Origin of the sequence: Bartonella sp. TS82HLJMH, from assembly GCF_042193495.1 — a bacterium.
Classification (GTDB): Bacteria; Pseudomonadota; Alphaproteobacteria; order Rhizobiales; family Rhizobiaceae; genus Bartonella; species Bartonella grahamii.
The window spans coordinates 57,672-115,342 of record NZ_JBHILU010000002.1 but is presented as its reverse complement, the minus strand read 5'-3'; the positions used below and the strand labels follow the sequence as shown (position 1 = coordinate 115,342).

Genomic DNA, 57,671 nt, shown 5'->3' with positions numbered 1-57,671 from the left:
TAAACAGCTGATATTCCTTTTAAAAGGATAAAGACTCCAGACAAGCATTTTGTCAAGAAAGACCTCCCTTTGTTTGAAGCCAATCTATTGGAATGCTTTTAAGAGCAGCTTTGATAACGAGCATGAATAGGTTATACATTTTTATAAATTTTCTAAGAATTTTCTTAAATAAGTTCTTTAATCAAAAAATATAAAATTTTGTGTTGTTTTTCTTGTGTTTTATTTTGATTATTGTATATACTTTCCTATCCGCTATTAATTTTTTTATTTGAGAAAGAGGCATAAATGGCCCGCGTAACGGTAGAAGATTGTATTGATAAAGTTGACAACCGCTTTGAATTGGTACTTTTAGCAGGTCATCGGGCGCGTCAGATTTCACAAGGAGCGCAGATTACAGTTGATCGTGATAATGATAAAAATCCAGTTGTTGCTTTGCGTGAAATAGCAGAAGAGACATTGTCGCCTGCTGATTTAAAGGAAGACCTTATTCATTCTCTGCAAAAGCATGTAGAAGTAGATGAGCCAGAAATGGCAAGTGAATTTATTACCCATTCGGATGAAGCTGAAAGTGTTTTTAATACGTCGTCGCAAGAAGAAGGTATTTCATTTGATCATATGTCAGAAGAAGAGCTTTTGGCGGGTATTGAAGGTTTGGTTGTTCCAGAAAAAAGTGACGATTATTAATTGCGGTAATTTATATTACAGGGGTAAAGATGCTTTGTCTGTAAGGAGCGGTTGTTTTTCTTGTCTTTATTGATAAGACGTGTTCAATAGAGATTAGGGGTGTGAAAAGATAAAGGATATGCTCGTATGATGCGTCAGTGTGAGCTTGTTGGACGTGTTCAACGTTACAAGTCTGACGTAGATGAGGCTCTTTTAAACAAGGCCTATGATTATGCAATGAGAAAGCATGCACATCAAAAGCGTGCCTCAGGCGATCTTTATTTTTCTCATCCTTTAGAAGTTGCTGCTATTTTGACAGATATGCGGTTGGATGAGGCAACGATTGCTGTTGCTCTTTTGCATGATACAATTGAAGATACAAGCGCTACACGAGCAGAAATTGATCAGCTTTTTGGTTCTGAAATTGGGAAGTTGGTTGAAGGACTTACAAAGCTTAATAAGCTTGATCTTGTATCCAAGAAAGCCGTACAGGCAGAAAATCTTCGTAAACTTCTTATTGCCATTTCTGATGATGTTCGTGTTCTTTTAGTCAAACTTGCTGATCGTCTTCATAACATGCGCACCCTTGGTGTTATGCGTGATGAGAAGCGCCGGCGAATTGCTGAGGAGACGATGGATATTTATGCGCCGCTTGCTGGTCGTATGGGTATGCAGGATATGCGAGAGGAATTAGAAGATCTCTCTTTCTTTTATTTAAATCCAGAAGGTTATCGTACGATTACCAATCGTCTTTCTGAGTTATCAAAACGCAACCGTGATTTGCTTTCCACAATTGAAAACGAGTTGACGAAACTTTTTTTCGAGCATGGCATTAAAGCGAATGTTAAAAGCCGTCAGAAAAAATCGTATTCCGTCTTTCGCAAAATGGAAAGCAAGGCGCTCTCTTTTGAACAATTATCCGATATTTTTGGATTTCGTGTGATTGTTGAAACAGTGCATGATTGTTATCGCGCTCTTGGTGTTATTCATACGACGTGGCCAATGGTTCCTGGTCGTTTTAAAGATTATATTTCTATACCAAAGCAGAATGATTATCGTTCCATTCATACAACGATTGTGGGACCATCGCGACAACGTGTTGAATTGCAGATTAGAACTGCTGCTATGGATGAAATTGCTGAATATGGCGTTGCGGCACATTCCATTTATAAAGAGCAAGGTTCTAATTATTCGGCTTCGAGGTTATCAAATGAAACAAATGCGTATGCATGGTTGCGTCAAACGATTCAATCTTTGTCAGATGGAGATAATCCGGAAGAATTTTTAGAACACACAAAGCTTGAGCTTTTTCAAGATCAAGTTTTTTGTTTCACGCCGAAAGGTCGATTAATTGCTTTTCCTAAAGGAGCTACGCCTATTGATTTTGCTTATGCCGTCCATACCGACATCGGTGATTCTTGTGTGGGTGTGAAAATCAATGGTCGTATTATGCCTTTAATGACCAAATTAAAAAATGGTGATGAGGTTGATATTATTCGTTCACACGCTCAAATTCCACCAGCTGCATGGGAATTTCTTGTTGTCACAGGTAAAGCACGTTCAGCTATTCGACGAGCAAGTCGTGCCGCGGTACGTAAACAATATTCGGGTTTAGGATATCGTATTCTAGAGCGTTCATTTGAATATATGGGAAAACAATTTTCAAAAGACGTTTTGAAGAAAGTTTTGCCACGTTTAGCACGTAAAGATGTAGAGGATGTATTGGCTGCTGTTGGGCGTGGAGAGCTGTTTTCCGCTGATGTGATTAAAGCGGTTTATCCTGATTATCAAGATCACCGTGTGATACAAAAGTCATCTTTTAAGCCTGGGGAAGAAGGTTGGTTTAATATTGAGAATGCTCAAGGTATGATTTTTAAAGTTCCAGAAAATGAAAAGAATGCAATGGTCGAGAATCATCAATCTAAAGCATTGCCTATTAGAGGAACCCGTGGAGATATACCCGTACGTTTTTCACCGGAAGGAGCAGTACCTGGAGATCGGATTGTTGGTATTATGCAGCCTGGGGCTGGGATCGTTATTTATCCAATACAGTCTTCAGCTTTGATGGCGTACGATGATCAGCCAGAACGATGGATTGATGTCCGCTGGGATATTGATGCCCAAATGAATGAACGTTTTCCTGCACGGATGAATATTTTGGTTGTAAATAGTCCTGGTTCTTTGGCTGAAATCACACAAATAATTTCTGCTAACGATGCCAATATCCAAAATTTATCTTTTATCCGTACAGCACCGGATTTTACAGAAATTATGATTGATTTGGAAGTGTGGGATTTAAAACATTTGAATCGTATTTTTTCTCAGTTAAAAGAGGCAGGTTCAGTAAGTACAGTACGGCGGGTTCATGGATAAAAAGAAAGATTTTGCAATGAATACACAAGACGTCATTGATATTTTTAAACAAGCAGATGCTATTCTAGAAGGGCATTTTATTTTAACATCGGGGCGCCATAGTGCGACTTATATGCAAAAAGCGAAAGTATTCATGCATGCTGACTTGACGGAAAAGTTATGTCGTGGATTGGCAGAAAAAATCAAAAAATCTATCGAGGGAAAAATTGATTATGTTGTTGGTCCCGCAATTGGCGGTCTTATTCCTTCCTATGAAACTTCACGTCACCTTGGTATTCCTTCTCTTTGGGTAGAGCGTGTAAATGGCATCTTTGAATTGCGTCGTTTTGAAATCAAGAAGGGTGCACGGGTTGTTATTGTCGAAGATATTGTGACAACGGGTCTTTCCATTCGTGAGACTATTGAGGCGCTCGTTGCAGCAGGAGCAGAGGTATTGGCCAGTGCATGTATCCTTGATCGTTCTGGTGGTAAGGTCAATGTTGGAGTTCCATTGATTGCGCTTGCTGAATATGAAATAACCTCTTATACTAGTGATGCACTTCCTGCAGAGCTTTCTGTTCTTCCAGCGATTAAACCAGGCAGTCGAAATATTTAATTGTCTTTCTATTTTTTTTTGTGCAAAAGCTTAAAAAGATTAATTTGGGTGATATAGATTATTTCATCATCAAAAGATGTATATTGAGAGTCATATGCTTTTTCGTAGTCGAGAACCAATAGATTTTGTAACGCGTATTCGACTTTGGTTATGGCCACGTCGTTCATTTTCTCGCTCATTTTGCTACATACATAAACGTATTTTGCGTATATCAGCAACACCGCATGAAGTAGCATTAGGGGTTGCTGTTGGCATTTTTTTAGCTTGTTCTCCTTTCTTTGGGTTGCATATTATTTTGGCAATATTTTTATCTTGGCTTTTGCGTGCAAACTTTGCTGCCGCAATCATTGGGACGGTTTTTTCTAATCCACTCACATTTTTATTGATTGTCATGGCTGATTATAAAGTAGGGTATTTTTGTTTATCACTTTTTAGCGATGTCAAAGAGATTTCTCTTTCGCAAATTCGTGCTCTATTTAATGGTTTGACATTGTCAAATCTCTCTCTCCTCTTTAAAGGTGCATGGGACACAATTATGAGTCCTATGATTTTAGGTGGAACTCTTTTAGGTATTGTTTTTGGTGGTTTATCTTATATAGGTGTTTACAGAGCAACGGTTCGTTTTAAACAAAAGCGATATCAAAAGATTATAAAAAAAAAGCGTTTTAAGAAGCGTTCATCGTAAGAAAGATCGGGTAATATCGTATGATTGTTGGTCTTGGAAATGATCTGGTTGATATACGACGTATTGAGAAAATGTTGGTTCGCTATGGTGAGCGTTTTACCCAACGTATTTTTACGGATATTGAAAGGAATAGATCTGAAAATCTCAAAAAAAGCTCCTCTTCCTATGCAAAAAGATTTGCTGCTAAAGAAGCATGTTCTAAAGCCTTAGGAACGGGAATCGCTTGTGGTATTAATTGGAAAGACATGGGGGTAGTTAATTTGCCATCTGGTAAACCAATAATGCAATTAACAAATCGTGCGCAAGTGCAACTTCAAAAGTTATTACCTCCTCATCATGATGCAGTTATCCATCTTAGCATAACAGATGATTTTCCTTGGGCACAGGCATTTATTATTATCGAAGCACTTCCACGTGGATAGATGGTGTGAGAGATTGTGCTTTTGTTATTTGAATATTATGATGAAAAAAAATTATATCTGTGATGAGAAGGCAGTTGGTGATGATCCAAAAAGATAAAGTGCATAAAAAAGAAAAAAAAGGTGGGCTTCGTGAATTTATTTCTGTTTTAATACAGGCTCTGCTTTTAGCAGCGTTTATTCGGACACTTTTTTTCCAGCCTTTTAGTATTCCTTCCGGTTCAATGCGTCCTACTTTGTTGGTGGGAGATTATCTGTTTGTTTCTAAGTATGCATATGGGTATTCTCGTTTTTCCATCCCCTTTTCTCCTCCTCTTTTTTCTGGACGGATTTGGGCATCTCAACCTCAACGTGGAGATGTGGTCGTTTTTCGCTTACCAAGTAATCCGAAGATTGATTATATAAAACGCGTTGTTGGGTTACCAGGTGATCGTATACAAGTCCGTCAAAGTGTTCTTTATATTAATGATGAGGCTGTTTCACGTCACTTTATGGGGGAGATTGATAATTCTGATATAACAGAGGTTAACTATCCTGTTGAGGTTTATCGCGAGACAATGCCTAACGGTGTCAGTTATGATACACTTGATTTAGCTTTCATCCCGAAAGTTGATGATACAAAAGTCTTTGAAGTTCCTCAAGGACATTACTTTATGATGGGAGATAACCGCGACAATTCAGATGATAGTCGTTTAGATGTAGGCTATGTTCCAGAAGAAAATCTTATTGGTCGCGCGAGCGTGATTTTCTTTTCTATCAGTAACGGTTCAAGTGCTTGGCAGATTTGGCGCTGGCCATTTGATGTGCGTTGGAAGCGTTTGTTTTCTTTCATAAATACGGTTCATGATTTGCCGCTTATCAAGCAAGGAAACAACGATGAAACGTCTAATGATTGATCAACTTTTCAAGTTGACGGGGCATCGTTTTAAAGATGAAGAGAGGTTAAAGAAGGCATTAACACACTCGAGTGTACAAGATTCGGAACAGGGGAATTATGAACGACTAGAGTTTCTAGGGGATCGGGTTTTAGGGCTTTTGATTGCAGAAATGCTGTATCAACTTTTTCCTCAGGCAAGTGAAGGTGAATTATCAGTCCGTTTGAATCATCTGGTCAATGCGCAGACGTGTGCTGATATTGCGCGTGAAATGAGGCTGCCTGATATGATCCGTGTTGGTTTTGAGATGAAAAATTTCGAGGGGCGTCGACTCATCAATATGCATGCAGATGTCGTGGAAGCTTTAATTGCCGTGATATATCTCGATGGAGGATTGGAAAGTGTTCGCCCTTTTATTCAAAAATATTGGCATAGTCGGGCAAAGAAAATGGATGCTGGTCGACGTGATGCCAAGACCGAATTACAGGAATGGGCGCATATCCAAGGCAATGCACAACCACATTATCAGGTTATAAAACGTTCAGGTCCAGATCACGATCCTGTTTTTATGGTAGAGGTAAGTATTTCTGGGTTTGCTTCAGAGATTGGGCAGGGAAGTTCCAAAAGATATGCCGAAAGAATGGCAGCTGAAAAAATTTTGCGACGAGAGGGTGTATGGAAAATAGTGGGAAAAAATGATCATGAGTGACGTTATGAAAACGCGTTCTGGGTTTGTTGTGCTTATTGGGATGCCTAATGCCGGTAAATCGACATTGGTTAATCAATTGGTTGGAACAAAGATTTCAATTGTAACGCATAAGGTACAAACAACACGAACTTTAATCCGCGGTATTGTCATTCATGATGATGTGCAAATTGTATTGGTCGATACACCGGGTGTTTTTCGTCCCCATAAGCGCTTAGAACGTGCCATGGTCTCTGCTGCTTGGGGAGGGGCTAAGACCGCTGATGTTCTGCTCGTTTTAATTGACGCTCAAATTGGTCTTTCGGATGAAGTTGATATGATGTTAGATATTGTAAACAACATGAAACAAGAAAAAGTTCTTGTTCTTAATAAGGTTGATACAGTTGTTAAATCATCTCTTCTAGCGTTAACCACTAAAATAAATGAACGTGTAAAGTTTGCGCAAACATTTATGATTTCTGCTCTAAACGGTTCTGGTTGCAAGGATTTACTTCATGCGTTGAGTAATATGATGCAGGAGGGGCCATGGTATTATCCGGAAGATCAAATTTCCGATATGCCCATGCGTCATCTTGCTGCTGAAATTACGCGTGAAAAACTTTTTCTTCGTCTTCATGATGAACTTCCTTATTCCTCAACAGTTGAAACAGAAAACTGGGAAGAGCGTTCAGATGGTTCCGTTAAAATTAATCAGGTTATTTATGTCGAGCGTGAGAGTCAGAAAAAAATTGTCTTAGGAGCAAAAGGCGATACAATTAAAGCGATTGGTCAAGCAGCACGTAAAGAACTCATGGAAATTATGGATCAAAAGGTTCATCTTTTTCTCTTTGTGAAAGTGCGCGATAATTGGGATACCGATCCAGAACGTTATCGCGAAATGGGATTGGATTTTTTAAAATAAGATTTTTAAAAATAATTAAAGTAAAATGAAGTGGAAAGAACAAGCCGTTATTCTTGGTACACGCCAATATGGTGAAACAAGTGTTATTCTTGAGGTTATGACACGTGAACATGGTCGTTATATGGGAGTGGTAAAAGGGGGGCGATCGCGTCGTATGGCTGCTCTTCTTCAACCTGGAAATTTTGTGGAGGCTGAATGGTGGGCTCGTTTAGAAGAACATTTGGGACTTTTTCGGCTTGAAGCTCTTGATTTACATGCGGCACGATTAATCTGTCTACCAGAAGCACTTTATGCTTTGCAATTGATAGCTTTTCATTTGCGGCTTCTTCCCGAACGTGATCCGCACCCCGTTTTATATGATATTTTACACCTTTTTATGCAGAATTTTGATGAACCATTTGTAAATGCAGAATTGCTTGTACGTTTTGAAATGCGGCTTCTTGAAGAACTTGGTTTTGGGCTTGATTTATCTTGTTGTGCTGCAACAGGTCGTCAGGAAAGGCTTCATTACGTATCACCAAAATCTGGACGGGCTGTCTGTGAAGAAGCAGGGGAACTTTGGAAAAAAAAGCTTCTCATTCTACCACAGTTTCTTGTGCAAAGAACGATTCGTCCTACTGATTCTAGTGACATAATAAATGGTTTTATACTGACGGGTTTTTTTCTTATGCGTCATGTCTGGGAGCCACGAGATATAAAGCAGCCGTCAGTGCGCATGAATTTGATACAATTGTTTGAGCGCCAATTTGGTATACAAGCATTAATTTGTTGATCTGATGATAATTGAATGGGAAAATGAAAGTTTTAAAGACAATTGCTGAAGTCCGCCAATATACTTCAGAGGAACGACGTTTAGGTTTTTTGATTGGTTTTGTTCCAACAATGGGGGCATTGCATGATGGTCATCTTGCATTAGTACAGTATGCAAGAGCAATGTGTGATCGCGTAGTGGTTTCTATTTTTGTCAATCCAAAGCAATTTGGACCTCATGAAGATTTTTCTCAATATCCAAGAGATTTGAAGGGCGATTGTGCTTTGTTAAAAGAAGCAGGTGTTGAATGTGTTTTTGCCCCTTCTGTAGATGAAATGTGGCCACTAGGAAATGATACAATTGTGCAAGTGAAAAAATTATCACGTATTTTGATGGGAAAATTACGTCCAGGGCACTTTTGTGGTGTAACAAGCGTTGTTGCTAAACTTTTTAACATTGTCCAACCAGATAAGGCTTTTTTTGGGGAAAAGGATTTTCAACAAATTTTAATTATTCGGCGTATGGTTGAAGATTTGGCTTTTCCTATTGAAATTGTTGGAGTTCCTATTCTACGGGAGTCAGATGGTGTAGCTTGTTCTTCACGCAATCAGTTTTTAACATTAGAAGATCGTAAAGCTGCCAAAATTATTCCTGAAAGTGGGAAAGCAGCTGAAAAGCTTTACCATGAAGGTGAACGGTCGGTTGATAAATTATGCAAAACTGTTCGTGATATTTTACAACAAGAAACGCGTGCAATCATTGAAGCAATAGATTTACGGGATATGGAAACTTTATGCGTGATTAAAGGAACATTGAATAAACCAGCAGTTTTACTTCTTACTGTTCGCTTTGGAGAGGTAAGGCTGATTGATCAATATATATTGCAAGAGAAGGGCGGAAAATGAGTGTACATAAAACCGTAAAGCGTATAACATCTTCCGAAATACGTGCAAGAAAGGGACAACAGCCAATTGTTTCCTTAACAGCTTATCAGGCTTATACTGCGCGGATTGCTGATCCATATTGCGATATCCTTTTGGTTGGTGATAGCGTTGGTATGGTTGTGTATGGGTTTGAGACAACGCTTCCTGTTAATTTAGATATGATGATTTTACACGGACAAGCCGTGGTGCGTGGATCTCAAAAAGCTCTTGTGGTTATTGATATGCCTTTTGGCTCTTATGAGGAAAGTCCAGAGCAAGCTTTTTTTAATGCATCGCGTATTCTTGCTCAAACGGGGTGTGGTGCAGTTAAGCTTGAAGGTGGTGTTTATATAGCGGAAACAATTGATTTTTTGTGTAAACGTGGCATTCCAGTGATGGGGCACATCGGTCTTACACCCCAGGCGGTGAATCGTTTTGGTGGTTTCAAAACACAAGGACGAAAACAGAGTGATTGGCAAAGAATTGAAGCCGATGGGGCTGCAATTGAGGAGGCCGGTGCTTTTGCTATTGTTTTAGAAGGGATTGTCGAACCTTTAGCAGTAAAACTGACAGAAAAGCTTTCTATCCCTACGATCGGTATTGGTGCATCCAATCAGTGCGATGGACAAGTATTGGTTATGGAAGATATGTTGGGCTATGGTGCTCATGTGCCAAAATTTGTACGCCGTTATGGAGACCTTGAACAAGCCATGGACACTGCAATAAAGAATTATGCAGAGGATGTCACATCTCGTGCTTTCCCAGCGGATAATGAAGTTTATAAACTAAAATAAACTTCAGTTTAAGATGAAAAGTTTTACAAGGGAACATTTGTTATTTTGATAATGAAAGTGTATTATTTCATATATTTTGTATGCAATTTGAGCTGTGATTTTTTTAAGAAAGCTTTCTTAAGGAACTCAACTCCTATTTCGCGACGGCTTTTGTGAATGGTATAACGGTAAAGCTCCTATGAAGTGTACAATTTACAGAGCACTAGCATCTTTACGCTTCATAAGAGACATTTCAAATTCTTTCTTTAAAAGTTTTTACCCATATGCCGGTCCCACTTATGACGTGCAAGAGAATGATTTTGATTGATTCAATATAAACAGATTTGAAATGAGTGAATCTCACGATATTAGGGCTCTCATTCAACATGAAAAAACAATGAATTATTATTATAAATCAGTGTGATGAGTCTTTAATGATAAGGAAGAAACAATGCGAAGAGTCTATAATCTTTGGGCATCCAAGTCATTGAAGCGAGTTAAAAATGCGTTTTCAATTTGTTGGGTAGAATAGGGGTATAAATTAAGATCATCGGGTAAAATATTATTGGGAGAGCCAAAATAGCGAAGGGCTTCTTCTGTACTAAATCCAGCAAGCGTAATCGCTTCATAATATGCAGCGATACGGTCGGCTTGTTTGATTTTTTTTAAAAGTTTTTGAGAAAGATCAACGGGAAGAGAAAAGCGCATGTGGATAGCATCTTGGATGCCCTTTTCAATGCGTTCATATTGTTTTCCTATGACAGCTTTAAAGGGGGAAATCATATCGCCGATGACATATTCTGGAGCATCATGAAGAAGAGCATAAAGACATTCGTTGCGTCCCGATTGTGGAAAAAGTTTTTGAAATATTTGTTCAACCAAAAGTGAATGTTGTGCAACAGAATAGGCATGCTCCCCTCGTGTTTGACCGTTCCAACGTGCCACGCGAGAAAGTCCATGGGCAATATCTTCAATTTCAACATCAAAAGGAGAAGGGTTGAGAAGATCAAGTCTGCGTCCAGAAAGCATTCTTTGCCAAGCGCGTGCTTCTCCATTTTTTAATAATTCAGCTTTAGCCATGCGTATTTTCTATAGTATTTTCAGGAAAGGTAAAATTCATATTTTCAGCAATGTTTATAGTGACAGGAATGTTTTTTACAGTAAAGGGGATGTTATGGTCCATAGAATCTTTGACGTGGTCAATACGCATTAAAGCGAGAGCCTCATTTTCTACACACGTTCCCAAGTAGCCAAGCACTTTTGTTCCTGCTTCAATGCTAGATTGAGGGGTTAATTCACACTGGCCTTTTACAATAAAAATACGGCGACGTGCTGCACGGCGGTGGTGCATTCGTGAAACAATTTCTTGTCCAATATAACATCCTTTATTGAATGAGAGTCCATTGATTTGATCGTAATTAATATCATGAGGAAAGACTTTACCAACTTCATAGTCTTGACCACTTTCCGCAATTGCATAACGGATACGCAATTGATTCCATGTATCATGATATTCTGAAGTCAAAAAAGGTTTTTTGCCATAGATTCGTATTATTTTTTCTTGTTGTGGGAAGCGTTTATCAACAAAACTTGAATCAAAATTTAAAGCATCTGATTCTTTATTCAAAGAAACCGTAACAAGCTCTTGTAATGGTTGTGTAATTTCTACTTTTTTATGCAGCTTATAGAGCAACAGACGTTGGTGAAGCGTATCAGCTAAAGGCATCCTGATATCAATCAGGTAACCATTTTCTTTTTTTCCGATAAGAAAATCAGCAAGAACCTTTCCTTGTGGGGATAAAAGGGCTCCAGGGAAAAGTTCCTGTGGACTGATTTTTTTTACATCTGTCGTGATCAAGGATTGTAGAAAATCTGTTGCTTCTTCGCCTGTAATTTGAATAAGTCCGCGGTTTTTTAAGCAAATGGCATTTTGTTTTTCAATCATGGTTCTTGCCTTTCTGCTCAAAGTTACATAATCGATAAGTGAGCAATATGTAAGGAGCGTGGCTATGTTTAAAACATTTGATACAATTTTTAAAGGTGCAACACTTGTGAATCATGATGGAAGAAGCAAGCGTGATATTGGTATTACAAATGGTCGTATTGCTGAAATAGGCAACCTTACATGTGCATCGGCTAGTGAGGTCATTGATTGTACGGGGCTTCATATTTTACCAGGAATTATTGATAGCCAAGTGCATTTTCGTGAGCCAGGAAATGAATATAAGGAGGATTTGGAAAGTGGCTCGTATTCTGCTGTGTTAGGGGGTGTTACGGCAGTTTTTGAAATGCCTAATACCAATCCGTTGACAACATCAGAAGAAACATTAAACGATAAGGTTAAACGCGGATTTCATCGAATGCATTGTGATTTTGCATTTTGGGTTGGAGGAACGCGTGAAAATGCCCATGAACTCTCTGAGTTAGAAAGACTTCCTGGTGCGGCTGGAATTAAAGTCTTTATGGGGTCCTCTACCGGTGATCTTTTGGTTGATGATGATGAAAGTGTACGCCTTATTTTGAAGAATACACGCCGTCGTGCAGCTTTTCATTCTGAAGATGAGGCGAGGCTCAAAGAGCGTAAAATATTGCGTATTGAAGGGGATGCATCGTCACATCCGATTTGGCGTGATGAAGTTGCGGCATTAAAATGTACGCAGCGTTTGGTAAAAATTGCCCATGAGACGAAAGCACGGATTCATGTGTTACATCTTTCGACAGAAGAAGAAATTGATTTTCTAAAAAAACATAAGGATGTTGCAACAATTGAAGTGACACAACATCATTTGACTCTCACGGCTGATGATTATAAGAAGTTTGGTACATTAATTCAGATGAATCCGCCTATTCGTGAGTCGCGCCACCGTGAAGCTCTTTGGTACGGTGTTCAACAAGGAATTATTGATGTCTTAGGCTCAGATCATGCGCCTCATACTCTTGAAGAAAAACTTCAACCTTATCCCTCTTCACCTTCAGGAATGACAGGGGTGCAAACAACAGCAGCAATTATGTTGACACATGTGAATGAAGGAAAAATATCTCTTGAACGTTTTGTTGATCTCACTTCACATGGCCCTAGTCGTATTTTTGGTATAAGCTGTAAAGGGCGCATTGCTGTTGGGTACGATGCTGATTTAACCATTGTTGATCTTAAGAGAGAAGAAATTATTACGAATGGCTTAATTGGTTCGCGTGCCGGTTGGACACCTTATGATGGTCAAAAAGTTAAAGGTTGGCCTGTTGGGACTATTATCCGTGGTATGCGCGTTATGTGGGAAGGTGAAATTGTCACACCTTCACAAGGAGAGCCTGTTAAATTTATGGAAACTTTGGTGTAAACAGATTAAAAAGTATGCCGTAAAATATCATCTTTTAGAGTGATGATATAGGGTATGTCAGCCTCTTTGGCACATAAGTATTTTTTATGCGGGGTGAATATTCTTAGGCTTATTTGTAGAAACTATGAAGCAAATTACATGAGTGGGAAGCCAAGAAGAATCTTATTCACAAGAACCTAGATTATTTACAGAGCAAATTTAGTTAACAATCTTCATCCTTTGAGGTGTGGGGAGGAAGCCAAAGAACGATTTTGTATGGGAAAAAGGCGCTTATACGAATAAAAGCGTATCGAGACATTATTCTTTAAAAGTTTCTCTATTTTCAGAGCTGGTTTATTGCTCCCCGCATTTGTGAGAGGAATATCATTGATATCGCTAAAATGGAGAAAGATACTTTTTGTATAGATTAATTATTTATAATGCATGAGGAGGTTTTCAGATAAAATTCTTCCTTCCTTTATGTATCTTTGATTGGCTTCAATGGCTGTTTGTGTACAATGGTGATAATTTTCTGAGAAAGCACGATACGCTTCATTAAACGCTTCATAAAAATAAGCACGTCTTTGTGGAATGGGGTGTTCTGCTTCAATTAGTGCATTCATATAATCATACCATTGGTTTGTTGGAGGCTCGCAAAGATTTTGCAGAGAATGCAATGATCCCAAAATTTCTGCTAGTCGGAGTAATTTTTTTTCATAAGGTGGAGATTGTTGCGCAAAGGTTGGCATTGAAATGACAAGAAATATTAAAATAATGATGTTCATCAATCTATTATGCATTATTTTTATTGCTTTCTTTGAATAAAACTCTGTACAGATAAAATAATTTTGTCATGAGAACTGTGTAAAAAAATAGAGTTAATTGCTACATTATTCTCAATTATTGATTATAAAATATAGGGCGTAAGAGGCAGTAAGGAACCCATCGTGGAATATTGAAAATACTGACGAAGCTTTGTGTGGTTAAAAATTTAAGATTTGCTTCCTGAAAGCTATCTATTTTTCACATAGGTTTATTTTATATTGTGTTGCCTATAGAATTTTTTCTAAGCTCGTTTTCTTTAAGAAGAGAAAGCATCTCTAATGATAGAATGCTTTTGTTCAATCAAATAAAATAGATTGTTTTTATGATAAATGATGGATACAGCCGTGAATACAATGGGAAAATGGTAAGAAGAATTTACTATAAGAAAAAAGTTTTTAGCCTAAACCGCGTAATACGATAATTTGAGATAAGATGCATCTAAAAGGAGCGGTGCATAGTATCGTCTATGGAGTCAATAATGAGAGAGTTGCGATTTTATAATACGCTGACACGTAAAAAAGAAAATTTTACACCAATAGATCCGACAAGAGTACGTCTTTATGTTTGTGGTCCGACAGTTTATGATTATGCGCATATAGGAAATGCACGCCCTGTCATTGTTTTTGATATTTTATTTCGTTTATTGCGTCATGTTTATGGCAATGAGCATGTTCTATATGCGCGTAATATTACAGATGTTGATGATAAAATTAATGCACGAGCAGCTTTTGAATATCCAAACTTGTCATTGAATGACGCCATTCGTCAATTAACAGAACGTACATATTTCCAGTTTCAACAAGATACAATAGCACTTGGTTGTCTATTACCAACCAGTCAGCCGCGCGCAACCGAGCATTTAGAGGAAATGCGCTCTTTAATTGAAAGATTGCTTGAAAAGGGGCACGCTTATAAAGCGGAAAATCATATATTATTTTCTGTAAGTAGCATAAAAAATCCTCCCCACTATGGGGCATTTGCAAATCGTTCTTTAGATGAAATGAGGGCGGGGGCGCGTATTGATGTTGCTGCTTATAAAAGGGAAGAGATGGATTTTGTTTTATGGAAACCTTCTGTGGAAGGGGAGCCAGGTTGGGAATCGCCGGCCGGAATTCCTGTTTTAGGTCGTCCAGGTTGGCATATTGAATGTTCTGCGATGTCAATGGCAAAGTTATTAGCGCCCTATGGCGGTGGTTTAACTTGTGATGATCCAACCGCGAATGTTTTTGATATCCATGGTGGTGGACTTGATTTAATTTTTCCTCATCATGAAAACGAGATTGCACAAAGTTGTTCAGCTTTTGGGACGGAGCGAATGGCAAATTTTTGGATGCATAATGGTTTTTTACAAGTTGAAGGCAAAAAGATGTCGAAAAGCTTTGGCGATTTCATCACTATTCGTTCTGTTTTAGAAAATAATTTTTTGGAGTTTAATGGTATTTTAATCGATGAAATGAAGAAAAATTGGGCTGGTTTGTCTGCGCGTTTTTCGATGTTGCAAACGCATTATCGTGAACCATTAAATTGGACAGCGCAGCGTTTAATACAATCGAGTGGCGAACTGTATCGTTGGTATGAATTGCTTCGCAGCAAAAAAAGTGAGATGGAAAACAATGAAGCAATTAATGATACTTTGATAGATGCACTCAGTGATGATCTTAATACTCCAAAAGCACTGACTCTTTTGCGAAAGTTCTATAAAGAAGGGAATGCGCTGGCTCTTGCTAATGGGATGAATTTATTAGGACTGTTACGACAAGAATGGATTAAAGAAATAGACTGCCCATTATTTATAAAAAAAACTTTTCTTGATTCAAAATTTATTGATCAACGTATTGCTGAAAGACTACGACTTATCCATAATAAAGAGTGGGAAGCAGCGGATACAATTCGTGATGAGCTTGCAGCCGAGGGGGTTCTTTTAAAAGACAGTAAGGATCCGCAGAGTGGTGAGCGCATAACTGTGTGGGAAATAAAACGATTTTAATTTTCCTATTCCAGCAGCTTACATAAATAAAGGGAGGAAAGTTTGATGGAATTTTTATATCATTATGGATATATCGCGCTTAAGCTGGCTGTAGGTCTTGTTGCCTTCTTATTTATTTTAAGAACGACGGGGCGGGGCAGTCTTAGTCAGATGACACCAGTTGATTTGGTCAGTAATTTTGTTATGGGAGGTATTATTGGAGGCGTTATTTATAATCAGAATATTAGTAGCATTCAATTATTGCTTGTTTTACTCATCTGGCAAACCTTGATTACATCTTTTAATTTTTTTGCACGCTATTCAGTTTTTTTTCGTCGTCTTATTGCAGGGCGGAATGTTACATTAGTTTTAGATGGGGTTTTCCAAATAGATAAGATTAAGAACTTAGGGATCAATGTTAATAATCTCATTACGATGTTACGTCTTAAAGGGTGTCACTTACATGAAGCCGCTTTTGTTCGTTTGGAAACCAATGGTGATTTCACTGTCATTAAAAAGGAAGAGGGGAAGAAATCGACGATTTTAATAGAAAATGGTGAAGTTATTGATGATGGACTTAAAGAGATTGGTAAAACAAAAAAGTGGCTTCAGGCAGAATTGAAAAAAAAACATGTAAAAGTTGAAAATTTATTTGCAGCAGAGTGGTATGAAAATACAGATCAAAATAATAAATTGTATAGTGGATTATTTCTTGTTCCTTTTTCAAAAACAGTCTAACTTTAAATAATGAGTGGGTATAGCTTATTGGAAGCGTAATGAAGAGATAAATCTATAAACAACCACAGGGGGGTATTTTGCCTTTTTCGTGTGGATGATAGAGAAGTAAGGACTTTATGAAACGCAATGAAATGACAAAAACTGTATCATCAGATACAGGGAGAACTCTGCACACACTTTACAATTTATGGCCCTATATGTGGCCAGTAGGGCGACGTGATCTAAAAATACGTGTGCTATGGGCAATATTTTATCTTGTTTTGGCTAAGCTCGTTCTCATATCTGTACCGTATTTCTTTAAATATTCTACGAATGTGCTTGATTCAAGCTTTCAGCTACCTGAATGGTTCCCATCCAGTTTAATTATTCCCATCATGCTCGTTTTGGCTTATAATGTCGCACGTATTATGCAGGCTGGATTAAATCAATTACGCGATTCCCTTTTTGCCACTGTTGGTCAATATGCTGTTCGTCAATTGGCTTATAAAACCTTTGTACATATGCATGAGTTATCCTTGCGATTTCATTTGGAACGCCGAACTGGTGGGCTTTCTCGTGTGATTGAGCGTGGTACAAAAGGAATTGAAGCGATCGTAAGATTTTCAATTCTGAACACAGTACCGACAGTTCTAGAATTTATATTAACGGCACTTGTATTTTATATAAGTTATGGGTGGCATTATCTTCTCATCGTTGTTGCAACGGTTGGATTATATATCTTGTTTACCATTAAGGCGAGTGATTGGCGCATTCGTATTCGGCAACAAATGAATACAGCAGATACTGAGGCCAATACGCGTGCTGTTGATTCTCTTTTGAATTTTGAAACGGTCAAATATTTTGGCAATGAAACTCTAGAAGCCGATCGATTTGATGCTTCTATGGTAGGTTATGAAAAAGCCGCAACAAAGATTTGGACATCGTTAAGCTGGCTTAATTTTGGTCAGGCTCTTATCTTTGGTATTGGAATGACGATCATGATGCTGATGTCAGCTTATGAAGTTTTTTATAAGACACAAACTTTGGGAGATTTTGTTTTTATTAATGCACTTTTAATGCAACTTTCCATTCCACTGAATTTTATTGGTTCAATTTATCGTGATATTCGACAAGGTTTAACGGATATTGAAGCAATGTTTGATCTTTTAGATGTTCAGAAGGAGATCGTTGATAAATCGGATGCTAAATCTTTAGAGATAAGCGATGGGACCATTCGTTTTCATCAGGTAAAGTTTTCCTATGATTCGACACGTCAGATTCTCAGAGATATTGATTTTGAAGTTCCTGGAGGGAAAACAGTCGCCATTGTCGGTCCATCTGGTGCAGGTAAATCGACTATTTCTCGGTTGCTTTTTCGGTTTTATGATGTTGATGCGGGTTCTATCACAATTGACGGGCAGGATATTCGTGACGTAACACAAAAGAGTTTGCGTGAAGCGATTGGCATGGTCCCACAGGATACAGTGTTATTTAATGATACAATTGCCTATAATATTTGCTATGGGCGTCCAAGTGCTACAGATGAAGAGATGCGCAAAGCTGCTGAAATGGCACAAATATCAAAATTTATTGAAATTTTACCGGAAGGTTTTCAGTCTATGGTAGGAGAGCGAGGTCTCAAATTATCAGGTGGTGAGAAACAACGTGTGGCTATTGCACGGACACTTTTAAAAGCCCCCCCACTTCTTATTCTAGATGAAGCAACATCGGCTCTTGATACGGCGACGGAACAGGAAATTCAACAAGCATTGGATATTGTAAGCCGTGGGCGTACAACATTGATTATTGCTCACCGTCTTTCTACTGTTATCAATGCTGATGAAATTTTGGTTCTTAAAAGTGGTCGTATTATTGAAAATGGGACGCATACAGAGCTTTTACGCAAGAAAGGTTTATATGCTTCAATGTGGAATAAGCAGCTTGAAGCATCGAAAGCTGAAGAAAAATTACGTAAAATACGTGAAGAAGATGAGACGAGTGTTGTTAATCGTAAAAAATAAATAGGGCAAAATGTAATCTATATCTTTATATGGAGTGATTGATTAAATACATAAAAAGATACAAGAGGAACAAAAAGATTTGTTGCTTGTTTAAGTTTACGATGAATAGGAAATTATATGAGTATTCTGCAATCTTTCCATAATAGCTTTGTACCGGTTCATAAAGAAGGTTATCCTTTTATTGTAGCGTTTTTTGTTATTTCGCTCATCCTTGGTTGGATATGGAGTCCGTTGTTTTGGTTTGGTCTCGTTCTCACGGTGTGGTGTATATACTTTTTCCGTGATCCAGATCGTGTGGTCCCTTTGAATTCAAATTGGGTTATGTCGCCTGCAGATGGGCGTATTTCATTTGTGGAATCATGTGTTCCACCTGAAGAATTAGGATTAGGGAAAGATGAAATGATCCGTATTTCCATTTTTATGGATATTTTTTCATGCCATATTAATCGTATTCCTATCAGTGGTACAGTAGAGTCTATCGTTTATCATCCAGGTCGATTTACCAATGCTGAGTTTGATAAAGCTAGCCAGTTTAATGAGCGTAATGGGGTGGTAATTGATAGCAAACATGGTAAAATCGGTATCGTACAAATAGCGGGAATGGTTGCACGCCGGATTGTTTGTTGGTCAAAAGAAAACGATGCCGTTATGACTGGTGAGCGATTTGGATTGATTCGTTTTGGTTCTCGCCTTGATATTTATATACCAACTGAAATGAAATTGCGTGTTGCAGTTGGACAGACAGCAATTGCTGGAGAAACAGTTTTGGGTTCTTTTGATGATAAGAGTGCCACAACGGACTTCAGATACGATTAGGACTCACAATGAAAAATTTTTCGCCATTTTCTTCATTCAATCCTGAGGGGCAGCATGATGATGTTGCAAGTCGGCGGCGTTCACCTACATCAATGCGGTATGTCATTCCCAATATCATTACTATTTTAGCAATTTGTGCAGGGATGAGCAGCATTCGTTTGGCTTTTGAACATCGCTATGAAGCTGCTATTTTAATGGTGCTTTTGGCCGCAGTTTTAGATGGTGCTGATGGTCGCATTGCCCGTTTAATAGATGGTAGTTCATCTTTTGGGGCACAGATGGATTCTCTTGCTGATGTTATAAATTTTGGTGTTACCCCTGCACTTATTGTTTATTCCTTTATCTTGAATCAAGCAAATCACATTGGTTGGGTTGCAGCCCTTGTTTATTGTGTTGCTTGTTGTTTGCGATTAGCACGTTTTAATGTGATGTTGGATAACACCAATATACCTAAGTGGCAGAAAAGTTATTTTGTTGGTGTTCCAGCACCAGCAGGAGCATTACTCCTTTTATTGCCTACCTATTTAGGCGCTCTTGGTTTGGTCCCCAATTGGGGGTGGGCATTATTTTTTAGTCTTTATACTGTAATTATTGCTTTTCTTTTGATTAGTCGTTTACCAGTATGGAATGCAAAAACAATTGATCAAAATTTAAGGCGCGATATCGTTATACCGTGCATGTTGATTATTGTTATTTATGTCGGTTTTCTTGCGACTTACACATGGAAAACTTTATTGATTACAGCTGTTAGCTATATGATTTTTCTCCCCTGTAGTTTTATCGCTTATAATAAACGTGCTACTTTAGAAGAGAAAAAGGCTGATGCTAAAGCTATCCAAGAATCATAAAGTATTTCATTCTTCTGTTGAGAAGTACAGGAAAAAGAGAGAGTTAAACGATGTACTTCTCCGATGATGATCAATCAGGTACATGATAATCTACAAACCGATTTTTATGGACATTAAAGAGTTTTCCAGTTTCCTTTAAATCAGGTGATAGCAAATGTACTATCTTTTTTGCAACCTCTTGTGGTGAAGGGAGAGTTTGTGGATCTTCACCGGGCATAGCTTCAGCGCGCATGGCAGTGCGTGTTGCACCAGGGTTGACACAATTAATCTTAATAGGGGTTTGTTTGAGTTCTTCTGCCCAACAGCGGGCAATCACCTCTAAAGCAGCTTTAGAGGCTGCATAAGCTCCCCAGAAAGGGCGCGTAGTATGCGCAACGCTTGAGGATAACAGAATGGCTCGTCCAGCATCAGATTCACGTAATAAAGGCTCAACAGCTTTCATTAAGCGCCATTGGCTGAAAAGATTTATTTGAAAAACATCTTCAAATACCGTGTTTTCTATATGCGCTATTGGTGAGAGTGTTCCAAGGATTCCTGCGTTTGCAACGATAATATCAAGTTTTTTCCAGCGTTTGGCAATTGAGATAGCAAGAGTATCGATGTTTTCCATATGATGCAAGTCAAGGGGAACAAGGGTTGCATGAGCCCCTTTTTCTTGGATTTGATTATCTAATTCAGTAAGTCCACTGACTGTTCGTGCAAGAGCAATAATATGAGCGCCGCGTGCAGCAAGCTCGAGTGCCAAATAATAGCCAATTCCTCTTGATGCGCCAGTAACAAGTGCAACACGCCCATGGAGATTAAAGTCACATTTTGTCATCATTAATCTCTTGTTTTAAGAACAGATGATTGATGAGTTTTGGAGAGATTTTCTTGATCAACCAGTTGCGTAGGATAATATCCAGTAAAATAATGGTCAGTAAATTGTGGATCGGCGTTATTCCGTTTTTCCCCTGCTACAGCAAGATATAATCCATCCGTTGAAAGAAATTCTAATGAATCCGCTCCAATAAAATCACACATAGATTTTAAATCTGGATATTGATTTGCTAAAAGGCTTTCAACTTTAGGTGTATCAATACCATAAAAGTCGGGATAGAAAATCATAGGGCTAGAAATGCGCATATGAACTTCTTTTGCTCCTGCATCACGGAGCATTCGCACAATTTTAAGGGATGTTGTTCCACGTACAATAGAGTCATCAACAAGAATAACACGTTTTTTTTCAATCACAGGACGGTTTGCAGAATGTTTTAACTTGACACCAAAAGCACGAATTTGTTGTGTTGGTTCGATAAAAGTACGACCAACATAGTGATTACGAATAATACCAAGCTCGAAGGGAATTCCAATTTCTTGTGCATAGCCAATTGCAGCAGGAGTTCCTCCATCAGGAACAGGAACCACAACATCACCCTCACAAGGAGCTTCCTGTGCTAAACGGATTCCCATATTTTTGCGTGTTGCATAGACACTACGACCTCCAACGATTGAGTCCGGACGGGCAAAATAAACATATTCAAACAAGCAAAGTTTTTCTGGTTTTTCATTTTTTTGTTTTATAATTTTTTTAGTAATTTCCCCATTTTTTTGTATTTCACATATGATGATCTCCCCATTTTTAACATCACGGACATACTTTGCTCCAATAATATCAAGAGCACAAGTTTCAGAACAAAAAATAGGCTTACCATCAAGTTCCCCCATGACGAGGGGTCTAATCCCTGTTGGATCGCGTGCAGCAATAAGCTTTGTACGCGTGAGCGCTAACATAGCATACCCACCTTCTACTTGCCGAATTGCATCAACAAAACGATCAGAGGACGATTCATAACGTGAGCGGGCAATAAGATGAAGAAAAACTTCTGAATCTGATGTTGATTGACAGATAGCTCCAGAAGCGATGAGTTCACGGCGTAATGTAAGACCATTGGTAAGATTACCATTATGAGCAATAGCAATGCCTCCAGCTTTCAATTCAGCAAAAAGGGGTTGAACATTGCGTAATGCTACTTCTCCAGTTGTTGAATAACGGGTATGTCCAATAGCGCGATTTCCTGGTAAGCGTGCAAGTGTTGTAGGATTTGTATAGTGATCACCAACAAGACCTAAATGCTTTTCTTGATGAAACATTTTATTATGGTAGGAAACAATACCAGCCGCTTCTTGCCCACGATGCTGAAGTGCGTGGAGTCCAAGAGCTGTTAATGTTGCTGCATCTTCATGCCCAAGAATACCAAAAACGCCACATTCTTCATGAAGGGTATCATCATCTAATGAAAATTCTTGACAGAAAACATCACTCTTTATCATCATATTCTTTCAGTTGTGATACGAAGGAATCATTAATATCACATTCTACATCATTTAGTTCTCTTTCCTCATGAAAAGCTATTCTCTATTTTTTAAAATTATCTTTTCATGAGAGTGTTGCTCATACGTATGTTTATTGCTGTCTTTAAACAAATTTTCCGCCTTTTCGAGAACCGATCCAATATCTTTTGGGAGTATTTCCCAAACTTTTTGTCCTAGTGAATCTAAAATAGGCCTTGTTTTTGCATTTTTTAACCAATTCGCTTGAAGCTCGGGTTTAATCAGTGCATTAATCAGCAATATACCGATGACCATGATAAGTAAACCGCGAAGTGCTCCAAAAATAAAACCAATAGCACGGTCAAGGATACCAATTCGACTATCAATAATAAAATCAGAGATCTTCATTGTAATAATTGAAGTAATAATGAGAACAATAATAAAAATCGTGACCAATGTTGTGATCAATGCAATCATTTTATTAGAGAGATAGTGTTCAAAGAAAGGTAAGACAGGCTTGAATAAAAACAGTGTCGTAATAGCTGCAACTGCCCAAGAAATCAACGATAACACTTCACGTGAAAACCCTCGAAGCATAGCAAGAAAAGCGGACAACAGGATGATTACTACGACAATTCCATCAAGGATTGTTATGATCATTTGTTTGTTCCTTATACATAAAGTTGTGTTCTTCTAAGTCTATGTGCAAATATATTTTTTGTTCTTATAGCAAGGATCTTTTGTATTTTATAGAGTTTTTTCTATATTATCATATCTATGGTGCAGATCATTTTTTACTTACGGTAAGAGTAGCAACGAGTTCGGGAAGGTCGGAGAAAGTTTTTTGTTGAAAATTGAGCGACTTCATCATTTCGGTTGTTGTTATGGGATGAAATGCTCCTTGAAAGCCGAGTTTTTTTGCTTCATTGATGCGCTGTGCTGAATGTGAAACAGCGCGGGTAGCTCCTGAAAGACTGACTTCACCAAAATATACATAATCCGTTGGCAATGCGATATTGGCAAGAGAGGATACCAAAGCAGCGGCTACAGCTAAATCGGCAGCGGGTTCTGATATGCGGTATCCACCCGCTACGTTCAGATAGACATCATGCTGTCCAAAACGAATGCCGCAATGGGCTTCTAAAACGGCAAGAATCATAGAAAGGCGATTTCCATCCCATCCGACAACCGCACGTCTTGGTGTCCCAAGGGAAGAAGGAGCAACAAGCGCTTGAATTTCTACGAGTATCGGGCGTGTCCCTTCCATTCCCGCAAAAACAGCAGCACCTGGTGCTTTTTCATTACGTTCTCCTAAAAACAATTCGGATGGATTTATCACTTCGCGTAATCCTTTATCAGACATTTCAAAGACACCAATTTCATCTGTTGGTCCGAAGCGATTTTTTACAGTTCTAAGAATGCGATAATGATGTCCTCCTTCACCCTCAAAATAGAGAACGCCATCAACCATATGTTCAACAACTCGAGGACCAGCAATTTGCCCATCTTTTGTAACATGACCAACAAGAACAACGGCGGCTCCTGTTTTCTTGGCAAAACGGATCATTGCTTGAGCACCGATACGTACTTGTGTGACAGTGCCGGGTGATGAATCTGCTGTATCTGACCATAGGGTTTGAATTGAATCGATAATCACCATATCAAGGTTTTTATGTTCGCTTAAGGTTGCCAGAATATCTTCAACATTGGTTTCAGCAGCAAGTTTTACCTCTGTATTGTTAGCTTCCAGCCTTTGTGCGCGCAGACAAATTTGCGCAATAGCCTCTTCACCTGAAACATAGATGACATTATATCCTTTGCGTGATAAAGCAGCAGCTGTTTGTGTCAGCAATGTTGATTTACCAATACCTGGGTCACCACCAACAAGGAGTGCCGATCCACGGACAAAGCCCCCACCGGTAACACGATCAAGTTCAGCAATACCAGAATGAATACGTGGAGCATCTTCGATATTTCCAGAAAGAGATGTGAGTGTGACGATGCGTCCTTTACGAGCACTCTGCTTAGGACCACTTCCTATGCCGCCATTTATAGTTTCTTCGATAAGGGAATTCCATTCTCCACAAGCACTACATTTTCCTGCCCAACGAGAATGGATAGTTCCACAATTTTGACAGATAAATTGAATACGATTACGCGCCATGTTGATTTAACCAATTTGCTCTGGAAGATAATTGCTATCGGCCAGATCACTGAATCGTGTGAAATCAGATTGAAAGGCAAGTGGCACGATTCCTGTCGGCCCATGGCGCTGTTTTGCAATAATAACATCAGCTTTTCCAAAAGCTTTGTCCATTATTTCTTGCCATTTTGTATGTTCCAAGCTGCCTAACTTTGGTTCTTCATTTTTGAGATAATATTCTTCGCGATAGACAAACAGAACAATGTCGGCATCTTGCTCAATTGAACCAGATTCACGTAAATCTGAGAGTTGTGGACGTTTATCTGTTCTATTTTCTACTTGACGGGAAAGTTGAGAGAGAGCGATAATAGGAATATTCAATTCTTTCGCTAATGCTTTTAATCCTGTGGTAATTTCTGTGATCTCTTGAACACGATTTTCTGATGAACGCTTTGAACTGCTTGTCATGAGTTGGATATAGTCAATAAACAAGATATCTAAACCATGTTGTCGCTTGAGACGCCGTGCACGAGCAGCCAATTGCGTAATTGATATTCCCCCAGTTTGATCAATATAAAGTGGTGCCTTTTGTAGTTGGTTCACCGCACGAATAATCTTTGAAAATTGTTCATCTGAAATATTACCACGCCGAATATCAGAAGAAGAGACTTCTGTTTGTTCAGAAATAATACGTGTTGCAAGTTGTTCTGAGGACATTTCAAGTGAGAAAAACCCTACAATACCACCTTCATTTTCTTGAATATTGGCATTACGATTATAAGCGTTAGCAATATTAAAGGCAATATTGGTAGCTAGTGAGGTTTTACCCATACCAGGGCGTCCCGCAAGGATAATTAAGTCAGATGCTTGTAATCCTCCCATTTTTTCATCAAGTGTTTTAATATGGGTGGCTATCCCTGATAATTGTGAAGAGCGCTTTTTCGCAGCGCTTGCCATATCGATAGCTTTTTTGATAGCCTCATTAAAATTTTCAAATCCACCTCCATATTTCCCTTTTTCTGCTAGCTCAAATAACTGATTTTCAACAGTTTCAATTTGTTGGGTAGGCGTGAGCTCTACAGGAGCATCAAAGGCTGTATTGACAACTTGAGTTCCAAGGTTAATCAAAGATCGGCGGATAAAAAGATCGTAAATGACGCGTCCATAATCTTCAGCGTTAATAATAGTGACTGCCTCTGTAGCTAAGCGAACAACATATTGGTATACAGTAATATCTCCAATTTTTTCTTCCATTTGGATATAGGGCTTGATTGTAACTGGATCTACACGTTTTCCTGTTTTAATAAGGTGAGATAAAACATGATAAATTTTTTGATGCAATGGTTCAAAAAAATGTTCTGGTTTTAGAAAATCTGAAACGCGGTCAAGAGAATCATTGTTGATAAAGATGGCACCAAGCAATGCCTGTTCAGCTTCAATATTATACGGAAGTTGTCGAAAAGAAGGAGAATCTTCTTTTTTTGAAGAGCTGACATTAACAACGTTAGTTTCTTCCATAATATTTTTCCACTAAAATTCCAAGTCTAGCTACTTTAGGCGATAAATTGAAAATCGTATAATTAAAAGAATAGAGCTACAAACCTTCATTTTAAGTTAAAATTATATAATTTTTCAAAACTCTCTTTTCGTTGCTCATTTATCATTTGTGTATTATTTATGTAACGTCTATCTATTTTATTTTATAATATGTGATTTTAAAGTGGAAGTTTTGGTACTCTAAATTTAAGTATTTTGAAGTTACATGATCTTAAAATTCCAATATCTGTGTAAGTAGAATTACTCTTTTATAACTGAAATTATTTCAGATCATGTGAGGATACAATCAACTTACCGCTCATACAAGCCTTACTCTTAAGGGTAGAACTTTAAATTATTTTTGCTTTATATGCTGGAAACAAAAGATATTTCCTCTTAGAGATATTATCATTCTCGGCATGTAATGCCTTTAAATAATATATTGCTAACTCTTTCATAAAAATTAGCTTCTTTATGTATGATAGCCATATGTATGATAGCCATAAAATACTCAATTTTAAAGTGTGAGTATTTTATGAGCAATATTTAAAATAGAATAAAAATATAAAACAGAAAGAAAAAATAGCAATTAAGCTTCTTGATGAGAACTGTTTATATCGTTGTCATTGATTTCTTCTTCCAATAATTCTTCCTGACTTTCTTCTAATAATTCTTCTTGAATATTATATATTTCTTTAGCAGAAGTGAGGGTTTCACCTTCTGCTTGGCGTTGTGCTTCACTGGTAGAACGCGCAACATTAATAATCACAGAAATTTGAACCTCAGGATGTAAGCTAAGAGTGATAGTGTGAAGACCGATCATTTTTATTGGATGGTTAAGTTCGACTTGATTTCTCCCAATAGAAAAGCCTTCCTCTGTTATAATTTCAGCAATATCACGTGTTGATACAGAACCATAAAGTTGTCCTGTTTCACCAGCAGAACGAACAACAATGAATGATTGTCCATCAAGTTTTTCAGCAATTTTTTGCGCTTCGCTTTTGCGTTCAAGATTACGTGCTTCAAGTTGTGCACGTTGTATCTCAAAATGTTTTTTATTGGATTCATTTGCGCGTAAAGCTTTACCTTGAGGCAAGAGAAAATTACGCGCATAACCATCTTTAACTGAGACAATATCACCCATCTGACCAAGACGAGGAATGCGCTCAAGTAAAATAATATCCATAGTTTTTCCTTTCGAACAAATAAATTTAGTGGAGTTTTTTGCGTGATTGAAAATTATATTGAATAGCAGCCCAAATTCCCATCAAAAGCATCATGAAAACAATAGGTGGAGTAAAAACGATTGTTAAAATAGCAATATAAACAAGAGAAAGTATAATAATCCGACCGTTTACCCCTTTTGTAATATTGTGAAGATATGCTAGACCGCTAATTAATATGATGACAGTGTATGCAGTACTAAAGACACGGGTACTCAAGTTAAGAGAAGCGCTCAACTCAAGCATCGATGCTATGCAAACAATAATGAAAATAACAATTCCAGAAATTGGAAGGCGGAGAGTTTGGCTCCAATCATCACGGGGTCTTTTCAGCCATTTCATATGTTGTGCTGCTATCATGGAAAAGTAAAGGTTACTAATGAGAAAAACCAAACTATAAATAGTCAAAGAAACAGCAGTAAAAGTTGCTGGATGCGTCATTAAAAGCTCACTAAAAGCGCGTATATCGGCTTCTTTTATTGACTGTGATTGTTGCAGAGTTTGTGCTATGTTTTCGGTGATTTTTTTTGCAATGACGGGTGTGGAAGGACGGGTTTGAACATAGAGCCCAATGAAAGTTGCTATAAGAGCGATAAAATTAGTTAAATGAAAAATAACTGATGATAATGGATACCATATCAGTTCGTTTTCTTTTTGCGCTGGTCGTGCAAGCCCAAGAAGCCAAGAAGCATAGACAGCAGGAAGGAAAAATAAGAACATAAAGCCAAGAGCAATGTAGGTATTAGTGGTTATTATAAGAACAACAGTGGCACTTATGAGGGCGATGAGACTGGCTAATGTTCCTTGACCGAACGCAACAATAAAAATTGGCAATGAAAGAAAGCAGCCAAGAAGAAGAGAAAAAAAGGGCGCGATATTTGCAATACTGATGATTGCCATTCCTATTACAACAGCAAATAATCCTGCTAAAACACCGATTAATATCTCATAGGTACGATTTTTTTTCATTTATTGCTGTCCTGCTTTCTGCAGTTAGGGGCGTGTCAATACCCCAACTTTGACATGTAATAGCTTAACATAGGATGCAACAAGCTATTTTTTAAAACCATATTTAAAACCATATAAGAAAAGCAACTGGAGAAACTCTCCAGTTGCTTAGCGTGTGGATCGTTTACTTTATAACGTACGGAAGTAAGCCTAAAAAGCGAGCACGTTTGATAGCATTAGCTAATTCACGCTGTTTTTTCTGACTAACAGCAGTAATCCGTGAAGGAACAATTTTCCCACGTTCGGAAATATAACGTTGTAACAATTTGATGTCTTTATAATCAATTTTTGGAGCATTGGCCCCTGAAAAAGGACATGTTTTACGACGACGATGAAAGGGGCGACGTGCAGAGTTTTGATTAGTATCAGTCATCATTCTACCCCTTCTATAGCATTTTCACGTTGACGACGTGGAAAACGAGGACGTTCTTCATCGTGTCCAATGTGACTATTGCGATCGAGGTGTGAGAGCATAGCAGATTTTTCTTTTTCGTGTTTTTCTACGCGAATGGTCATATAACGCAAAATATCCTCATTGATACGCATCTGACGCTCCACTTCAGCAATTGCTGAAGCTGGTGCATCAATATTGACCAAGGTATAATAAGCTTTACGGTTTTTACGAATACGGTAAGCAAGAGGACGAAGTCCCCAATTTTCTATACGCCCAACTTTTCCACCATGTGCTTCAATGACACCTTTGTAGAGACTCAAAAGTTCATCAACTTGCTGCGGTGTAATGTCCTGTCGGGCAAGGAACATATGTTCATAAAGAGCCATTGTTTTGCCTTTCTTCAATTAAATCTTACCGGTTTTAGCGCAAAGCCTCTGCGACTTGTCTTTTTTGGAAATCCAAAGAAGAAAGGACGCGTTTACGATTCGAGACATCCGAGAGCGGAGACACGGGAGGCCGGAAACATGGCATTTCCTACTGATATTTTACAGCCCTCCGTTCAACCTCCAGCTAAAGTGCCGGCAACGAATATTTCATATCTACAGGTTATCTTTTAAAATAGCAAGTTTATACACATAAAAAAATTGATTTGCTAAATCTTGATATATTTCCCTCTTCTACAAAAAGATAGTACTGTAACATAAAGGAGAGAAAAATGGACCTTTTAAACCAGATTGATGTTACACTCTTTGAAATGTTTGTCGGCAATCATCAAGCTTGGTCGATTGTAGTTTTGTTTAGTATTTTTTGTGCAAAGTTTTTAATTTATATTATTCCTCTCCATCTTTGTGCATTGTGGTTTTGTGGTGGGGAGAGGGAACGATGTGTCGTACTAAGCATTTGCATGAGTATTTGTGCGGCTCTTTTCGTAGGTTATCTCATTTCTCTTTTTTATTTCCATCCTCGCCCATTCGTGGTAGGGTTGGCGACACCGCTTATTCAACATCGTGCAACAGCTTCTTTTCCTAGTAATCATGCCTTGACCATTGCATCTTATGCAGCTAACTTTTATTTTTACCGATACAAAGTTGCTTTTAAATTTGCCACGGTGTTTTTGTGCTTGATTTGTTGGGCGCGCATCTTTGTGGGTGTACATTATCCCTTTGATATTTTAGCAGGTGCAATTTTAGGAAGTTTCATAAGTTTGGGTGTTATTCAGTTTATAGCCCCCTACTTTCCTAAGTTTTTATATCAAATTCCGCCTTTAAAATATAATTTTAAGAGTGGTATTCGTTTTAAATAAAGGGCTTTATCTTGATTTGTGCGGATGAATAAGGTCAAAAGAAAATAATTTAATTGTACAATTTTAGGAGTTGATAAATGGGTGCAGCTTTTATTTTTCCAGGGCAGGGAAGTCAACTTGTTGGTATGGGGAAGGCGCTTACAGAGCAATTTATTGCCGCACGGATGGTTTTCGAGGAAGTTGATGATGCTTTGGGTGAGAAATTATCAAAGATCATTTTTGAAGGACCAGCAGATGTTTTAACGTTAACAGCAAATGCACAACCGGCATTAATGGCTGTATCCATGGCCGTCATTCGTGTGATGAAACAATTAGGGCTTCGTATAGAAGAAAAGGTAAAGTTTGTTGCTGGTCATTCTTTAGGCGAATATTCGGCTCTTTGTGCTGCTGGTACATTTACTCTCACAGATACGGCAAGACTTTTGCGTATTCGTGGCAATGCTATGCAGGCTGCTGTCGCGGTTGGTGAAGGTTCTATGGCAGCACTGATTGGTTTGGAAGAGCACATTGTGGAAGAAATTTGCGAAACTGTTTCTGGAGAAGGACTATGTCAGATTGCTAATGATAATGGCGGTGGGCAAATTGTTATTTCAGGTAAAGCAAAAGCAGTTGAGACAGCGGTAGAGATTGCATCAACAAAAGGTGCAAAACGTGCACTTCTTCTTCCAGTTTCTGCCCCTTTTCATTCATCTTTAATGCAACCTGCTGCTGATGCCATGAAGAAAGCACTTTTGACTGTTAACAAAATGCCCCCTATTGTTCCTTTGATTGCTAATGTTTCTGTTGCACCTGAGAGCAATCCAGAGCGTATTACTACTCTTCTTGTTGAACAAGTGACTGGGAGAGTGCGATGGCGTGAAACAATAGAATGGATCGCTGCTAATGGGGTTGATACGCTTTTCGAAGTTGGTTCTGGAAAAGTATTAACAGGTCTAACGCGTCGTATTAACAAAGATATAAAGGGGGTAACAATTGGAACAGTTGATGAAATAGAATCAGCGCTAGGCATGCTTGGCGTTTAATCTATAAGGAGTTAAAAAAATGTTTAGATTAACAGGACGTAAAGCTCTTGTAACGGGGGCTTCGGGAGGAATTGGTGAGGCAATTGCACGCTGCTTTCATGCACAAGGAGCCATTGTTGGACTTCATGGAACACGTGAAGAAAAGCTTAGAGAAGTGGCGGCAGAATTAGGGCAGAATGTTTTTGTATTTCCCGCTAATCTTTCTGAACGCCAATCGATTAAACAATTGGCTGAAGTTGCAGAAAGAGAAATGGATGGTGTCGATATTTTGGTTAACAATGCGGGAATCACTAGGGATGGTCTTTTTGTGCGTATGCAAGACAAAGACTGGGATGATGTTTTAGAAGTTAATCTAACAGCAGCTTCTCTTTTGACGCGTGAATTAATACATTCTATGATGCGCCGCCGTTATGGAAGGATTATTAACATTACATCTGTTGTTGGTGTTGTGGGAAATCCTGGACAAACGAATTATTGTGCTGCAAAAGCAGGCTTGATAGGTTTTTCTAAAGCATTGGCACAAGAAATTGCTTCGCGAAACATCACTGTCAATTGTATTGCTCCAGGATTTATTAAATCTGCAATGACAGACAAGCTTAATGAAAAGCAAAAAGAGGCCATTATGGCTGCGATTCCAATGAAGCGTATGGGAAGTGGGCAAGAAATAGCCGCTGCTGCTATTTATTTAGCAAGCGATGAAGCAGCCTATACGACAGGTCAAACACTCCATATCAATGGTGGAATGGCAATGATTTGAGTATTTATTTTATTCCACATTGATTTATGAGTTGTATTATTTTAGATAGTAACGATTGAAATAGAAAGATGCATCTATTTCTTTAACATGACCGTTGATCAATTGATGTCGCAATGTCAGATTGGTTCATTTTGTAGGGGATATCCACAGGATGTTTTAAATCATTGCTAAAATCTTTTAAAGTAATGCATCTATTGCTTGATTAGATGAGCCGATATAGTTAACCAAATTATAGGAAAATATAAATTCGAGGATTTCAACATGAGTGATACAGTAGAGCGCGTTAAGAAAATTATTGTGGAACATCTTGGGGTTAATGCTGATAAAGTTGTAGAAAATGCAAGCTTTATCGATGATCTAGGAGCTGATAGCCTTGATACGGTTGAACTCGTTATGGCTTTTGAAGAAGAGTTTGGGGTAGAAATTCCAGATGAAGCTGCTGAAACGATTTTCACAGTTGGTGATGCAGTCAAGTTCATTGATAAAGCTTCTGCATGATTACTAAAGGGCAAAGGCATAAATTGCTTTTGCCTATATTCTTCGGAGCTCTTTTGAAAAGAGAGCTTTGAGAGGTGAAGTTTAGTTCAAGGTTAGAAGTTATGAGACGTGTTGTTGTTACTGGTTTAGGATTAGTATCTCCATTAGCTGGTAATATTGAATATAGTTGGAAACGACTTCTTGAAGGAAGAAGTGGTGTCCGACGTATCACTGAGTTTGATGTGTCAGATTTGCCATGCCAGATTGCTGCGCGTATCCCCGTAGGGGATGGAACAGAGGGGACCTATAATGCTGATTTGTATATGGAACCTAAAGAGCAACGTAAAGTTGATGCATTTATTGTTTATGCAATGGCTGCTGCTAACCAAGCGCTTGCAGATGCCGAATGGTTTCCTAAGAGTGATGAAGATCAGATTTGTACAGGTGTGTTAATTGGTTCGGGAATTGGGGGAGTTGAGGGCATTGTTGAAGCTGGTTATACGCTTCGTGATAAGGGACCTCGTCGGGTTTCTCCTTTTTTTATTCCAGGTCGTTTGATTAATCTTGCTTCTGGTTATGTGTCTATTCAATATGGTTTACGGGGGCCTAATCATTCTGTTGTAACGGCTTGTTCGACAGGGGCGCATGCGATTGGTGATGCAGCACGTTTGATTATGTTTGGTGATGCAGATGTCATGGTGGCAGGGGGGACCGAGTCTCCGATAAATCGGATATCTCTTGCAGGTTTTGCAGCTTGTAGAGCTCTTTCTACTTGTCGCAATGATGATCCTGAACGGGCATCTCGTCCTTATGATGCTGATCGTGATGGTTTTGTGATGGGGGAAGGAGCAGCAATTGTTGTTTTAGAAGAGCTGGAACACGCCAAAAAACGAGGAGCGCGTATTTATGCTGAGGTTATTGGCTATGGTTTATCTGGTGACGCTTACCACATTACAGCGCCTTCAGAAAGTGGTGAAGGGGCTCAGCGTAGTATGATGGCTGCTCTTAAGCGTGCACAAGTGAATGTGAGTGAACTTGATTATATTAATGCTCACGGTACATCAACGATGGCTGATTCCATAGAGCTATCAGCTGTTGAGCGTGTTTTAGGGAATTATGCACCACAAGTATCCATGTCATCAACGAAATCATCTATCGGGCATTTACTTGGTGCCGCCGGTGCTGCTGAGGCTATTTTTTCTGTTCTAGCTATACGGGATAATATAGCTCCAGCGACACTTAATCTTGACAATCCATCGATTGAAACGAAAATCGATCTTGTACCACACAAACCGCGTGAACGAAAGATTGATACGATTCTTTCTAATTCTTTCGGATTTGGCGGGACAAATGCATCGTTGGTGATGCGACGTTTTAGGGGATAATAAGTATTTTTATTTAATTTCTGCTTTTGAGTTTTCTACTTTGTTATAAGGTGAATGAGAAATTATAATATTGTCCTTAATCGCTATTGAGGGGTTATGTCCGATGTGAAAAAAGGAAAATCATTAAAGGACGTAAGTGATTCCTCTTCGAATCATTTAGCAGATAGTTATGACATGTTAGTACATAAAAAACGAAAGAAATCATCTATCGTCCGTAATCCGTTGGTTATTCTCGGTCATTTTTTTCTTATGCTGATTGTGGTTATTCTTTTCGCCATAAGTATTCCTCTTTATATTGGAAAAAGTATTTTTGAAGAAAAGGGAAAAATTGAGGAAGAACAAATTGTTCTTATCCATCCTGGCACGGGAATTCGTGAAATTGCTTCATTGCTAGAAAAACGTGGTTTCATTCGATCATCAGATATTTTTGTTTATGGGGTTGGTTATCATCAAAAAACAACGCATCTGAAGGCTGGTGAATATTTAATTCCGGCTCATTCCTCGATGCAGGATATTATGGATATTCTTGTGAAAGGAAAATCTATTGAGTATACATTTACAGTACCTGAAGGTTTAACGGTTCAGCAAGTTTTCGATCGATTAGCTGCGAATGAAATTTTGATTGGAGACCTTCCAAAAATTTTGCCTCCAGAGGGCTGTTTAATGACGGATACTGTTCGTTTTATTCGGGGGACAACGCGTAAAGAGATTGTAAACAGGTTGCGTGAAGGGCAGACAAAATTAATTCATGCTATATGGGCTACACGTTCACCTGATTTACCCATTAAATCAATTGATGAATTTGTTATACTAGCCTCAATTGTTGAGAAAGAAACGGGAATTGCAGCAGAAAGACCAATGGTTGCTGCGGTATTTTATAACCGCCTTACAAAGCATATGCGTCTTCAATCGGATCCAACAGTCATTTATGGTCTCTTTGGAGGAAAAGGAAAACCATCAGGTCGTGCAATTTATCGTTCAGATCTTGAGAAGGAAACACCATATAATACTTATAAAATTAATGGTTTGCCTCCAACAGCTATTGCAAATCCAGGTCGAGATTCTTTGAAAGCGGTGGCACATCCACCAAGCAGTGATGCACTTTATTTTGTTGCGGATGGTTCAGGAGGACATGTTTTTTCTCGAACTTTAGAGGAACATAATATGAATGTTCGCAAGTGGCGAGAATTAAAGGCGAGACATTGAATTTATAATGATAACACATCTTTTTGCATCGTAAATGAGAATGCAAAATATCGTAAAAATTTTCTCTTTAAACTTTTTATGAGAATGATAAAAATCATTTTCTTGTCTGTCACAAGTGGGATTAGCGTATGGATAAAAATATTTAAGAAAGCAGTGAATACACTGCTAATAACTTATCTCAAAAAAGAGCAGAATAACATTGAGAACTGCTAAGAAAACACATTGATTAGGGGAAAGGTTGAGATAATGTATAATTCAAATTTTGGAGAAACATTTATGAACAAAGTAGAGTGATGTAATGACAGTCTTTGAAAGTAAATTGAGTGCTATAAAAATAAATCAACGCCGCGGTTTTTTATTTATTCTCTCTTCACCTTCAGGTGCTGGTAAATCAACAATTTCTCGATTACTTCTAAAAGATGGACAATTAGAGCTTTCCGTAAGTATGACCACAAGGAAAAGGCGTCCTAGTGAAGTAGATGGACTGCATTATCACTTTATTTCAAAGGAAGAGTTTGAATATAAGCGTGATAGAGATGAATTTATTGAATGGGCAGAAGTTCACGGAAATTATTATGGCACTTTACATGAAACTGTTGAAAAAGCATTGAGTGCTGGCCGTGATATGTTATTTGATATTGATTATCAAGGTACCGAGCAGCTGCAAAAAAAGATGCTAGGAGACACTGTATCTGTTTTTATTCTTCCACCATCAATGAAAGAGCTTGTTTCGCGTTTACATCGTCGAGCAGAAGATAGTCAAGATATTATCAATTTACGATTGGAAAATGCACGAACGGAGTTAACGCATTGGCGTTCTTATGATTATGTTGTGATTAACGAAGATTTAGATCAGTCTTTATCTTTTATTAAATCAATTTATTTAGCTGAAACCGTAAAACGCAAGCGCTGTTCTTATCTTGACTCTTTTGTTGATGGGCTTATTGCTGAAAAGATCGATAAATGTCTTGATTAAAAAAGGTTGCATAACAAAAAGTGCAGTTTTTTAGAGCACTAGATGCGCTAAAGTTACAAATTCTGAAACCGATAGCGTTTCAGCACGGCGTGTTCCATCAATTCCAGCTTTTTCTAACAGCACTTCACCTCCAAGTGTTTTGAGATTTTGACGAAGCATTTTTCGTCTTTGTCCAAAGGCGGTTTTTGTGACGAGGCTTAGTTTTTGTGCAGAGCAGGCAAGAGGTTGTATTCGCGGAATAATATGAACAACGGAAGAAGTTACTTTAGGTATTGGTATGAAGGCTTGAGGGGGCACATCAAAAGCAATTTTAGCAGTGGTACGCCAGCCAGTTAAGACACTAAGACGTCCATAATGAGTAGATTGAGGTTTAGCTGTAATCCGTTTGGCAACTTCACGTTGAAACATCAATGTCATTGATTCATAAAAAGGAGGCCATGGTTCAGTCAAAAGCCAATTTAATAAGAGTTGTGTCCCAATATTATAGGGAAGATTTGCAATAATGCGAGGTTTTTCTGGGCTTGTTTCAAAGAGTTTTGAGAAGTCTTGCTTCAGTGCATCATTACAAATAATTTTTAATTTTTTAGGATAGTGTTTTTCTATTTCTAAGAGAGCTGGTATGCAGCGTTCATCGCGTTCTATTGCTGTTACAATGGCGCCCTTTGCTAGCAAGGCACGTGTGAGACCTCCAGGACCAGGACCAATTTCAAGAACAGGTTTTCCTTCTATATTACCTGCGTGATGAGCAATTTTAGATGTTAAATTAAGATCAAAAAGAAAATTTTGCCCCAAAGATTTATGCGCTTGTAATCCATATATATCAATGACCTCACGTAGAGGAGGGAGATTATCTATTGGCATGGTATTAAACTATTTTCGGCAAGTTGATTTGCAAGTTTAAGAGCAGCAATAAAGCTTTCGGGAGAGGCTATCCCTTTATCAGCAATGTCAAAAGCAGTTCCGTGATCTGGAGACGTGCGAATAAAAGGGAGACCTAACGTGACATTAACAGTACTATCAAAGTCTAATGTTTTAACAGGGATAAGGGCTTGATCATGATACATACAAATGGCAACGTCATATGCCTTTCTTGCGCATTCATGGAACATTGTGTCGGCAGGCAGCGGTCCTGCAATATTGAGTCCTTTCTTTTTAAGATATTCAATAGCAGGAGTGATAACTTCAATATCTTCTTTTCCCATTGCACCTCCTTCTCCAGCATGAGGATTAAGACCAGCAACAGCTAGTCGGGGTGACGTTATTTTAAACCGTGTTTTTAAGTCACATTCAGTAATAAGTACCGTTTGAATAATTAAATCACGGGTAAGCTGTGAAGGAACATTTTTAAATGGAATATGAACAGTTATTGGTACTGTTTTTAATCGAGGTCCTGCTAACATCATAACTGGATGGTAACATTTATGAAAAGCTTTATGGGCTAAATCGGCTAAAAATTCTGTATGACCTGGAAATTGAAAACCGGCATCATAAAGATTCTTTTTTGCAATAGGACAAGTGATAAGTGCACATGCATGGCCATTTTGAATCAATTGAACACAGCGTTGAATTGCTTCAATGATTCCAGCGGCATTATTCGATGAAGGTATACCTAATTGGTCACTTTGTTTGTTTTTTAACGGTATGATAGGAAGAGCATTTTGAAAATTTTTTGCGGAATTATTGATTAAAACAGATTGCACCTCAACATCAATCTGTAAAAAACGAGCGCGCGAACGAATAACATCTGGATCAGCAAGAAGCACAAAAGGTGGAACTTGGCGCGTAACACGCAAATTCCACGCTTTTAGTACTATTTCAGGACCAATTCCAGCAGGATCACCACCGCTAACAATAAGAGCAGCCATTATGAATTTTGAATGCGTGCCACTCGCCGCAGTTCTCCTAAATATTTGTCGCTTAATTCTTCAAGTTTTTGCGGGCTTCTTTTTTTACTATCTTGAAGAGAAAATATCAGTCGAGCGACATAATCATCAGAAACTCTTTTTATTTTGCAGACAGCAATTGCTTCGATTCCATCAGATGTTTCTTGTAATTTTGTCATTTTTCCAGCAGGCGTTGCAAGAATAGCTTGTTCCCATGCATTGGGAAGTTGGGGCTCCAGAAACTTTCCTAAGTGGCGGATAGTAACGTCTAAAATACCTCTTGCTTGATTGTGAGCATTGGCACATCCACGGAAATGTGCGCGAAAATTGCTTGCTTCTCTTTGACGTCTTTCAAAAATTTCTGAACGACGATGTGCAGGAATGACAAAAACAATTCGCTGTAATGTATATTCATTGGTTGAAGGTTTTACACCACCATTTTTTAATATCCTGCGTACAGCTTCTTGTTCACTAATCATACCTGTTTCAGCTTGATAGCGTGCACTAACAAGACGCCCCCATCCTATTTGTCCACGGATGTAATCTTTAAAGTGTTGCACAGTGATCTCAGTTTGGATCAAAATCTGGTTGAGCTGATCAATCGTCATATTATTTTGTGTCGCAAAATTCTCAAAAGCTCTATCAACTTCATCATTACTTACTTCAATATTACGACGTTTTATTTCAATATTTTTTAGCGTTTCATCGATAAGCTCTTTTTTAGCCTGGGCCACCAAATTGCCTTGCCTTTGTTGTAATCTGAGAAAAGCTAGGCGCCTTTGTATATCATAATTTGTGATGGGGTTGCCATTAACTGTAACAACAATAGAAGTCTGCGCAAAGACCGTTGGAATCAAAAATTCATTTATTAGCAGGCTACTTATGCTCAAAGACGCAATATAAAATAAAGCAAGAACACGCTTTTTCAATTTATTCATGTGAATAGGCTTTCGCATTGTTTATCAATTCTTATCAGTTACTCAAAATATACGTTTTTTTTCATAAAAACAATGATAAGTTAAATGACTGATACATTCTCTTTATAAATTAATCTATCTTTTTTCCGATATCTGCAATCGTACGCAATGAAAGAGAGAAATTAAAGTTTTGCAAGGGTGTTTTCCTGCCTGGATTCGTTACCTGTTGATAACCGAATGTTAACCCGAAACATTCATCTGTATAATTCAAGCTAATTCCTCGCTTTACAAATGTACCAGATACTAAATCATAACCGGCGTTGCTATTAATAGACCAATAATCTGCCAGTTTAAGTCCTGTTTGAAAAGAAATTTCTTGGCGCTCTTGAGGATATTCATAATCTGGTTGCTTTGCGATATAGGCATATTGTAGAGCCGCCCAAAAATTTTGCCATTTTTGTGATGCTTCGATTTCACTACGGCGGATTTTTCCTGTTTTTTTATCAAAGCGTCCACGCGTTTCTAAGGAAAAACCACTTTTATGGGTTGCACCAAACATTGCAACATAGTCTGAACGTTTTGCCTCTAAGCTAGAATGAATACCGACATTGACAAAGTCCTTTTCTGCAAAAGAATTCTTTCCTGCTAGATGAAAGGATTGTCCAACAAGACCATAAAGAGACCAATTGTCATTAAAGCTTCCAGAATATCTTAGACCTATATTGGCTCTTGTGCCACCTTCTACACGATCATAACCAGAAAATTTATCTCGTTGAAAGAGAGTGGTTGCATCAAAGACAAAGCTTTGAGCATCTTCATTAGGAATTTGTCCAATATATTGTTCATTATTGCGTATAAAAATTTGTGCGGTTGGTTCTATAATATGTGTAGAATGATCCGCTGTAATAAGGAAGGGATAGCGTAGTTCTAACCCTGCTGTTGCCATGCCACGAATTGTTGAACCATGAATTGCGGATGAGGAATTGTTTTCTGTAGAAGCTGTATAATTTTCGCTTGCATTGGTTGTAATGATATCAGCTCGTAGAGAGAGAAGGGGGGTTAAGATGAGTCCGTTGTGCGTGTTGAAGCGCTTTTTCCACTGAAGCTCGTTTGTTAAACGCAAACTGTTTCCAGCCATACCAGAAAGTCTTACTATGTTGAACGGGTTTCCGTTTTGGTCGGTAGAACTGAAGTCAGTATGACGACGATAAATTGATTGCATATTACTATGGAAGGTAAGCTCTCCATTATAAATGGGTTCATCTGGTGTGAAAAAATAATCGATGCGCGGTAGGACCCAAGCTTGCCGAGAGTGACGTTCATAATGAGGATCATTCAATATTGAATCTTGAACTTTAAAATGATAAAAACGCATATCAAAATAATTTTTTCCTGCAAGACCATTCAGATAGATCTGAGAAAGTTGTGTAGGATTGCTATAGTTTTCAAGTTTATAGGCACGACTAAAATGCCGATCTGATTGTGCAAGAATATCCCATCCATAAGTCCAGTGTGAATTAATACGAAAGTCCCCTTTTGTTGCCAGCATATAACGGTTTTTATGCTGTGCGTCAATCGTATCATTATCAAATCTATGCCGTTTCATTTGGTATATATGAGCAAAGCGAATATTATAACTGCCCATTTTAAAACGTTGACGCCATTCTCCTTCGGTTAAAAGCCCTTGTTGGGTATAAACGGTAGAAGAAAGGGTAAAATCATAGTGAGGGGCGAGATTCCAAAAATAAGAATTCTTTATCCCCATACCGAGATAATCAGTATAAAAAAAATGAGGAGTAAGCAGACCGCTAGCACGCCTGACAGTTGGATCATAGATCTCAAAATTTGGAAATTTTATAATCGGGACACCAAAAACTTCAAAACTGCTATTTTCAAACCGAATTTTTTTGATGCTATTATTCCATATGATCTTTCTTGCTTTAATTTTCCATAGGACGTCTCTATCTGGTTTATAAGAGCAAGGTTCACAGGCTGTATAGGTTGCATTTTCAAAGACTGTTATGTGATTGTTTTTGCGTGTAGCATTTTGGGCTGAAAAGTGAACATTGTTGGCTGTATCAATACGTAAGGCGTTTACAAAACCCTCGCCAAGATCTTTGGTCATATCAATTTGGTTGGAATAAATTTTATTACCATCCTTTTCAGTAATTTCAACGTTCCCTTGTGCTATAAGCCGTCCTGTTTTTTGATTGTAAATAATTTTTTGAGCGACAACTTTATTGCCATCATATTCGATTTGGACATTACCTTGTGCAGAAACAGTGTTTTCATCACGATTGTAGATGAGTTCATCCGCAGAGAGCAAAAGAGGACGTTCCGGATTTCGAATGCGACTTTGAGAAGGAGACATAAGGCTTTGAGCGTGCGCACAATAAGACAAAGCGCCTCCTAAAATAACCCCCATAACACTTTTAAAAGCGAGAGCACTTAATTTTTTTAAAATAATTTTTTTAAGTGTTAATGCTTTCACTTAGCCATCCTCTTTATGAAGTAAAAAAGAGATTCCTAAGAATAACGCAATAACAACGGGTGTCCAAGCTGCAATAATTGGTGGAATATATCCAGCATTACCAAAAGCTTGAACAAGTACGGAAATAACATAAAGCATAAACCCAGCTATTACTCCACCAAGAATCAACGTTCTAGATTGTCCGAAACGCGTAAAATTTAAAGATACAGTTGCTGCAATGAGGGTCATTGCCACAAGCAATGCCGGTAATGCAATCAAAGATTGGAAATACATATCAAAATTATTAGCAGAATAGCCAAATGAACGTGCAATCATAATTTTTTTTGGCAATTGGTAAAATGGAATAGTCGCGGGATTCGCTAAACGTTCCGTTAAAAATTCAGGTTTTAGATTGGTTTTTATTTGCAACACGGTAAATTTTTCAGGAGGATGCCCTATTTTATAGATTGTTCCGTTTGTTAATAGCCAAGATCCATTAGTCAAGGTTGCTTTTGGGGTGTTAATCCAATTTTTGACGGTTGCGTTGTCCTTGTATTGTACAAAGGTTGCATCGAGAAGAGAAAGTCCTTGGTCGGTGATAAATTTAGCACCAATGGTTGTTCTGCCTAAATTTGTACGTTGTGTTAACCAGTGGATACCTGTATTATGAAGAGGTGTTAGTACATTGTTATTGCGCCATTCAGTCATCTTTTTTTCTGCTTGAGAAAATCCCCATGCAGCAAGTGGATTAATGAGGAGAATTGAAAATAATCCCAAAAGAAAAGCTCCCAAACAAGCTGGCATAAGAAATTGCCATGCAGAAACACCGATTGAACGAGTCACCACAAGTTCAAGTTTTTTGTTGAGCGAGATAAGTGTTGCCATTGCAGAAAAGAGTGCAATGAAAGGGATAAGTTGTTGCATGATAAAAGGGATGCGTAAAACAGAGAGGAAAAATACATCTTTTGCTGTATGATGTGGAATGGAGGATAGCCTACCGGAGTTCTCTGTGAAATCGATTAAAAGAGCAAGAACAAAAATGCTTCCCCAGAAATAACAAGTTATTTTAAGATAACGTATAAAAAAGTATCGTCCAAGTGTCCACCCAATCATGATGTTTCATCCGAGGAATCTTGAGATTTTCGATGTTCAAATTTGTTCATTACTTTTTGAAAAGCGATTTGAATAATCTCATTAACTTTTGTGGGGAGCCCAATTTTATGATTCGTTAAAAGCATAAAAAAGACAAACGCACTTGTCCCTATGGGCATAATATAAAGGAGAGGAACGTATGCAAGATCGTTCTTTGCTTTTTCTGCGAAAAAATATCCTATCCAATACACCAGAAAAGAAAGGGCAATTGCCGAGAAATTTTCGGAATGACGAGCTTGTCGATGGGAGCTTACATCTCCTGCTGCTGCTAATGCAATAAGTGAAAAAACAATAGGGTAGAGCCATTGTGTTAATCTGCGGTGAAACTCAGCTTTATATTGGAGTGGTTTTCGTTGATAGTAGGGATCTTTTGGATCAGGATTTTGTAAATAAGAAAGAGATCGATCTTTTGGATAAAGAGTAGGTGCTTTATCACTGGGGATAAACTCTCCTAGGCTAAAAGTATATGAGCTAAACTGAACGATTGAAACATTGTTATTCTGATGGTTGACTCTTTCTATTTCACCGTTATTGAGAACCAAAAAACTACCGTTTTTATTGCTCACAATGGATGCGTCTGTTGCATAATAAAAAAGATCAGTCTTAGGATCACGCTGGTCGGCAATGAAAAGGCGTTCAAGTGTTCCATTTGGATTTCGTTCGCCAATTTCTATGTAAAGGTTATTGGCGAGTTTTTGGAAGCTTCCTTCATTAATGAATAGATTAATAAGATCAAAATGAGCGCTTGCTAGCATTTGTCGCATATGAAGACGCGCTTGAGGAACAACAAAATTAGCTATAGAAAAGGAGATACAGGATGCAACAATAGCAAGAAGAAGAATAGGTTTCCAAACAGTACTTTTAGGAAAACCAGAGGCATTGATGACAGCAAGTTCTGAGTCTTGATGCATTGCTGAAAGGATGGTTGTAATTGCGATCACTAATGCAAATGGAATGACAAGAAAAACAACAGAAGGAACCAATGAGAGTGAAAATTCTAAGACTGTGAGGAGTGTTTGTTTACTTGTTGTGAGAAAGTTTATCCGTGCGAGAATTTGTACTGTCCAACTAACGCCCACTGCTGCAATCATAACAGAACTAAACAAAACAAGGACACGTTTCAGGATGTAGAACTCAATAATACGCATAAATTGGGGAAAATCCTCAGTCTTTAATTCGATAGCAAATATTTTTACTGCTTTCGGTTAAAATGTAATAAAGTTCGAAAAAATATCCTTCTATGAATTGGATATTTTAACCAAATAAATAATATAAAATTGCCTATGAGGTCCTCTTTAAATTTTCCGTACATTATATTTTATTTTCAACTATAGTCTACAAAGAATCTAGAAAATAACTTAAAAAAATTTTTATTAACGTTGAAATTAAAATTTTTTGTCTTTTAAAGACACGTGCAAAAAGATAATGCATCTCAATCAAAAAAGAGGGTTTATATCTTGAACCGTTTCCTTTTATACTGTGGGTATGGAAGTTTCTCTAAAAAAGATGTTAGCTTTTTATAAAGAGTGATGAGGGCTTAAGAGGTTGGATATTCTATTCTATCATTTGTCGCAGTCAACGCTGAAAGATATTTTGCCAACGCTTGTAGAGCGTGCATTGGCTCGTTTTGGTAAGGTAACAATACAATGTGTAAGTGAAGAACAACGCGATTCTATGGATATGCATTTATGGGTTTATGCGGATGAATCATTTATTGGACATGGAACTGAGTGTGATCAATATTCAAACTTTCAGCCTGTATTTCTGACGACAGGACAAGAAAATCCGAATGATTCAAAGATTCGTTTTCTCATAGAGGGAGCCGTATGTTCGAATATTGATACTTATCAACGGCTTGTTGTGATATTTGATGGTAGAGATGATGAGCAGTTGAGTCTTGTTCGTGCACAGTGGAAAAAATATAAAATGGAAAATCATAATTTAACGTATTGGCAACAGACTGAAGATCGTTGTTGGGAAAAACAGGTTTAATGCGCCTCATCTCTGTTGTTCTGATTTTTATAGGATTGATAGGAATAGTAAATCCAGCGCTTTTTATTGCGAAAGGATCAGGGGGAGGGCGTTGGGTTTTTATTGTGATTTTTCTTTTAGGCATATTAAATATATGGCCTACAATTAAAAAAATGAAACGGCATCATGATAATTGATCGAATTTTGCTTGTTTTATGGGCTGTGATATTGGCTTTTTTTTGCGTTTCGTGGTTGGGAACAACACATATCCTATCAGGAATGTTTACTGTTGCTTATATAAGCAATATTGCAGATTTTTTATTTTTCTTTTTGAGTGCCTTGTTCGCGGGAATATTGTGGTGGAAAATACGGCAACCCATGTCTTTAAAAATGAAACTGGCAGCATTTTTGCTGCCAGTACTTATTTTATTCTTCTTTATTATATTTTAGTTGGATATTTCATCATCTGTAAATCCGACGAAGCAAATCAGTGAAATAAAAGAAGCAAGAAGCAAATAATAGCCGATATAAGATGTATCAAAATGTTGTACCAGATATTCTGCAATATAAGGCGCAAGAGAGGCTCCTACGATACCCGATAAGTTGAAAGTAATAGAAGAACCAGTATATCGAATTGCTGTTGGGTATGGTGAAGCCAAAACAGCACCAAGAGGGCTGTATATCATCCCCATGATAGACAAACCGATAACAGACATTGCAAGGACTCCTATAACTCCAGAATTTAAGAAATAAGGAATTGCAAAAGAATAGCTACCGGTGATGATTGTAACCCAAATCATCAAAGTTCTACGTCTAATACGATCAGCGAGTTTTCCAGTGATGACAGTAAAAATTCCACAAAAAATAGCACCAACAATTTCGACTTGAAGAGCTTGATAAAATGGCAATTGCAGATGGTTTGTTGAGTAGCTTAACAAATATGCGGTGACCAAGTAAAACAAAACAAATGTTGCCATACCAGAAAATATTCCAAGAAATAGGATTCGTGGACATTTTAAAAAGACATCGATGATAGGAACTTTGACACGTTCTTTACTTTCAAGAGTTTTTTTGAATTGAACAGTTTCATTGATTGAAAGACGGACCCATAATCCTATAATCATAAAAACAACTGAAGCAATAAAAGGAATGCGCCATCCCCAAGCTAAAAGTTCCTCATGATCAAGGAAATGCAACAGACCTAAATAAACGGCAATAGATAAAAATAAACCGATTGGAACACCCAATTGGGGGAACATCGCGTACCAGCCGCGCTTTTCTGGAGGGGCATTTTCTGTTGCGAGCAAAACAGCTCCTCCCCATTCTCCTCCTAATCCCATTCCCTGTCCAATACGGCACAAGGTCAAGAGGAAAGGGGCAAACCATCCAGCGGTTTCATAAGTAGGAAGAAAACCAATAATGACTGTTGAAAGACCCATTGTGAGAAGAGAAGCAATAAGTGTTGCTTTTCTTCCAATTTTATCTCCAAAATGTCCAAAAACAATTGATCCAAAGGGCCTAGCAAAAAAGGCCGCTCCAAAGATCAGGAAAGATTGTAAAATGGCAATCTGATCATTTTGTGTTGGAAAAAACACATGAGGAAATATGAGAGCTGCGGCAGTGGCAAAGACATAGAAATCAAAGAATTCAATTGTTGGGCCAATAAGGCTTGCAAACAAAATGCGACGAGGGGAATTTCTGTTTCTTGTACCTTGCATTTCTAAGTTTATAGACATGAATAGAATGTCCCTTTCAGTATATGACAAATCAAATGATGAGTTAACTGACTATAATTATAAAAATTTCAAATCACTGTCGAGTCGGTATTATGACGTTTCTTATATATTAGAACAATGATTATGGCTTGATGAGCATGAATAAGTGTTCTTTAGATTATCCAAGTTAAGTAGAATAAAGACACTGTTTTAAATGCTGTAGAGGAAGAAATATGTGGATACAAAGGCCGCTCTCATTAACATTACTGTTTTCTTTAATGTTTAATGCCATTTTTATCTATTGAGGGATCAATCTTATTTATAGATCAGCCTTTGGTATCTCAAAAATATTTTTCATAGATGTAATTATAACACTTTTTAAGTGTAACTAAAAGAAATTAAATCTTTTAGTTGTGCATGCATTTTAAAACACAGGGTGTATATTTGATTTGTCAGAGTTTAATCCATCAACGCTTTGTTATCTTAAAAAACATGAGGTTGAGCAATTGCATTGAGTTGTTTTGGTCTATGCACTTTTTTCTAAATGGGGGAATTTAAATTTGAAATTATGGAGTGTGAATAATGCAACGCAATTTGAAATTAAGTTTTTGTGCATTAATGACCAGTGGTTTTTTTGTCAAGATTGCGAGTGCAGATGGAGTAGCTACACCAAAAGAAAAGTTATTAACACCAGTAAGTATCAGTGAACATCTAGAAGAGACAAAAAAATTGTTATCGGAAGTGAGGGGATTAAAAGAAAAAAAAGGGGGATCAAAAAGGATAGAGAATAAACAGATAGTAGAAGGAAATAAGTCTTCAGAAGAGGAAAGGAAGAGATTAGAAAACCTATTCTTTGAAGTACTCACAAATTCAATAATAAGTGATGGTGCTACTATCTATATTACTAATCGTGACTCTGAAGATTCTGAAATAAATAGCTTTAAATATGAAGATGCAGGCTATTCCATCAATAATACGGTTCAAGAAGGTGGAAAACTCTACATTGATGCAGCAAGTGTTAGCAGGGATACGACAATTGAGAGTGGTGGTATTGAATTCGTCCAAAATCTGAGCAGTTCAGAATATGCCACTGTTAAAAAAGGTGGTAAACAAATTGTTGAGAGTGGTGCAAATGCTGAGGGGGCTAAAATCTATGGTGGTGAGCAGATTATTTTTGGGAAGGGGGTTCTTGGAACTGGTTTGTTGCGTGAAGATAAGGGAAGTAGTGCTTATAACACCGAAATTTATGCTGAAGATGGAATCCTAGGACTACAAAGTGTCTATAGTGGGGGGATGGTTGTTGACACAAAGGTTATGAAAGGAGGTGTCCAGAATCTTGATGGTAAAGAGAATTTTAATAATGGATTCTCAGAAGATACTGATACAGCTGATACAGAAAATGAGGATTTTACAATCAATGAGGGGGCTTTTGCATTTAGTACCGAACTTTTTAAAAATGGTGCGCAGAATATCTTAGCAGGAGGGAATGCGAGCGAAGTTACTTTATATGATAGAGCTACTCAGAAGATATATGATTCTGGATACGCGGATAATCTAACAATTAATCACCAAGCACAATCATGGGTTTTTGCTGGTGCAATATTAGATAAGGATACAAATGTTAATGATTTTGGCAACCTCTATCTTTATGCTGGGAATGGTGAAGCTGTTACGGAAGTAGAAAATCTTATTTTAAATGGAGAAGATGCCAAGTTATACTCTATTGCAACTAAAAATAACGCTACTCTCTCTCAGGTTAATATCCAGAATTTAACTGGAAGTGGCAGAGTTATTTTTACATCTTTTGGGGCTGATAAGCATTACTCTAAGCTTAATATTGATGATCTATCAGGTTCTTTACATTTTGAGTTTAATGTCAACTTTGCCAAGCATCTTAGTGATTATCTTGTTATTAAAAAAAGTGGTTCAGGTTATCATACAATAAGTATTACTGATTTTGGAGGTGAGGTTACAACCCCTTCCCACAAAAAGCTTAAATTAATTTCTGATCATAGTGGAAACGCTCATTTTACTCTGACAAACACTTTTGGTGAAAAAATCAGAGCTATTGATGCCGGAACCTACATGTACAGTTTGAAACATAGAAAAAATAAGAGCAATGGTAAAATTTGGTATTTAGATGCGAATTATGCTCTTGATGAGGAAAATACCTCTTTATTTTCTGATTTTAACTTGCAACCATCTGCGATGGCTTCATTATCGAATGATCTCACAGAACGCACAATTGAAAAGGGAATGATTGTTACGATTGCTGATCCTAGCTTTGATAGTACCAGTGAGAAAGTTGATAGCAATGGAGAAACTTCAATTAGTAATATAGTTAAAGATGCTGGAAAGCTTTCCGTTTATAACGGTGGTTTTAGCCTGTATACGACAATTCAAAGAGGTGGTACTGAACTTATTAGAACACAGGGTCTTTCACAGGATAGTACAGTTAAGAGAGGGGGAAAACAAAAGGTTGAAGATGGGGGGAAAACTGAAGGGGCTCAAATTTACGGTGGTGAGCAATTTGTTTCAGGAAAGTCTGATATCAAAGGTGAGATGGTAAGGAGTAGCGCCTATGACACTGTCGTTTCTGGTAAAAATGGAGTGCTAGGATACCAGAATGTGTATGATGATGGAGAGGTTTTTAGCACAAAGATCATGGAAGGAGGGGTACAAAATCTTTTTGTGGAAAAAGATCTAGACCATTATAGCAGTTTTGCATTTGATACGAAGATTTTTTCTGGTGGAGAACAACACGTTTTAGCAGGAGGAATCGCTATTGGTGTTCTCTTACAAGGGAATGCTTTTCAAGCAATAGATTTAGGAGGCTATGTAAAAGATTTAACGATTAAGGATCAAGCACAATCGTGGTTACATTCTGGTGCAACATTAGAAGGAAACACCATGATTCATGATTCTGGACGGATTTATCTTTATGCTGGTGCTGAGCAATCTCATACTGAAGTAGAAAAAATTGTTTTAAATGGCAAAGATACCACATTATACTCTATTGCTTCCAAGATGGATGGTGAAAGCTCTTTGATTGAGGATCTAAGCGGGGATGGACGCGTTGTTTTTACTTCTACCGTGTTTAATCCACATTACTCTAAACTTGAGGTCGGTAATCTTTCAGGTAATTTACATTTTAGGTTTAATACTAATTTTGCAGAACAGCGCGGTGATTATCTTCTTATAAAAAAAGGAGCAGGTCATCACACCATCAGCGTTATCGATTCTGGTGCTGAAATGACCAATTCTCTTCCACAAAATCAGAACTTAGTTTTGGAGCTTGATTTAATTCATGATCAAAGCGGAAATGCGCATTTTACTCTGATAGATTTTGGGGGTGAAGAGATAGCTACTGTTGATAATGGAGTCTACATGTACGCTCTAAAGAAAAAAGATCATAATGGTGGAAAGATTTGGTCTTTATCGACACCATCTACATTGGAAAAAATTTCTACTCCTATCTTTTCTCCATCTCATACGGAGTTGCCTATAGATAACTCTTTTGAGCAAGACAACACTGTTTCTCCTTCGGAAGATTCTATACCCAATTCTTATACAGGTGATTTCAGTTTTTATGCAGAGGATTTCATTACTGGTCTAGGTGAAAAAATTTTACAAAACTCCATACTCGGTGACAATAGCATAGTTTATATTGCTGGTGATGGAGAAACGGATGATTTTAAATTATCCATTAATAATACAGTTCCAGAAACTGCAACACTCTATGTTAAGACTGGTGGTTTTAGTAAGAATACAACAATTGAAAATGGTGGTTCAGAGATTGTAGGGGAACAGGGTATCTCAGAATTTACGATTATTTACGAGGGTGGAAAACAAAGAGTGGAGGGAGGAGGATCCGCATTGAGAGCTGAAATTTATGGTGGTGAGCAGCTTGTTTTCGGAGATGGTTACGTAAATGGTGAAATTGTGGGGAGCAGCACTTATAACACGACACTTTATGGTCAAGGTGACACGCTGGGACAGCAGAATGTATATGATGATGGGATGGCTGTGGGAACAAAAGTGATGAGTGGAGGAATACAAACTCTTGCTAAATGGTTTGCAGATGATGATAGTTTTATACAAAAAAGTGGTGGCTTAGCCCTGAATACTGAGGTTTTCGCGGGTGGGGTACAGCGGGTATTAGCGGGAGGAGAGGCGGATATTGTGACTTTACACCGCCATGCTGCTCAAGAAGTTCATGCTGGTAGCATTGTAAAAAATCTAACAATTAAAGAAGGAGCCAATTCATGGGTTTTTGCTGGTGCTATGTTGAAAGGAAAAATAAAGATTCATGATTTTGGACAAGTCCATCTTTATGCTGGAAATAATAGCTTTTATACTGAATATAAAAATTATCAGACAACAGTAGACGATATTAATTTAGAGGGAGAAAACACCAAATTATACTCTATTTCTACTGGATATGGAAACACAGAAACCTATATTAAGAAGCTAAGCGGTGTGGGAAATATTATTTTTACTTCTACAGAATCCGATTTACATTACTCTAAGCTTTATATTGATAATCTTTTGGGAAGTCTACATTTTGATTTTAATGTCAGCCTTGCAGAAGGAGAGGGTGATTATCTCTTTATCAAGAATGGCCGGGGTTTTCACACAATAAGTATTGTAGATTCCGGTATTGAAATTGTTGATCCTTCTTCAACAGAACTTGATTTAATTGTTGATCAAAGTGGAGGAGCACATTTTACTCTGAGAAGCTTTTCTGGTGCAAATGTTAAAACTATTGATGGCGGAACCTATACGTATGGTTTAAAACAGAGAATTGATGAGGATGGGGGTGAAAAAGTTTGGTATTTATCTGCGGTATTTATTGATAATGTTTCATTTCTCAACAGTTTGCCGCGTAGTAGGAGCAGGTCTGCGCGGCATTTAAATCAAAATCAATTAGTCTCTTCTCTTTCAACTATTACCGTTACAAAAGAGCATACGATTAAGTTGCCACATCGAAGAGAAAACCGCCAAAACTTAAGGCAAAAATCTCCAGCTTCTGTATCTCTAACTGTTTCAACTCTTGGAAGTCAAATTATTGAAGGAGCATATCCAGCAAGTCCTCTTTATTTTTCTGATGGAAAGCAACAGGCTATTGTTTCAGAATCTTCACCATCTTTATCCGATCAAATGATTTTGCGTCCAGTTCATAAAGAACAGCCTTCTCCACAATTGAGAGAGACGCTTTCAGTTTCTCACTTTTTAACCACTCCCTCTACAGATGCGGTATTGTCTATGTCTGTGGTTCCAGCGATGGTTTTTCACAATGAAATGCAAACCGTGCGTGCGGGAAGAGGAATTCTAGATAAAAGTAACAAGAATGCAGCTTTATGGACCTATGCGATCAAGTCTAAAGAGAGTATTGCTACAGAGCATATAGATTTTAAGTTGGATCAGACAGGTATTGTTTTAGGGATCAATAGTTTAAGTGAGTGGGAAAACGGAGAATTTTATATAGGTGGTTTTGGCAGTTATGACCGCGCACGCATTGGGCATGCACGGGGTGGTATGAGCGGTATCAATACTTATGGCATTGGCGCTTATGTCACTTATTTGGATCATAGTGGATGGTATTTAGATGGTATTTTAAAATATAATCATTATCAGAATACTCTAAAGGCAGTTTCAACGAATGGTTTAGGGATTGAGGGAAGTTATAGGCAATGGGCGGTGGGCACTTCCTTTGAAGCAGGTTATCGACTTAAGACGTCAAAGAGCAGTTGGTTGCAGCCTTATGGACAATTTACATGGTTGCAAGTTGAGGGTAAAGAAATCAAATTATCGAATGACATGATAGGTAACATGCGTCCATTCACTTCATTACGCAGTGAGGTTGGCATATCTTTAGGATATGAATTTGGTTCTCGCATGGCTTCCTCATCACTTGCGTACATTACAGCAGCATGGTTGCGTGAGAATAAAGATAATAACCATACATTGATTAATCAACGGCATTCATTTACCACTGACTTATCGGGTAATGCAGGTAAGTTAGGAATCGGTTTGAGCAGTTTAGTGAGTGAGAAGTTAAAGTTATATGGTGAGGCACATTATGTTAAAGGACGTAAAACAAAACAGTCCCTTCAGGGTATTTTAGGTGTACGCTATAGTTTTTAATTATATGGTTATTTTTTGGTTATCTTTAAATATATGATTGTTTTTAAAGATCTTTAATGAAGGTTCAGAGAACAATTTTTCAGAGCATGTGGCTTTGCTTTTCATGATAAACTGTATACCCTTATATACTTTATTATGCATTACTTTTTTCTTTGATAAGAAAACTCCGAGAAAATGCTAAAGAAGCACTATAAAAACGCCCTTATATTCTTGATCAAAAAAGTATTAAAAAACCTGTAGAGAACAGTTTTGTATGAGATAAGGAGGATTTTTAAGAAGGATTGTTTGCAATCTAAGGTTGAAAATATGTTTTGTAGAGCTAATTACGTTTAGTGTCTATGCAGGCGTGAAGGGGGAGGATATGGCTCTACAATATAAATGGAAACGACATTGTTGGATACTCATGTTGAGCAGCTGTTTTGTGCAAGCTGCTGCTGCAAATGAGAGGGGAATACCACTTTTTTGTCAATCTTCAAGTTATGAAAATGGCAAAATATTTCAGGATCAATACAACGAGGATATGAAAACAGGAAGATGCATACTTGGAGCATCTAATGATGTTATTATAAGGGCGCGCAACGAATTAGGCTTTTTAAAAAAGCCTAGCGATTTTACTGAGGATAAGGGCACTAGAGTGTTTGCGAGTCAACAGGAGCTTGACAGCAGTCGTCGTGACAATGTCAGGTATAATGTACAAGAACAAAATATTGCGTTTCTTAAAAAACCTGAACTTATCTTCATTAAAGATGGGGCGCTATTAGAAAATTATGTCCTTGATAATGAAGGTAAAGCATACATTTCAAATGATGGGGAGAGTGATAGCCCAGGGCGATCCATTAATAACACTGTAAGGAATGGTGCAGAGCTTTATGTGTATGCAGGAGGTCTCAGTGAGAATAGTAAAATTGAACATGGTGGAATTGAAAATGTTGAGGCTTTAAAGGGAAAACAAGGCTTTTCAAAAAATGCTGTCGTTAAAGAAGGAGGACGACAAAGTGTTGGAAATGGAGGAAAAGTAGAGGGGACTAAAATTTATGGTGGTGAGCAACTTGTTTTCGGGGAGGGGGATGTTGGAGGAGAAGTTAATGGGAGTAGTGCTTTTCATATTATCATTTATGGTCAAGATGAAACACTAGGCCAACAAAAAGTATATGATGGCGGAAAAGTTTGGGATACGAAAGTTATGCGAGGGGGCGTACAAGAGGTTGGAAAAAAATCTCAAAGTGCTAAAAATGGTGGTTTTGCATTTGATACAGAAGTTTTTGGCGGTGGTAAACAGCGTATCTTTAAAGGCGGTAAGGCTATAGGAGTTACTTTAAATGAGAGCGCTATTCAGGAAATATATGCTGATGGATCTGTAAAAAATCTAAAAATGAATGATGAAACAAAATCATGGGTGCATGCTGGGGCCACATTAGAAGGGAAGACACAGGTAAATCATTCTGGGCAGATTCATCTTTATGCTGGGAATGATCAACATCGTACCATAGTAGAAGATATTATTTTAAATGGAAAAGATACAAAACTGTACTCTATTACTGATGAGTTTGATGGAAAAAGTTCTTTGATACAAAAATTAAGTGGTGAAGGGAGTGTTATTTTTTCGTTTACAGGTTCTGATCCATATTATTCTCAGCTTCATGTGAATAATCTTTCAGGAAATTTACATTTCGCGTTCAATACTACGATTGCCCATAACCGTGGTGATTATCTTTTGGTTGAGAAAGGTGCTGGGAATCATACGATAAGTGTTGCTGATTCTGGAGTTGAAATCACGGATCCTTTTTCAAATAAGCGTGATTTAATTATGGATCAAAGTGGTGGCGCACATTTTACGCTGACAGATCTTAAGGGTGACAAAATTAACGCCATTGATGGTGGAACTTATATGTATGATTTGAAAGAAAGAAAGGATGAAAATGGAAAAGTGTGGTTTTTATCTGCAGACCGCCTTAGTGGACCAGAAACCTCTATTCCAGATCCGGAAAATCCTTTTGTTCCTGGTGAGACATCAACAACACCCTCTACAGATGCAGTGTTAACGTTGTCCGTAGTTCCTGGACTTGTTTTTAACAATGAGTTGCAAATTGTAAGGAATGGTAGAAAAATTTGGAACAGAAATAGGAAAGATATCGAACTATGGACTTATGCGATTAAGAGCAGAGAACGTATTGCGACAGGCCATACACACTTTAAGCTTGGGCAGACAGGTTTAGTCTTTGGTGCTGATCAGTTGAGTGAATTAGGGCATGGAGAGTTGTATATTGGTGGTTTCGGTAGTTATGATCAAGCACGTATTTCTCATGCACGAGGTGGTAATAGTGATCTGAGCTCTTATAGCATTGGAACTTACGCAACTTATTTTGATCATCGTGGATGGTATATGGACGGTGTTTTGAAATATAATTATTACCGAGATAATTTGAAAGCTATCTCCACGAATGACTTAGCTATTCAAAGTCATTACAATCAGTGGGCGATAGGTGGGGCATTTGAAATTGGTTGTTATTTTACACCGGCACAGAATACTTGGATGCAGCCTTATATCAAGCTAACAGGTTTGCAGGTTGAAGGTAAAAAAATAAAACTTTCAAATGGAATGATAGGTGATCTAAGCCCATTGGTTTCATTCCGCAGTGAAGTTGGATTAACTGCAGGACATGAATTCTTTGTGAATTCAGAAACTTCATTAACAGCTTACATTATGGCAGCTTGGTTGCGTGAGAATGTAAATAATAATTATACGACAATTAATAACCAGCATAAATTTATTACAGACTTATCGGGTAATGCAGGTAAATTGGGAATTGGTGTAAACGGTTCGGTCAATGATAAACTGACACTTTATGCAGAAGCACATTATCTAAAAGGACATAAGATTAAGAATGCTCTTCAAGCTATTTTAGGATTACGCTATAGTTTCTAAATATGTGTGTACACGGCTGATTAATTTTATGAATGTAATTGTTTTGCAAGTTTAAACAGATAACGCTCGATTTTATCTTCTTGAGAGTGTAGAGATCTTCTCAAATAGTAAGGATATCTTTATACTCTCCTTTGAAGGCACGAGCGTTTTTTTCATCTATAACTTCAAATATTGCAAATTGTTTCTTGAATTCAAGTTAACAATTTGAATTTTATTCAGATTTTCTGCCTTAAGTTAGAACTTTCTAGCTGCTTATAGACACGCAACTTAAAGTTGTCTATATTAAAAAATACACTTAAAAAGTGTTTTTAAACATAAATAAAACACATTACGATACAATCTAAGACGAGTTACCTACGTAGCCGTGGGATGTTTTTCTAAATAATTGAGAGTGGAGTGTCGATAATGCAGTATAAACATAAGTTAAGTTTTTCAGTATTAATGATCAGTAGTTGTCTTGTACAAGTTGCAAGTGCAGTTGAAAACAGGAATGGAGAGCTAACAATAGTAGAACATGTAAGAAATGGAGCAGAGATACCAAAAGGTTCAGCATTGATTACAAATAGTTTTCCTAGTAGTAAGAGTAAAATTGGAGATGGCAGTGTTGAGATTGTTGAAAATGGAGCAACTTCTATAGATTCTACTATTAAAAAAGGAGGGATGCAGATAGTTACGCGTGGAGGAAATGCAATAGATGCTAAAATCCTTGGTGGTAAGCAGTTTATTCATGAAGAAAAAGGTCTTGATCTTACAAGTGTGGAGAGAAAAAGTAGTGCATATAATTCTACAGTTTCGGGGGAAGGTGGGGTAGTGGGACAGCAGAATGTGTATGATGGAGCGTGGGTTTGGAATACGAAAGTGGGAAATAACGGAGAACAAAATCTTTACTCGGGAGAAAGAAAAGAGGGGGGGAGAGCAATGACTACAGAGCTCTCTGAGAACGGCAGGCAGCACGTTTTAGCGCATGGAGAGTCTTATGATACTACTTTGAAGGGGCAGACTGTTCAAGTAGTATATCCTCAAGGGTTTGTGGATACTTTAACAATTACGGATTCTGCTAGGTCATGGTTTCACTCTGGTATTCAGAAAGTTGTTGGAGAAGTAAGGGTCAATGATCACGGAGAACTTTATTTATTTGCTGGTGATAGGACAAATCATACGACTAAGAAAAAGATTCCTATAGAAGGAAGACCTGAGGAAACAATATTTGAGGTTGGTGAGCGGAATATAGGAGAAAAGCCTCAGATTGAAATTGAAGATTTAGGGGGGAAGGATGGGACTGTTATTTTTACTTCTATTCCATATGATCGACGTCATATTTCACTTCATGTTGAGAGACTTTCAGGAAGTTTGCATTTTCGATTCAATATTAGTGCTACGGGAGATTTGAGTGATTACTTGTCAATTGATTACGGCGCAGGTAATCATAAAATAAGCGTTACAGATTCTGGTCGTGAAATCACAGGTCTTTTTTCACAAAAAAATAGTTTGGGTACTGAGATTCCGTTAGTTACCGATAGAAGCCAAGATGGTGGAGCTTCTTTTACTCTGGAAGATCTTTTGGGCAAGGACATTACAGCTGTCGATGGTGGAACCTATCAGTATCAATTGCTGAAGAGAGAAAGATGTGCTAGTTCTAGTGGTTATTCTGCAATTTGGTATTTAAGTAGAGCCTCTGAAGGTACGACACGTTCGAATACTGAAACACAGTGTGTAAACAAGAAAACGAAGGTCCCTGTTGCATTATCAGATCAAAGTTTTCCTTCTGGAGGAAAAAATACCGGACCTCGTAAACCTACTAAAAAAGAGCAATTTAAGCCACGTCCTCCACGTCATTTAAGAGAAAGACAGAATGTCTCTAGTGTTTCGGTATCTCCCTCTCAAGAAAATCGCACTCATGTGAAGTCTCCTCCAGCAAGTCCTCTTTATTTTTCTGATGGAAAGCAACAGGCTATAGTTTCAGAATCTTCACAATCTTTATCCGATCAAATGATTTTGCGTCCAGTTCATAAAGAACAGCCTTCTCCACAATTGAGAGAGACGCTTTCAGTTTCTCACTTTTTAACCACTCCCTCTACAGATGCGGTATTGTCTATGTCTGTGGTTCCAGCGATGGTTTTTCACAATGAAATGCAAACCGTGCGTGCGGGAAGAGGAATTCTAGATAAAAGTAACAAGAATGCAGCTTTATGGACCTATGCGATCAAGTCTAAAGAGAGTATTGCTACAGAGCATATAGATTTTAAGTTGGATCAGACAGGTATTGTTTTAGGGATCAATAGTTTAAGTGAGTGGGAAAACGGAGAATTTTATATAGGTGGTTTTGGCAGTTATGACCGCGCACGCATTGGGCATGCACGGGGTGGTATGAGCGGTATCAATACTTATGGCATTGGCGCTTATGTCACTTATTTGGATCATAGTGGATGGTATTTAGATGGTATTTTAAAATATAATCATTATCAGAATACTCTAAAGGCAGTTTCAACGAATGGTTTAGGGATTGAGGGAAGTTATAGGCAATGGGCGGTGGGCACTTCCTTTGAAGCAGGTTATCGACTTAAGACGTCAAA

Annotated in this window: 48 protein-coding genes (1 of these 48 only partly in view); 29 read left to right on the top strand and 19 right to left on the bottom strand. The window is 37.9% G+C overall.

The annotated features are described in order from the left end of the window. Nucleotides 1-285: 285 nt before the first annotated feature. The 11 genes from rpoZ (at nt 286) to panB (ending at nt 9,685) form a co-directional block, all read left to right on the top strand. Entirely contained in the window at nt 286-684 is a 399-nt protein-coding gene (gene rpoZ, locus ACFIKO_RS01450; RefSeq protein ID WP_375619393.1) for a DNA-directed RNA polymerase subunit omega, read from the top strand. A gap of 126 nt (nt 685-810) precedes the next feature. Continuing rightward, nucleotides 811-3,036: a RelA/SpoT family protein gene (locus ACFIKO_RS01445; protein ID WP_375619394.1), complete on the top strand. Its 2,226-nt coding sequence runs from the start codon at nt 811-813 to the stop codon at nt 3,034-3,036. 16 nt (nt 3,037-3,052) lie between these two features. Further along, nucleotides 3,053-3,631 (top strand): orotate phosphoribosyltransferase, encoded by a 579-nt coding sequence (gene pyrE, locus ACFIKO_RS01440; protein WP_375647101.1) that lies wholly within the window; start codon nt 3,053-3,055, stop codon nt 3,629-3,631. Nucleotides 3,632-3,725: 94 nt separating this feature from the next. Beyond that, nucleotides 3,726-4,316, top strand: coding sequence for a DUF2062 domain-containing protein (locus tag ACFIKO_RS01435; protein WP_375673104.1), 591 nt, complete (start codon nt 3,726-3,728; stop codon nt 4,314-4,316). 20 nt (nt 4,317-4,336) lie between these two features. Further along, a complete protein-coding gene (gene acpS / locus ACFIKO_RS01430) occupies nt 4,337-4,738 on the top strand; it encodes a holo-ACP synthase (protein WP_375673103.1) in 402 nt (133 codons plus the stop codon). Between the two features lie 80 nt (nt 4,739-4,818). Then, on the top strand, nt 4,819-5,631 hold the full coding sequence (gene lepB, locus ACFIKO_RS01425) for a signal peptidase I (RefSeq protein WP_375619397.1): 813 nt from the start codon (nt 4,819-4,821) through the stop codon (nt 5,629-5,631). Further along, a complete protein-coding gene (gene rnc / locus ACFIKO_RS01420; protein ID WP_375673102.1) occupies nt 5,612-6,319 on the top strand; it encodes a ribonuclease III in 708 nt (235 codons plus the stop codon). The genes lepB and rnc overlap by 20 nt, the downstream gene beginning before the upstream one ends. Then, nucleotides 6,312-7,217 (top strand): GTPase Era, encoded by a 906-nt coding sequence (gene era / locus ACFIKO_RS01415; RefSeq protein ID WP_375673101.1) that lies wholly within the window; start codon nt 6,312-6,314, stop codon nt 7,215-7,217. Before rnc ends, era begins: the two co-directional genes overlap by 8 nt. A 25-nt stretch (nt 7,218-7,242) precedes the next feature. Further along, the gene (gene recO / locus ACFIKO_RS01410; RefSeq protein ID WP_375673100.1) at nt 7,243-7,989 is read left to right on the top strand and encodes a DNA repair protein RecO; all 747 of its coding nucleotides are present in this window, start codon (nt 7,243-7,245) and stop codon (nt 7,987-7,989) included. Between the two features lie 23 nt (nt 7,990-8,012). Then, nucleotides 8,013-8,873, top strand: coding sequence for a pantoate--beta-alanine ligase (gene panC / locus ACFIKO_RS01405; RefSeq protein WP_375673099.1), 861 nt, complete (start codon nt 8,013-8,015; stop codon nt 8,871-8,873). Continuing rightward, entirely contained in the window at nt 8,870-9,685 is an 816-nt protein-coding gene (gene panB / locus ACFIKO_RS01400) for a 3-methyl-2-oxobutanoate hydroxymethyltransferase (protein WP_375619401.1), read from the top strand. Before panC ends, panB begins: the two co-directional genes overlap by 4 nt. A gap of 441 nt (nt 9,686-10,126) precedes the next feature. Here the strand turns inward: panB and ACFIKO_RS01395 are convergent, their stop codons facing one another. Next, nucleotides 10,127-10,744, bottom strand: a complete 618-nt coding sequence (locus ACFIKO_RS01395) for a YfbR-like 5'-deoxynucleotidase (RefSeq protein WP_375619402.1) — start codon at nt 10,742-10,744, stop codon at nt 10,127-10,129. Beyond that, on the bottom strand, nt 10,737-11,609 hold the full coding sequence (locus tag ACFIKO_RS01390; RefSeq protein ID WP_375673098.1) for a YgfZ/GcvT domain-containing protein: 873 nt from the start codon (nt 11,607-11,609) through the stop codon (nt 10,737-10,739). The genes ACFIKO_RS01395 and ACFIKO_RS01390 overlap by 8 nt, the downstream gene beginning before the upstream one ends. Nucleotides 11,610-11,673: 64 nt before the next feature. Between ACFIKO_RS01390 and ACFIKO_RS01385 the strand changes: the two genes are divergently transcribed. Beyond that, the gene (locus ACFIKO_RS01385) at nt 11,674-13,002 is read left to right on the top strand and encodes a dihydroorotase (protein ID WP_273788499.1); all 1,329 of its coding nucleotides are present in this window, start codon (nt 11,674-11,676) and stop codon (nt 13,000-13,002) included. 410 nt (nt 13,003-13,412) lie between these two features. Here the strand turns inward: ACFIKO_RS01385 and ACFIKO_RS01380 are convergent, their stop codons facing one another. Continuing rightward, complete coding sequence (locus ACFIKO_RS01380) at nt 13,413-13,781, bottom strand: TIGR02301 family protein (RefSeq protein ID WP_375619404.1); 369 nt, start codon at nt 13,779-13,781, stop codon at nt 13,413-13,415. A gap of 503 nt (nt 13,782-14,284) precedes the next feature. Between ACFIKO_RS01380 and cysS the strand changes: the two genes are divergently transcribed. The 5 genes from cysS to pssA all read left to right on the top strand — a co-directional run bounded on the left by cysS (nt 14,285) and on the right by pssA (nt 20,174). After that, nucleotides 14,285-15,793: a cysteine--tRNA ligase gene (cysS, locus tag ACFIKO_RS01375; RefSeq protein ID WP_375619405.1), complete on the top strand. Its 1,509-nt coding sequence runs from the start codon at nt 14,285-14,287 to the stop codon at nt 15,791-15,793. A 45-nt stretch (nt 15,794-15,838) separates the two neighbouring features. After that, nucleotides 15,839-16,510 (top strand): DUF421 domain-containing protein, encoded by a 672-nt coding sequence (locus tag ACFIKO_RS01370; RefSeq protein WP_375619406.1) that lies wholly within the window; start codon nt 15,839-15,841, stop codon nt 16,508-16,510. A gap of 116 nt (nt 16,511-16,626) precedes the next feature. Next, complete coding sequence (locus ACFIKO_RS01365; protein ID WP_375673097.1) at nt 16,627-18,510, top strand: ABCB family ABC transporter ATP-binding protein/permease; 1,884 nt, start codon at nt 16,627-16,629, stop codon at nt 18,508-18,510. Between the two features lie 117 nt (nt 18,511-18,627). Further along, complete coding sequence (locus ACFIKO_RS01360; RefSeq protein WP_012754948.1) at nt 18,628-19,326, top strand: phosphatidylserine decarboxylase; 699 nt, start codon at nt 18,628-18,630, stop codon at nt 19,324-19,326. Between the two features lie 8 nt (nt 19,327-19,334). Then, entirely contained in the window at nt 19,335-20,174 is an 840-nt protein-coding gene (gene pssA / locus ACFIKO_RS01355; RefSeq protein ID WP_375673096.1) for a CDP-diacylglycerol--serine O-phosphatidyltransferase, read from the top strand. A gap of 70 nt (nt 20,175-20,244) precedes the next feature. On the opposite strand, the gene ACFIKO_RS01350 is transcribed toward pssA, so the two are convergent. The 9 genes from ACFIKO_RS01350 to rpsF all read right to left on the bottom strand — a co-directional run bounded on the left by ACFIKO_RS01350 (nt 20,245) and on the right by rpsF (nt 29,177). Further along, nucleotides 20,245-20,994: an SDR family NAD(P)-dependent oxidoreductase gene (locus ACFIKO_RS01350; protein ID WP_375673157.1), complete on the bottom strand. Its 750-nt coding sequence runs from the start codon at nt 20,992-20,994 to the stop codon at nt 20,245-20,247. 2 nt (nt 20,995-20,996) lie between these two features. Next, a complete protein-coding gene (gene purF / locus ACFIKO_RS01345; protein ID WP_375673095.1) occupies nt 20,997-22,490 on the bottom strand; it encodes an amidophosphoribosyltransferase in 1,494 nt (497 codons plus the stop codon). A 75-nt stretch (nt 22,491-22,565) separates the two neighbouring features. Then, nucleotides 22,566-23,147 (bottom strand): CvpA family protein, encoded by a 582-nt coding sequence (locus ACFIKO_RS01340; protein WP_375619410.1) that lies wholly within the window; start codon nt 23,145-23,147, stop codon nt 22,566-22,568. A gap of 127 nt (nt 23,148-23,274) precedes the next feature. Beyond that, nucleotides 23,275-24,651 (bottom strand): DNA repair protein RadA, encoded by a 1,377-nt coding sequence (gene radA, locus ACFIKO_RS01335; protein WP_375673094.1) that lies wholly within the window; start codon nt 24,649-24,651, stop codon nt 23,275-23,277. Nucleotides 24,652-24,657: 6 nt separating this feature from the next. Further along, the gene (locus tag ACFIKO_RS01330) at nt 24,658-26,148 is read right to left on the bottom strand and encodes a replicative DNA helicase (protein ID WP_375619412.1); all 1,491 of its coding nucleotides are present in this window, start codon (nt 26,146-26,148) and stop codon (nt 24,658-24,660) included. A 607-nt stretch (nt 26,149-26,755) separates the two neighbouring features. Beyond that, nucleotides 26,756-27,352, bottom strand: a complete 597-nt coding sequence (rplI, locus tag ACFIKO_RS01325) for a 50S ribosomal protein L9 (RefSeq protein WP_375673093.1) — start codon at nt 27,350-27,352, stop codon at nt 26,756-26,758. 25 nt (nt 27,353-27,377) lie between these two features. Beyond that, a complete protein-coding gene (locus ACFIKO_RS01320) occupies nt 27,378-28,358 on the bottom strand; it encodes a hypothetical protein (RefSeq protein WP_375673092.1) in 981 nt (326 codons plus the stop codon). 163 nt (nt 28,359-28,521) lie between these two features. Then, the gene (gene rpsR, locus ACFIKO_RS01315; RefSeq protein ID WP_005773744.1) at nt 28,522-28,770 is read right to left on the bottom strand and encodes a 30S ribosomal protein S18; all 249 of its coding nucleotides are present in this window, start codon (nt 28,768-28,770) and stop codon (nt 28,522-28,524) included. Then, on the bottom strand, nt 28,770-29,177 hold the full coding sequence (rpsF, locus tag ACFIKO_RS01310; RefSeq protein WP_273788489.1) for a 30S ribosomal protein S6: 408 nt from the start codon (nt 29,175-29,177) through the stop codon (nt 28,770-28,772). Before rpsF ends, rpsR begins: the two co-directional genes overlap by 1 nt. A 329-nt stretch (nt 29,178-29,506) precedes the next feature. Here rpsF and ACFIKO_RS01305 point away from each other — a divergent pair, with 329 nt between their 5' ends. The 7 genes from ACFIKO_RS01305 to gmk all read left to right on the top strand — a co-directional run bounded on the left by ACFIKO_RS01305 (nt 29,507) and on the right by gmk (nt 35,917). Then, nucleotides 29,507-30,094, top strand: a complete 588-nt coding sequence (locus ACFIKO_RS01305) for an undecaprenyl-diphosphatase (RefSeq protein WP_375673091.1) — start codon at nt 29,507-29,509, stop codon at nt 30,092-30,094. A 77-nt stretch (nt 30,095-30,171) separates the two neighbouring features. Then, a complete protein-coding gene (fabD, locus tag ACFIKO_RS01300) occupies nt 30,172-31,116 on the top strand; it encodes an ACP S-malonyltransferase (RefSeq protein WP_375619415.1) in 945 nt (314 codons plus the stop codon). Between the two features lie 19 nt (nt 31,117-31,135). After that, nucleotides 31,136-31,873: a 3-oxoacyl-[acyl-carrier-protein] reductase gene (gene fabG / locus ACFIKO_RS01295; protein WP_012754961.1), complete on the top strand. Its 738-nt coding sequence runs from the start codon at nt 31,136-31,138 to the stop codon at nt 31,871-31,873. A 261-nt stretch (nt 31,874-32,134) separates the two neighbouring features. Beyond that, nucleotides 32,135-32,371 (top strand): acyl carrier protein, encoded by a 237-nt coding sequence (locus tag ACFIKO_RS01290; RefSeq protein WP_004860281.1) that lies wholly within the window; start codon nt 32,135-32,137, stop codon nt 32,369-32,371. A gap of 101 nt (nt 32,372-32,472) precedes the next feature. After that, nucleotides 32,473-33,735, top strand: a complete 1,263-nt coding sequence (fabF, locus tag ACFIKO_RS01285; RefSeq protein ID WP_375619416.1) for a beta-ketoacyl-ACP synthase II — start codon at nt 32,473-32,475, stop codon at nt 33,733-33,735. Between the two features lie 96 nt (nt 33,736-33,831). After that, nucleotides 33,832-34,941, top strand: a complete 1,110-nt coding sequence (gene mltG, locus ACFIKO_RS01280) for an endolytic transglycosylase MltG (RefSeq protein ID WP_375619417.1) — start codon at nt 33,832-33,834, stop codon at nt 34,939-34,941. 298 nt (nt 34,942-35,239) lie between these two features. Next, a complete protein-coding gene (gmk, locus tag ACFIKO_RS01275; protein ID WP_375619418.1) occupies nt 35,240-35,917 on the top strand; it encodes a guanylate kinase in 678 nt (225 codons plus the stop codon). Nucleotides 35,918-35,947: 30 nt separating this feature from the next. Here gmk and rsmA read toward each other — a convergent pair whose 3' ends face one another. The 6 genes from rsmA to lptF all read right to left on the bottom strand — a co-directional run bounded on the left by rsmA (nt 35,948) and on the right by lptF (nt 43,487). Continuing rightward, nucleotides 35,948-36,778 (bottom strand): 16S rRNA (adenine(1518)-N(6)/adenine(1519)-N(6))-dimethyltransferase RsmA, encoded by an 831-nt coding sequence (gene rsmA, locus ACFIKO_RS01270; RefSeq protein ID WP_273788483.1) that lies wholly within the window; start codon nt 36,776-36,778, stop codon nt 35,948-35,950. After that, nucleotides 36,769-37,782, bottom strand: coding sequence for a 4-hydroxythreonine-4-phosphate dehydrogenase PdxA (gene pdxA / locus ACFIKO_RS01265; RefSeq protein ID WP_375619419.1), 1,014 nt, complete (start codon nt 37,780-37,782; stop codon nt 36,769-36,771). Before pdxA ends, rsmA begins: the two co-directional genes overlap by 10 nt. Next, nucleotides 37,782-38,738 (bottom strand): SurA N-terminal domain-containing protein, encoded by a 957-nt coding sequence (locus tag ACFIKO_RS01260; protein ID WP_375619420.1) that lies wholly within the window; start codon nt 38,736-38,738, stop codon nt 37,782-37,784. The genes pdxA and ACFIKO_RS01260 overlap by 1 nt, the downstream gene beginning before the upstream one ends. Nucleotides 38,739-38,847: 109 nt before the next feature. After that, on the bottom strand, nt 38,848-41,208 hold the full coding sequence (locus ACFIKO_RS01255) for an LPS-assembly protein LptD (protein ID WP_375673090.1): 2,361 nt from the start codon (nt 41,206-41,208) through the stop codon (nt 38,848-38,850). Beyond that, entirely contained in the window at nt 41,209-42,300 is a 1,092-nt protein-coding gene (lptG, locus tag ACFIKO_RS01250) for an LPS export ABC transporter permease LptG (protein ID WP_375673089.1), read from the bottom strand. Beyond that, complete coding sequence (gene lptF, locus ACFIKO_RS01245) at nt 42,297-43,487, bottom strand: LPS export ABC transporter permease LptF (RefSeq protein WP_375673088.1); 1,191 nt, start codon at nt 43,485-43,487, stop codon at nt 42,297-42,299. The genes lptG and lptF overlap by 4 nt, the downstream gene beginning before the upstream one ends. A gap of 397 nt (nt 43,488-43,884) precedes the next feature. On the opposite strand from lptF, the gene ACFIKO_RS01240 reads away from it, so the two are divergent. Together ACFIKO_RS01240 and ACFIKO_RS01235 are read left to right on the top strand one after the other, a co-directional pair. Beyond that, nucleotides 43,885-44,331 carry a DNA polymerase III subunit chi gene (locus tag ACFIKO_RS01240; protein WP_375619423.1) on the top strand — a complete coding sequence of 149 codons (447 nt, stop codon included), beginning with the start codon at nt 43,885-43,887 and terminating at the stop codon, nt 44,329-44,331. Nucleotides 44,332-44,496: 165 nt separating this feature from the next. Then, the gene (locus ACFIKO_RS01235; RefSeq protein ID WP_375673087.1) at nt 44,497-44,760 is read left to right on the top strand and encodes a hypothetical protein; all 264 of its coding nucleotides are present in this window, start codon (nt 44,497-44,499) and stop codon (nt 44,758-44,760) included. Here the strand turns inward: ACFIKO_RS01235 and ACFIKO_RS01230 are convergent. Next, nucleotides 44,757-46,046: an MFS transporter gene (locus tag ACFIKO_RS01230; protein ID WP_375619425.1), complete on the bottom strand. Its 1,290-nt coding sequence runs from the start codon at nt 46,044-46,046 to the stop codon at nt 44,757-44,759. The genes ACFIKO_RS01235 and ACFIKO_RS01230 overlap by 4 nt on opposite strands. 561 nt (nt 46,047-46,607) lie before the next feature. Between ACFIKO_RS01230 and bafA (ACFIKO_RS01225) the strand changes: the two genes are divergently transcribed. From bafA (ACFIKO_RS01225) to bafA (ACFIKO_RS01215), 3 genes are all read left to right on the top strand, one after another. Beyond that, nucleotides 46,608-52,172, top strand: coding sequence for a BafA family autotransporter (gene bafA, locus ACFIKO_RS01225; protein ID WP_375673086.1), 5,565 nt, complete (start codon nt 46,608-46,610; stop codon nt 52,170-52,172). Nucleotides 52,173-52,533: 361 nt separating this feature from the next. Next, complete coding sequence (bafA, locus tag ACFIKO_RS01220; protein ID WP_375673085.1) at nt 52,534-55,098, top strand: BafA family autotransporter; 2,565 nt, start codon at nt 52,534-52,536, stop codon at nt 55,096-55,098. Between the two features lie 405 nt (nt 55,099-55,503). Next, nucleotides 55,504-57,671, top strand: the 5' portion of a protein-coding gene (gene bafA, locus ACFIKO_RS01215) for a BafA family autotransporter (protein ID WP_375673084.1). It continues 403 nt past the right edge of the window; the window shows 2,168 of its 2,571 coding nt (coding positions 1-2,168); the start codon lies at nt 55,504-55,506; its stop codon lies off the right edge, out of view.

Bases quoted from the DNA above. Each gene is read 5' to 3' on its own strand.
- rpoZ (WP_375619393.1), top strand. From the start codon at position 286: ATGGCCCGCGTAACGGTAGAAGATTGTATTGATAAAGTTGACAACCGC.
- ACFIKO_RS01445 (WP_375619394.1), top strand. From the start codon at position 811: ATGATGCGTCAGTGTGAGCTTGTTGGACGTGTTCAACGTTACAAGTCT.
- pyrE (WP_375647101.1), top strand. From the start codon at position 3,053: ATGAATACACAAGACGTCATTGATATTTTTAAACAAGCAGATGCTATT.
- ACFIKO_RS01435 (WP_375673104.1), top strand. From the start codon at position 3,726: ATGCTTTTTCGTAGTCGAGAACCAATAGATTTTGTAACGCGTATTCGA.
- acpS (WP_375673103.1), top strand. From the start codon at position 4,337: ATGATTGTTGGTCTTGGAAATGATCTGGTTGATATACGACGTATTGAG.
- lepB (WP_375619397.1), top strand. From the start codon at position 4,819: ATGATCCAAAAAGATAAAGTGCATAAAAAAGAAAAAAAAGGTGGGCTT.
- rnc (WP_375673102.1), top strand. From the start codon at position 5,612: ATGAAACGTCTAATGATTGATCAACTTTTCAAGTTGACGGGGCATCGT.
- era (WP_375673101.1), top strand. From the start codon at position 6,312: ATGAGTGACGTTATGAAAACGCGTTCTGGGTTTGTTGTGCTTATTGGG.
- recO (WP_375673100.1), top strand. From the start codon at position 7,243: ATGAAGTGGAAAGAACAAGCCGTTATTCTTGGTACACGCCAATATGGT.
- panC (WP_375673099.1), top strand. From the start codon at position 8,013: ATGAAAGTTTTAAAGACAATTGCTGAAGTCCGCCAATATACTTCAGAG.
- panB (WP_375619401.1), top strand. From the start codon at position 8,870: ATGAGTGTACATAAAACCGTAAAGCGTATAACATCTTCCGAAATACGT.
- ACFIKO_RS01395 (WP_375619402.1), bottom strand. From the start codon at position 10,744: ATGGCTAAAGCTGAATTATTAAAAAATGGAGAAGCACGCGCTTGGCAA.
- ACFIKO_RS01390 (WP_375673098.1), bottom strand. From the start codon at position 11,609: ATGATTGAAAAACAAAATGCCATTTGCTTAAAAAACCGCGGACTTATT.
- ACFIKO_RS01385 (WP_273788499.1), top strand. From the start codon at position 11,674: ATGTTTAAAACATTTGATACAATTTTTAAAGGTGCAACACTTGTGAAT.
- ACFIKO_RS01380 (WP_375619404.1), bottom strand. From the start codon at position 13,781: ATGCATAATAGATTGATGAACATCATTATTTTAATATTTCTTGTCATT.
- cysS (WP_375619405.1), top strand. From the start codon at position 14,285: ATGAGAGAGTTGCGATTTTATAATACGCTGACACGTAAAAAAGAAAAT.
- ACFIKO_RS01370 (WP_375619406.1), top strand. From the start codon at position 15,839: ATGGAATTTTTATATCATTATGGATATATCGCGCTTAAGCTGGCTGTA.
- ACFIKO_RS01365 (WP_375673097.1), top strand. From the start codon at position 16,627: ATGAAACGCAATGAAATGACAAAAACTGTATCATCAGATACAGGGAGA.
- ACFIKO_RS01360 (WP_012754948.1), top strand. From the start codon at position 18,628: ATGAGTATTCTGCAATCTTTCCATAATAGCTTTGTACCGGTTCATAAA.
- pssA (WP_375673096.1), top strand. From the start codon at position 19,335: ATGAAAAATTTTTCGCCATTTTCTTCATTCAATCCTGAGGGGCAGCAT.
- ACFIKO_RS01350 (WP_375673157.1), bottom strand. From the start codon at position 20,994: ATGACAAAATGTGACTTTAATCTCCATGGGCGTGTTGCACTTGTTACT.
- purF (WP_375673095.1), bottom strand. From the start codon at position 22,490: ATGATGATAAAGAGTGATGTTTTCTGTCAAGAATTTTCATTAGATGAT.
- ACFIKO_RS01340 (WP_375619410.1), bottom strand. From the start codon at position 23,147: ATGATCATAACAATCCTTGATGGAATTGTCGTAGTAATCATCCTGTTG.
- radA (WP_375673094.1), bottom strand. From the start codon at position 24,651: ATGGCGCGTAATCGTATTCAATTTATCTGTCAAAATTGTGGAACTATC.
- ACFIKO_RS01330 (WP_375619412.1), bottom strand. From the start codon at position 26,148: ATGGAAGAAACTAACGTTGTTAATGTCAGCTCTTCAAAAAAAGAAGAT.
- rplI (WP_375673093.1), bottom strand. From the start codon at position 27,352: ATGGATATTATTTTACTTGAGCGCATTCCTCGTCTTGGTCAGATGGGT.
- ACFIKO_RS01320 (WP_375673092.1), bottom strand. From the start codon at position 28,358: ATGAAAAAAAATCGTACCTATGAGATATTAATCGGTGTTTTAGCAGGA.
- rpsR (WP_005773744.1), bottom strand. From the start codon at position 28,770: ATGACTGATACTAATCAAAACTCTGCACGTCGCCCCTTTCATCGTCGT.
- rpsF (WP_273788489.1), bottom strand. From the start codon at position 29,177: ATGGCTCTTTATGAACATATGTTCCTTGCCCGACAGGACATTACACCG.
- ACFIKO_RS01305 (WP_375673091.1), top strand. From the start codon at position 29,507: ATGGACCTTTTAAACCAGATTGATGTTACACTCTTTGAAATGTTTGTC.
- fabD (WP_375619415.1), top strand. From the start codon at position 30,172: ATGGGTGCAGCTTTTATTTTTCCAGGGCAGGGAAGTCAACTTGTTGGT.
- fabG (WP_012754961.1), top strand. From the start codon at position 31,136: ATGTTTAGATTAACAGGACGTAAAGCTCTTGTAACGGGGGCTTCGGGA.
- ACFIKO_RS01290 (WP_004860281.1), top strand. From the start codon at position 32,135: ATGAGTGATACAGTAGAGCGCGTTAAGAAAATTATTGTGGAACATCTT.
- fabF (WP_375619416.1), top strand. From the start codon at position 32,473: ATGAGACGTGTTGTTGTTACTGGTTTAGGATTAGTATCTCCATTAGCT.
- mltG (WP_375619417.1), top strand. From the start codon at position 33,832: ATGTCCGATGTGAAAAAAGGAAAATCATTAAAGGACGTAAGTGATTCC.
- gmk (WP_375619418.1), top strand. From the start codon at position 35,240: ATGACAGTCTTTGAAAGTAAATTGAGTGCTATAAAAATAAATCAACGC.
- rsmA (WP_273788483.1), bottom strand. From the start codon at position 36,778: ATGCCAATAGATAATCTCCCTCCTCTACGTGAGGTCATTGATATATAT.
- pdxA (WP_375619419.1), bottom strand. From the start codon at position 37,782: ATGGCTGCTCTTATTGTTAGCGGTGGTGATCCTGCTGGAATTGGTCCT.
- ACFIKO_RS01260 (WP_375619420.1), bottom strand. From the start codon at position 38,738: ATGAATAAATTGAAAAAGCGTGTTCTTGCTTTATTTTATATTGCGTCT.
- lptG (WP_375673089.1), bottom strand. From the start codon at position 42,300: ATGATTGGGTGGACACTTGGACGATACTTTTTTATACGTTATCTTAAA.
- lptF (WP_375673088.1), bottom strand. From the start codon at position 43,487: ATGCGTATTATTGAGTTCTACATCCTGAAACGTGTCCTTGTTTTGTTT.
- ACFIKO_RS01235 (WP_375673087.1), top strand. From the start codon at position 44,497: ATGATAATTGATCGAATTTTGCTTGTTTTATGGGCTGTGATATTGGCT.
- ACFIKO_RS01230 (WP_375619425.1), bottom strand. From the start codon at position 46,046: ATGTCTATAAACTTAGAAATGCAAGGTACAAGAAACAGAAATTCCCCT.
- bafA (WP_375673086.1), top strand. From the start codon at position 46,608: ATGCAACGCAATTTGAAATTAAGTTTTTGTGCATTAATGACCAGTGGT.
- bafA (WP_375673085.1), top strand. From the start codon at position 52,534: ATGGCTCTACAATATAAATGGAAACGACATTGTTGGATACTCATGTTG.